At 64.4% G+C, this 56862-nt stretch carries 52 protein-coding genes; 24 read left to right on the top strand and 28 right to left on the bottom strand.

What is annotated here, in order from left to right; translation table 11 throughout:
• Window positions 1–37 precede the first annotated feature (37 nt).
• The 4 genes from GV035_RS09975 to tssH form a co-directional block, all read right to left on the bottom strand.
• Window positions 38–520: an Hcp family type VI secretion system effector gene (locus tag GV035_RS09975; RefSeq protein WP_159834763.1), complete on the bottom strand. Its 483-nt coding sequence runs from the start codon at window positions 518–520 to the stop codon at window positions 38–40.
• Window positions 521–655: 135 nt separating this feature from the next.
• Window positions 656–2149 (bottom strand): type VI secretion system contractile sheath large subunit, encoded by a 1494-nt coding sequence (gene tssC / locus GV035_RS09980; protein WP_159834764.1) that lies wholly within the window; start codon window positions 2147–2149, stop codon window positions 656–658.
• Between the two features lie 69 nt (window positions 2150–2218).
• The gene (gene tssB / locus GV035_RS09985) at window positions 2219–2770 is read right to left on the bottom strand and encodes a type VI secretion system contractile sheath small subunit (RefSeq protein WP_159834765.1); all 552 of its coding nucleotides are present in this window, start codon (window positions 2768–2770) and stop codon (window positions 2219–2221) included.
• A 36-nt stretch (window positions 2771–2806) separates the two neighbouring features.
• Window positions 2807–5527 carry a type VI secretion system ATPase TssH gene (gene tssH, locus GV035_RS09990; RefSeq protein WP_159834766.1) on the bottom strand — a complete coding sequence of 907 codons (2721 nt, stop codon included), beginning with the start codon at window positions 5525–5527 and terminating at the stop codon, window positions 2807–2809.
• A 451-nt stretch (window positions 5528–5978) separates the two neighbouring features.
• Here tssH and GV035_RS09995 point away from each other — a divergent pair, with 451 nt between their 5' ends.
• The 8 genes from GV035_RS09995 to GV035_RS10025 all read left to right on the top strand — a co-directional run bounded on the left by GV035_RS09995 (window position 5979) and on the right by GV035_RS10025 (window position 14194).
• On the top strand, window positions 5979–6656 hold the full coding sequence (locus tag GV035_RS09995) for a TagK domain-containing protein (RefSeq protein WP_159834767.1): 678 nt from the start codon (window positions 5979–5981) through the stop codon (window positions 6654–6656).
• On the top strand, window positions 6653–7519 hold the full coding sequence (locus tag GV035_RS10000; RefSeq protein ID WP_159834768.1) for a type VI secretion system accessory protein TagJ: 867 nt from the start codon (window positions 6653–6655) through the stop codon (window positions 7517–7519). The genes GV035_RS09995 and GV035_RS10000 overlap by 4 nt, the downstream gene beginning before the upstream one ends.
• 65 nt (window positions 7520–7584) lie before the next feature.
• Complete coding sequence (tssE, locus tag GV035_RS10005; protein WP_159835063.1) at window positions 7585–8064, top strand: type VI secretion system baseplate subunit TssE; 480 nt, start codon at window positions 7585–7587, stop codon at window positions 8062–8064.
• A 33-nt stretch (window positions 8065–8097) separates the two neighbouring features.
• The gene (gene tssF / locus GV035_RS10010; RefSeq protein WP_159834769.1) at window positions 8098–9987 is read left to right on the top strand and encodes a type VI secretion system baseplate subunit TssF; all 1890 of its coding nucleotides are present in this window, start codon (window positions 8098–8100) and stop codon (window positions 9985–9987) included.
• Window positions 9987–11039 (top strand): type VI secretion system baseplate subunit TssG, encoded by a 1053-nt coding sequence (gene tssG / locus GV035_RS10015; protein WP_159834770.1) that lies wholly within the window; start codon window positions 9987–9989, stop codon window positions 11037–11039. Before tssF (GV035_RS10010) ends, tssG (GV035_RS10015) begins: the two co-directional genes overlap by 1 nt.
• A gap of 37 nt (window positions 11040–11076) precedes the next feature.
• On the top strand, window positions 11077–12177 hold the full coding sequence (locus GV035_RS10020; RefSeq protein ID WP_159834771.1) for a type VI secretion system protein TssA: 1101 nt from the start codon (window positions 11077–11079) through the stop codon (window positions 12175–12177).
• A 484-nt stretch (window positions 12178–12661) separates the two neighbouring features.
• Window positions 12662–12832, top strand: coding sequence for a hypothetical protein (locus GV035_RS29085; RefSeq protein ID WP_201303941.1), 171 nt, complete (start codon window positions 12662–12664; stop codon window positions 12830–12832).
• Window positions 12833–12967: 135 nt separating this feature from the next.
• Entirely contained in the window at window positions 12968–14194 is a 1227-nt protein-coding gene (locus GV035_RS10025; RefSeq protein WP_159834772.1) for a YihY/virulence factor BrkB family protein, read from the top strand.
• 987 nt (window positions 14195–15181) lie between these two features.
• Here GV035_RS10025 and GV035_RS10030 read toward each other — a convergent pair.
• From GV035_RS10030 to GV035_RS10045, 4 genes are all read right to left on the bottom strand, one after another.
• Complete coding sequence (locus GV035_RS10030; protein WP_159834773.1) at window positions 15182–17629, bottom strand: glucose/quinate/shikimate family membrane-bound PQQ-dependent dehydrogenase; 2448 nt, start codon at window positions 17627–17629, stop codon at window positions 15182–15184.
• 112 nt (window positions 17630–17741) lie between these two features.
• Window positions 17742–19547: an HAD family hydrolase gene (locus GV035_RS10035; protein WP_159834774.1), complete on the bottom strand. Its 1806-nt coding sequence runs from the start codon at window positions 19545–19547 to the stop codon at window positions 17742–17744.
• 15 nt (window positions 19548–19562) lie between these two features.
• Window positions 19563–20633 carry a glycosyltransferase family 4 protein gene (locus tag GV035_RS10040; RefSeq protein WP_159834775.1) on the bottom strand — a complete coding sequence of 357 codons (1071 nt, stop codon included), beginning with the start codon at window positions 20631–20633 and terminating at the stop codon, window positions 19563–19565.
• A 17-nt stretch (window positions 20634–20650) separates the two neighbouring features.
• Window positions 20651–21736: a glycosyltransferase family 4 protein gene (locus tag GV035_RS10045; RefSeq protein WP_159834776.1), complete on the bottom strand. Its 1086-nt coding sequence runs from the start codon at window positions 21734–21736 to the stop codon at window positions 20651–20653.
• Window positions 21737–21861: 125 nt separating this feature from the next.
• On the opposite strand from GV035_RS10045, the gene GV035_RS10050 reads away from it, so the two are divergent.
• Window positions 21862–22287, top strand: coding sequence for a CBS domain-containing protein (locus tag GV035_RS10050; RefSeq protein ID WP_201303942.1), 426 nt, complete (start codon window positions 21862–21864; stop codon window positions 22285–22287).
• 20 nt (window positions 22288–22307) lie between these two features.
• Here the strand turns inward: GV035_RS10050 and GV035_RS10055 are convergent, their stop codons facing one another.
• Window positions 22308–22544, bottom strand: a complete 237-nt coding sequence (locus tag GV035_RS10055; protein ID WP_159834777.1) for an MARCKS-like protein — start codon at window positions 22542–22544, stop codon at window positions 22308–22310.
• 493 nt (window positions 22545–23037) lie between these two features.
• Here GV035_RS10055 and tssF (GV035_RS10060) point away from each other — a divergent pair, with 493 nt between their 5' ends.
• The 5 genes from tssF (GV035_RS10060) to GV035_RS10080 all read left to right on the top strand — a co-directional run bounded on the left by tssF (GV035_RS10060) (window position 23038) and on the right by GV035_RS10080 (window position 30094).
• Window positions 23038–24951, top strand: coding sequence for a type VI secretion system baseplate subunit TssF (tssF, locus tag GV035_RS10060; protein ID WP_159835065.1), 1914 nt, complete (start codon window positions 23038–23040; stop codon window positions 24949–24951).
• A 78-nt stretch (window positions 24952–25029) separates the two neighbouring features.
• Window positions 25030–27306, top strand: a complete 2277-nt coding sequence (gene tssI, locus GV035_RS10065; RefSeq protein WP_159834778.1) for a type VI secretion system tip protein TssI/VgrG — start codon at window positions 25030–25032, stop codon at window positions 27304–27306.
• A gap of 8 nt (window positions 27307–27314) precedes the next feature.
• On the top strand, window positions 27315–27596 hold the full coding sequence (locus tag GV035_RS10070; protein WP_159834779.1) for a PAAR domain-containing protein: 282 nt from the start codon (window positions 27315–27317) through the stop codon (window positions 27594–27596).
• Window positions 27597–27702: 106 nt separating this feature from the next.
• Entirely contained in the window at window positions 27703–28821 is a 1119-nt protein-coding gene (tssG, locus tag GV035_RS10075) for a type VI secretion system baseplate subunit TssG (protein ID WP_159834780.1), read from the top strand.
• A gap of 310 nt (window positions 28822–29131) precedes the next feature.
• Window positions 29132–30094, top strand: a complete 963-nt coding sequence (locus GV035_RS10080) for an alpha/beta fold hydrolase (protein ID WP_159834781.1) — start codon at window positions 29132–29134, stop codon at window positions 30092–30094.
• A 15-nt stretch (window positions 30095–30109) separates the two neighbouring features.
• Here GV035_RS10080 and GV035_RS10085 read toward each other — a convergent pair whose 3' ends face one another.
• From GV035_RS10085 to GV035_RS10110, 6 genes are read right to left on the bottom strand one after another with little or no spacing between them, the layout of a single operon-like run.
• On the bottom strand, window positions 30110–30403 hold the full coding sequence (locus GV035_RS10085; RefSeq protein ID WP_159834782.1) for a PRC-barrel domain-containing protein: 294 nt from the start codon (window positions 30401–30403) through the stop codon (window positions 30110–30112).
• Window positions 30403–30768: a hypothetical protein gene (locus GV035_RS10090; protein ID WP_236572513.1), complete on the bottom strand. Its 366-nt coding sequence runs from the start codon at window positions 30766–30768 to the stop codon at window positions 30403–30405. The genes GV035_RS10085 and GV035_RS10090 overlap by 1 nt, the downstream gene beginning before the upstream one ends.
• Window positions 30765–31985 carry an Nramp family divalent metal transporter gene (locus tag GV035_RS10095; RefSeq protein ID WP_159834784.1) on the bottom strand — a complete coding sequence of 407 codons (1221 nt, stop codon included), beginning with the start codon at window positions 31983–31985 and terminating at the stop codon, window positions 30765–30767. Before GV035_RS10095 ends, GV035_RS10090 begins: the two co-directional genes overlap by 4 nt.
• Entirely contained in the window at window positions 31982–32401 is a 420-nt protein-coding gene (locus GV035_RS10100) for a hypothetical protein (protein WP_159834785.1), read from the bottom strand. Before GV035_RS10100 ends, GV035_RS10095 begins: the two co-directional genes overlap by 4 nt.
• A 58-nt stretch (window positions 32402–32459) precedes the next feature.
• The gene (locus GV035_RS10105) at window positions 32460–33194 is read right to left on the bottom strand and encodes an LrgB family protein (protein ID WP_159834786.1); all 735 of its coding nucleotides are present in this window, start codon (window positions 33192–33194) and stop codon (window positions 32460–32462) included.
• The gene (locus GV035_RS10110; RefSeq protein ID WP_159834787.1) at window positions 33191–33556 is read right to left on the bottom strand and encodes a CidA/LrgA family protein; all 366 of its coding nucleotides are present in this window, start codon (window positions 33554–33556) and stop codon (window positions 33191–33193) included. Before GV035_RS10110 ends, GV035_RS10105 begins: the two co-directional genes overlap by 4 nt.
• Before the next feature lie 173 nt (window positions 33557–33729).
• On the opposite strand from GV035_RS10110, the gene GV035_RS10115 reads away from it, so the two are divergent.
• Window positions 33730–34839: a nucleoside hydrolase gene (locus GV035_RS10115; RefSeq protein ID WP_159834788.1), complete on the top strand. Its 1110-nt coding sequence runs from the start codon at window positions 33730–33732 to the stop codon at window positions 34837–34839.
• Between the two features lie 20 nt (window positions 34840–34859).
• Here the strand turns inward: GV035_RS10115 and GV035_RS10120 are convergent, their stop codons facing one another.
• The 7 genes from GV035_RS10120 to coxB all read right to left on the bottom strand — a co-directional run bounded on the left by GV035_RS10120 (window position 34860) and on the right by coxB (window position 42619).
• Window positions 34860–36116, bottom strand: coding sequence for a glycosyltransferase family 4 protein (locus GV035_RS10120; RefSeq protein ID WP_159834789.1), 1257 nt, complete (start codon window positions 36114–36116; stop codon window positions 34860–34862).
• Between the two features lie 322 nt (window positions 36117–36438).
• Window positions 36439–37755, bottom strand: coding sequence for a cytochrome c (locus GV035_RS10125; protein WP_442859539.1), 1317 nt, complete (start codon window positions 37753–37755; stop codon window positions 36439–36441).
• A gap of 1 nt (window position 37756) precedes the next feature.
• On the bottom strand, window positions 37757–38746 hold the full coding sequence (locus GV035_RS10130; RefSeq protein ID WP_159834790.1) for a cytochrome c oxidase assembly protein: 990 nt from the start codon (window positions 38744–38746) through the stop codon (window positions 37757–37759).
• Window positions 38725–39051 carry a hypothetical protein gene (locus GV035_RS10135; protein ID WP_159834791.1) on the bottom strand — a complete coding sequence of 109 codons (327 nt, stop codon included), beginning with the start codon at window positions 39049–39051 and terminating at the stop codon, window positions 38725–38727. Before GV035_RS10135 ends, GV035_RS10130 begins: the two co-directional genes overlap by 22 nt.
• A 9-nt stretch (window positions 39052–39060) precedes the next feature.
• The gene (locus GV035_RS10140) at window positions 39061–39711 is read right to left on the bottom strand and encodes a cytochrome c oxidase subunit 3 (protein WP_159834792.1); all 651 of its coding nucleotides are present in this window, start codon (window positions 39709–39711) and stop codon (window positions 39061–39063) included.
• Window positions 39708–41666, bottom strand: a complete 1959-nt coding sequence (ctaD, locus tag GV035_RS10145) for a cytochrome c oxidase subunit I (protein ID WP_159834793.1) — start codon at window positions 41664–41666, stop codon at window positions 39708–39710. The genes GV035_RS10140 and ctaD overlap by 4 nt, the downstream gene beginning before the upstream one ends.
• The gene (gene coxB, locus GV035_RS10150; protein ID WP_159834794.1) at window positions 41663–42619 is read right to left on the bottom strand and encodes a cytochrome c oxidase subunit II; all 957 of its coding nucleotides are present in this window, start codon (window positions 42617–42619) and stop codon (window positions 41663–41665) included. Before coxB ends, ctaD begins: the two co-directional genes overlap by 4 nt.
• 162 nt (window positions 42620–42781) lie before the next feature.
• Here coxB and GV035_RS10155 point away from each other — a divergent pair, with 162 nt between their 5' ends.
• The 3 genes from GV035_RS10155 to GV035_RS10165 all read left to right on the top strand — a co-directional run bounded on the left by GV035_RS10155 (window position 42782) and on the right by GV035_RS10165 (window position 44735).
• The gene (locus tag GV035_RS10155; protein ID WP_159834795.1) at window positions 42782–43282 is read left to right on the top strand and encodes a CinA family protein; all 501 of its coding nucleotides are present in this window, start codon (window positions 42782–42784) and stop codon (window positions 43280–43282) included.
• A 22-nt stretch (window positions 43283–43304) separates the two neighbouring features.
• A complete protein-coding gene (nadE, locus tag GV035_RS10160) occupies window positions 43305–44150 on the top strand; it encodes an ammonia-dependent NAD(+) synthetase (protein ID WP_159834796.1) in 846 nt (281 codons plus the stop codon).
• An 87-nt stretch (window positions 44151–44237) separates the two neighbouring features.
• Window positions 44238–44735, top strand: coding sequence for a YciE/YciF ferroxidase family protein (locus tag GV035_RS10165; protein WP_159834797.1), 498 nt, complete (start codon window positions 44238–44240; stop codon window positions 44733–44735).
• 81 nt (window positions 44736–44816) lie between these two features.
• Here the strand turns inward: GV035_RS10165 and GV035_RS10170 are convergent, their stop codons facing one another.
• A complete protein-coding gene (locus tag GV035_RS10170; protein ID WP_159835067.1) occupies window positions 44817–45401 on the bottom strand; it encodes a hemerythrin domain-containing protein in 585 nt (194 codons plus the stop codon).
• Window positions 45402–45470: 69 nt separating this feature from the next.
• The gene (locus GV035_RS10175) at window positions 45471–46067 is read right to left on the bottom strand and encodes a hypothetical protein (RefSeq protein WP_159834798.1); all 597 of its coding nucleotides are present in this window, start codon (window positions 46065–46067) and stop codon (window positions 45471–45473) included.
• Between the two features lie 153 nt (window positions 46068–46220).
• Here GV035_RS10175 and GV035_RS10180 point away from each other — a divergent pair, with 153 nt between their 5' ends.
• Window positions 46221–47606 carry an MmgE/PrpD family protein gene (locus tag GV035_RS10180; protein ID WP_159834799.1) on the top strand — a complete coding sequence of 462 codons (1386 nt, stop codon included), beginning with the start codon at window positions 46221–46223 and terminating at the stop codon, window positions 47604–47606.
• 47 nt (window positions 47607–47653) lie between these two features.
• Window positions 47654–48907 (top strand): phosphatidylserine decarboxylase family protein, encoded by a 1254-nt coding sequence (locus GV035_RS10185; RefSeq protein ID WP_159835068.1) that lies wholly within the window; start codon window positions 47654–47656, stop codon window positions 48905–48907.
• A 53-nt stretch (window positions 48908–48960) separates the two neighbouring features.
• Here the strand turns inward: GV035_RS10185 and GV035_RS10190 are convergent, their stop codons facing one another.
• From GV035_RS10190 to GV035_RS10200, 3 genes are all read right to left on the bottom strand, one after another.
• Window positions 48961–49167 (bottom strand): DUF378 domain-containing protein, encoded by a 207-nt coding sequence (locus tag GV035_RS10190; protein WP_268892233.1) that lies wholly within the window; start codon window positions 49165–49167, stop codon window positions 48961–48963.
• A 161-nt stretch (window positions 49168–49328) separates the two neighbouring features.
• Entirely contained in the window at window positions 49329–50201 is an 873-nt protein-coding gene (locus GV035_RS10195) for a manganese catalase family protein (protein WP_159834801.1), read from the bottom strand.
• 282 nt (window positions 50202–50483) lie between these two features.
• Complete coding sequence (locus tag GV035_RS10200) at window positions 50484–50990, bottom strand: ferritin-like domain-containing protein (protein WP_159834802.1); 507 nt, start codon at window positions 50988–50990, stop codon at window positions 50484–50486.
• A gap of 273 nt (window positions 50991–51263) precedes the next feature.
• On the opposite strand from GV035_RS10200, the gene GV035_RS10205 reads away from it, so the two are divergent.
• Window positions 51264–51728, top strand: coding sequence for a hypothetical protein (locus GV035_RS10205; RefSeq protein ID WP_159834803.1), 465 nt, complete (start codon window positions 51264–51266; stop codon window positions 51726–51728).
• Here the strand turns inward: GV035_RS10205 and glpD are convergent.
• Window positions 51668–53215, bottom strand: a complete 1548-nt coding sequence (gene glpD / locus GV035_RS10210; RefSeq protein WP_159834804.1) for a glycerol-3-phosphate dehydrogenase — start codon at window positions 53213–53215, stop codon at window positions 51668–51670. The genes GV035_RS10205 and glpD overlap by 61 nt on opposite strands.
• A 454-nt stretch (window positions 53216–53669) precedes the next feature.
• Here glpD and GV035_RS10215 point away from each other — a divergent pair, with 454 nt between their 5' ends.
• From GV035_RS10215 to GV035_RS10225, 3 genes are all read left to right on the top strand, one after another.
• Window positions 53670–54083 carry an NUDIX domain-containing protein gene (locus GV035_RS10215; protein WP_159834805.1) on the top strand — a complete coding sequence of 138 codons (414 nt, stop codon included), beginning with the start codon at window positions 53670–53672 and terminating at the stop codon, window positions 54081–54083.
• 264 nt (window positions 54084–54347) lie between these two features.
• Window positions 54348–55373, top strand: coding sequence for an SDR family oxidoreductase (locus GV035_RS10220; RefSeq protein WP_159834806.1), 1026 nt, complete (start codon window positions 54348–54350; stop codon window positions 55371–55373).
• 17 nt (window positions 55374–55390) lie between these two features.
• Complete coding sequence (locus tag GV035_RS10225; protein ID WP_159834807.1) at window positions 55391–56527, top strand: L-dopachrome tautomerase-related protein; 1137 nt, start codon at window positions 55391–55393, stop codon at window positions 56525–56527.
• The last annotated feature ends 335 nt before the right edge of the window (window positions 56528–56862 follow it).

Below are 56862 nucleotides of genomic sequence, written 5' to 3' on the forward strand. Positions count from 1 at the left end.
GTGCGCCGGGCCTTGGGCCAGGCTACGTCAGGACGCTTTACGCTTCCTTGTTGAGCTTGATGTCGTAGCCCGCGGTCACGGCGCCGCCGCTACCGCCCTGGGCGTTCTGCACCACGTATTCCTGCTTCACCTTGGCGAACGACAGGCGGACGCTTTCCGTGATGCCGTTGTCCGTGTTGCTGCCCGAAGGCGCCACGCGCGTGACGATCACATCGCTCATCGTGATCTTCAGGTATTCCAGCGGATTGCCGCCGGCCTTGCGGACCGTCAGAACGGCCTGATCGATGTGCTTGCCGGTCAGGCAGTACTTCATCAGGTTCGGGCTTGCGCGGTCGACGAGGTGCACGAAGGCCAGATCTTCGACGGTCGCCTTGCCGGCGCCGCCGCCCGAACCCATGTGCATGTTCGACTGCTGGGAAATTTCCCAGCCCCAGCTCTTCACTTCGATCTCGTTCTTGTGAGCCGAATCCTGCGATTCGCCATCAATGCCGTTGATCTTGATAAAGATGTCCTGTGCCATCTTGCTACTCCTTGTTATTGAAACGTACTACTGCTTTCTACGGGCTTTGGAGTCCGTATTTCTTGAATGCTTCGAGTACCGATCGCCGGCGCCTGCCGGCGGATGTCGGAGCGGACTACACGCGCTTCATGCCGCTCAGGCCGCGTCCTTCACGGACGGAAGACGCGCGACGAGACGCAGCGAAACGGTCAGACCTTCGAGCTGGAAATGCGGACGCAGGAAGAACTTGGCCTGGTAGTAGCCGGGATTGCCTTCCACTTCCTCGACGACCACTTCCGCCGCGGCGAGCGGACGGCGTGCCTTCGTTTCCTGCGACGAGTTGGCCGGGTCTGCATCGACGTAGTTCATGATCCATTCGTTCAGCCAGCGCTGCATGTCTTCGCGCTCGCGGAACGTGCCGATCTTGTCGCGCACGATGCACTTGAGGTAGTGCGCGAAACGCGAGCATGCGAACAGATACGGCAGACGTGCCGACAGGTTCGCGTTGGCGGTGGCGTCCGGATCGTAGTATTCCGCCGGCTTTTGCAGCGACTGCGCGCCGATGAACGTCGCGTGGTCCGTGTTCTTCCGATGCACGAGCGGAATGAAACCGTTCTTCGACAGTTCCGCTTCGCGGCGGTCGGAGATGGCGATTTCGGTCGGACACTTCATATCCACGCCGCCGTCGTCCGTCGGGAACGTGTGGCACGGCAAGTTATCGACCGTACCGCCCGATTCCACGCCGCGAATCAGCGAGCACCAGCCGTACAGCTTGAACGAGCGGTTGATGTTCACGCCCATTGCGTAGGCTGCGTTGGCCCACGCGTAGTTGCGATGATCGGGGCCGTTCGTGTCTTCCTCGAAGTCGAACTCATCGACCGGATTGGTCTGCGCGCCGTACGGCAGGCGGGACAGGAAGCGCGGCATGGCGAGGCCGATATAGCGCGCGTCTTCCGTGTTGCGCAACGCATTCCACGGTGCGTATTCCAGGTTTTGCGTGAATATCTTCGTGAGATCGCGCGGGTTGGCGAGTTCCTGCCACGATTCCATCTGCAGCACCGAAGGCGATGCACCGGAAATGAACGGCGTATGCGCGGCGGCGGCGATCTTGGCGATGGAGCCGAGCAGGTCGACGTCGGGCGGCGTGTGGTCGAAGTAATAGTCAGCGACCAGGCAGCCGTACGGCTCGCCGCCGAGCTGACCGTATTCCTCTTCGTAGATCTGCTTGAAGAGCGGGCTTTGATCCCACGCGAGACCCTTGTAACGCTTCATCGTGCGACGCAGTTCTTCCTTGGATGCGTCCATGAAGCGGATCTTCATGCGCTCATCGGTCTCGGTGTTCGAGACGAGGTGATGCACGCCGCGCCACGCCGATTCCAGTTTCTGAAAGTCGGTGTGATGCAGGATCAGGTTGATCTGTTCCGACAGCTTGTGGTCGATCTGCGCGATAATCGCTTCGATGCTCTTGTACGCGTCGTCGCTAATGGTGAGCGACTGCTGCAACGCCTGCTCCGCGAGCGTGCGGACCGCATGCTCCACCGCATCGCGTGCCTCGTCGGTTTTCGAGCGGAATTCCTGTGCGAGCAGCAGGGAAAAGTCGCTCGTTGTTTCGGTGGCCGCCGCTGCGGCCTGTGCCATCTGTTTTGCCATCGTGAACCTTCTACGTGCTGTTTATTCGCTGTGCGTGTTCGGGCTTGGGCGCGTGTGGCCGCTCGTCCGTTATTGCGCGGTCTGATCCGCTTCGGACTTACGTGCGCCGGCGTCCGCCTGCGGCTTCGGTTCGGCAGCGAGCGACTTCAGAAGCGCCGGGTCGGCCAGCAGCTTGTTGATGAGCGACTCGGCGCCCGACTTTCCGTCCATGTACGTTTGCAGATTGGCGAGCTGCGTGCGCGCATCCAGCAGCCGGCGCAGCGGCTCGACCTTGCTCGCGACCTTCGCCGGCGAGAAGTCTTCGATGCTTTCGAACGTCATGTCGACGAGCAATTGCCCTTCGCCCGTGAGCGTATTGGCCACCGAGAACGCGACGCGCGGCTTGATCGCCTTCATGCGCTCGTCGAAGTTGTCGATGTCGATATCGAGGAAGCGGCGGTCCGCGACGGGCGGCAGCGGTTCGACGGGCTTACCCGACAGATCGGCGAGCACGCCCATCACGAAGGGCAATTCGACCTTCTTCTCCGAGCCGTAGATCTCGACGTCGTATTCGATCTGCACACGGGGCGCACGATTTCTCGCGATGAACTTCTGTGAGCTGTTTGAGTTTGATGCGGACATGCATGACTCCGTAAACGTGGGGAGGATCGGCAGAACTCAGTTGAGCTGGCCGACGGGGAACGTGACCGCGGACGACGCGCTTTCGAACACGATCGCGGAGGCGGGCGCAGCGCTCTTGTCCGCGACGTCGATGCGAATGCTCGTGAGCGGGCGCTGCGACGAGAAGGCGTCGAGCCAGAGCGCGGAAAGCGCAGGCAGCACGTGCTGCTCGATGAACCCGATGAGCACGCGCGCACCGGTTTCCTGCACGAGGCAGTGGCCAACGATGTACTCGACGAGGTGCTCGCTGTATTCGAGCGCGATTTCGTGGCGCTCCGCCATGCGCCGCACGACATGGTTCAGATGCAGCCGCACGATGCTCGCAAGCGACTCTTGTGCGAGCGGCCGGTACGGCACGAGCGAGACCCGGCCGAGAAACGCCGCTGGAAAGACCTTGAGCAACTCGGGCGTGAGCGCGGTGCAGAGCGCGCCGTGGTCGGGCGCGAGCGCGGCATCGGCGCACAGACTCGTCACGAGTTCGGAGCCGGCATTGCTCGTCAGGAGGATCGTGGTGTTGCGGAAGTCGATATAGCGGCCATCGCCGTCCTCCATGTAGCCCTTGTCGAAGACCTGGAAGAACACTTCGTGCACGTCGCGATGCGCTTTCTCGATTTCATCGAGCAGCACGACCGAATAGGGCCGGCGACGCACGGCTTCGGTCAGCACGCCGCCTTCGCCGTAGCCGACGTATCCCGGCGGCGCACCCTTCAGTCCCGAGACCGTGTGCGCTTCCTGATACTCGCTCATGTTGATGGTGATGAGATTCTGTTCGCCGCCGTAGAGCGCCTCGGCGAGCGCGAGCGCGGTTTCTGTCTTGCCGACGCCCGACGGCCCCGCAAGCAGAAAAACGCCGAGCGGCTTCTTCGGATCGGTGAGCCCGGCGCGCGCCGTCTGCACGCGCTGACAAATCGACTTCAAGGCATCGCCCTGTCCGATGACGCGGGCCGCAATCGTTTGCGGCAGCGTGCGCACGGCGGCGACTTCGTCCTTGACCATGCGGCCCACGGGAATGCCGGTCCAGTCCGAGACGATTTCGGCGACGATGGCTTCGTCCACTTCCGGGAACACGAGCGGCGACTCCCCTTGCAGTTCGCGCAGTTCGTCCTCGAGGCGGCGAAGTTCCGCGATCGAAGGCGCGGCGGGTTGCTCGGCGTCGGCCGTTGGCGCGCCGGCGCTCGCTGCATGGCGCACCGCATCGCGTGCGGCGGCGAGTGCTTGCGCGGCGCGAAGCTGGTTCTGCCAGCGGGCGTCGATGATCGACTCCTCGGCGCTGAGCTCGCTGATGCGCGCCTGTGCCACGCTCACCGCGCGGTCGGCGTCGATGCCGATGCGCGCCTCCTGCTCCAGCAGATCAAGCTCGACCCGGGCCGCCTGCACGCGCTGGCGAATCTGCTGCAACTCACGCGGCGCCGCATGCTGCGAAAGCGCGACGCGGGCGCATGCGGTGTCAAGCAGGCTGATCGCCTTGTCGGGCAACTGCCGCGACGGAATATAGCGATGCGACAGCAGTACCGCTGCGCGGATCGCCTCGTCGCGCACGATCACGGCGTGGTGCCGCGAGAAAGCGGCCGCGAGCCCGCGCACCATTTCGATGGCCGCGCCTTCCGCAGGCTCCGGCACTTGCAGCACCTGGAAGCGGCGGGTGAGCGCCGGGTCCTTTTCGATGTGCCGCTTGTATTCCGACCACGTCGTCGCGCCGATCATGCGTACCGCTCCGCGCGCGAGCGCGGGCTTGAGCAGGTTGGCCGCATCGCCGGTGCCGGCCTGACCGCGCGCGCCCACGAGCGTATGGATTTCGTCGACGAACAGGATGATGGGCGTGGGCGATTTCACCGCCGCTTCCAGCACGCCTTTCAGACGCGCCTCGAACTCGCCCTTCATGCTCGCGCCGGCGAGCAGCGCGCCGACATCGAGTGTCATCAGGCGGACTTCCGCGAGCGACGGCGGAACGTCTCGGCTCGCAATGGCGAGCGCGAGCCCCTCGACTACCGCGGTCTTGCCGACGCCCGCTTCGCCGGTGAGCAGCGGGTTGTTCTGGCGGCGGCGCAGCAGGACGTCGATCATCGTGCGGATTTCCTGCTCGCGTCCGACGACCGGGTCGATTTCGCCTGCGCGGGCGCGCGCTGTCAGATCGAGGCAGTACTGGTCGAGTGGAGAGCCGCCAGTGGCTCCGCGCATCGCGCCCGAGCTTTCACCCGGCACGGCCGACGAGAAGTCGGTGTTGTCGTAGGGGGCGTCGTCGCCTTCAGGAGAACCGCTGATCCACGCGGTCAGCGTGTCGCCGGACACGTCGACCGGAATGCGGGCAAGCGACGGCGATACCGAAAGCAGCACACGCCGAAGTTCCGGCGTGCCCGCGAGCGCGGCGATCAGCCACGCGCCGCGAACGCGGCGGTCGCCGTGTTCGAGCGTGGCGAGCACCCATGCCCGTTCGATAGCGAGTTCGATGTAATGCGAGAAATCGCTGATCGAACTCGCGCCCGACGGCAGCGCATTCAGGGCGCGGGCGAGATCGCGTTCGAGCCCGTCCAGCTCGATGCCGGCGTGACGAACGATGCGATGCAGGTCGCTGTCGGGAAGTTGCAGTAGCTGGTGGAGCCAATGGACGAGCTCGACATACGGATTACCGCGGAGCTTGCAGAAGGTCGTGGCTGATTCAATGCTTCGGAACAGCGTGGCTCCGAGCTTTCCAAATAATGCTTGGCGGGAAACGGTCATTGTTTATTTTGATGTTCGGACGCCGTAATGAATGATGCGGCATCCATGCTTTCTTCTTCGTCTTTTTTGAGCGACCGTGCGTGGTGGATGTTGGCCCCGGTCTTTGCCGATCGCGTTGAACGGCAGCGATTATCCACGCCGTAGTCCGCGCGTCAACGAGCAAGCGTAAGAAAAATCATCTCGATATTGAACTTCATCAATTGCCATCCATGTAGAAGAACTCGGCCATTCGGAAATCTTCATGCGTTTCAGGCGTTTAACATTAAGACGTTAAGCCGGAGAATATCGAGATATAAACTATGTGCGCTCATCCAAGTTTGGATGCGGCGTCATCTCAAATTAATTGCTATGGACACCTTGGTTTCACCGTGTTCTAATCCGGCCCCGTCTTATTCTTGGAAAAGTGATTCGCACTCGTATCGAGGTTTTCCGATTGCGAATTGAAGATGCGATGAGACTTTCGAGACTGTTTCGCACCGGGCCGTCGAACGAGCGGCGTATCGAGCCGCAAGGTCAGCAGGTCTCCGGTAAAAGATTGAGCGGCGGGCAAGACGCGGGGCCGCGCGCACGCGGAGATGAGTTTCATGGCTCATCGTCATACGAAGAGAACCCGGTTCTCGATTTGCTCGGCGGGGCGGCCGATTCGAGTTCGGCACGCTTCATCGTCAAGGCCGCGGACGAGACGGGGAGCAGCGCCGGCGACCGTCTGATGGGCTCGCTGTACGACCAGTATTGCCAGGCCCTCGACTCGCCGCTCGCAACGCTCTCCGACGCCTGGGTCAATGCGGACAGCGGCGAAGACTTGTCGTTGGGCGATCAAGAGCTTGCGTCGCGCCGCTGGCGCGACGACGCCGTCAGCCCGGTCGCCGCTATCCTGGGCGACATCTCCAGCCTCGAGCAGGCCTTCGGGCCGATGCAGCCCATGGGGCCGAACGCTGCGGCGAGCATGGAGGACGTTCCCGAAGTGCTGCGGCTCTTCGCGCCTCCCGAATATCACGCCGCGTCGACGCGCAGGCCGAGCCCCATTTTGCCGTCGCTCGTGCGGCGCGAACATCACACGCTCGCCATCGACAGTCCTGTACGGCCCCTGAACACACCGCACGAACGCGAACGAAAAGAACCAGCATGAGCACAGATACGCCGAACTCGACGCACGCCAAGCCAGCGTCGCAGACAACCGATGAAGCGATCGCCAGCCTCGTCAATTCCATTCGCCGTGAACCCGCAGTCGCCGTGCATCGGTGGTCGCTGTTCCAGTGCTTCTGCGTGACGGGCGAGTGGGAACGGGCGATGCAGCAGTTGCAGGTCTACGGGCAGCTCGACGCCTCGGCCGAACGCGTGGTGCAGACGTTCCGCGATCTGATCCGCGCCGAACGCTGGCGCGAGCGAGTCATGGCGGGCACGCAGCAGCCGGCCTTCATCTACGACGACGCGCCCGGCTGGATGCGCTCGCTCATCGCCGCGCTGGGCTGCGCCGCGCAGGGCGACACCTGCGCCGCCGATCGGACACGCGAGGCCGCGCTAAATGGCGCGCCGCTCGTCGCGGGCCGTACGGCGGGACAGGCGTTCGAATGGATCGCCGACAGTGATTCGCGGTTGGGGCCGGTGTGCGAGTTCATCGCGGCGGGCAGCTATCGCTGGGTCGCATTGTCTGACATTGCGCGGTGGCGCGTGCGCCAGCCGTCGTCGCTGATCGATCTGGTCTGGACCCCTTGCACGCTCACGCTGCTCGACGGCGCGACGCTCCACGGCTTCGTTCCCGCACGCTATCCGCTCTCGCGCGATGGCGTCCACGCGTCGCGTGAGGCGCTTCACACCGGCCGGGAAACCGTCTGGGAAGAGCTCGGGCGTACCGGCGTGATCGGGCATGGCCGTAAGACTTGGTCCACGGATGCCGGCGACTTCAGCGTGTTCGAACTGTCGGACTGTGCGTTCGGGCAGGACGCGACGCAGGACGCAGCACCGCTCGTAGACGAGGAGTCGCACCAGTGAAGAACACGCACCGTCGGGGCTTTGCCGACGCGTCGTCGGCGCCGCGCCGGGCCGACTCACACCTGATGCCGACGCTGCTCGACCGGCTCCGTGACGACGCGCCGCAGCGCAAGAACGAAGCGCCCGGCGAGTACACCGTGACGCGGTCGCAGATGCGCGACATCATTCAGCGCGATCTGGCGTACCTGCTCAACGCCATCAATATCGAAGACCAGATCGACCGGGCCCGATATCCCGAAGCGGCCGCCTCGACGGTGAACTTCGGCGTGCCGCCGCTCGCGGGCGCTTTCGTCGCATCGCACCGTTGGCCCGACGTCGAAGCGAAGATCAAGCGTGCGATCGAGGACTTCGAGCCTCGCCTGATGCGCGACTCGCTGTCGATCGTGCCGCTGAACGGCGTCGACATCAACGGACGCTACAACAATCTAGCCTTCGAGATACGCGGCATGATCCGCATGGACCCCTATCCGCTGGAATTCATGGTTCAAAGCTCGCTGGATCTCGAGACCAGCCGTCTGCACGCCACCGCGCGCCGCGGCGCCTGACAGGGCGGCAGGGCGACATAACCCAGGCATCGTATGGACCCGAGGCTGCTCGACTACTACAACCAGGAACTGGTCGCCTTGCGCGACCTGGGCGCGGAGTTCGCGAAGGCGCATCCGAAGAATGCTCACCGGCTCGTCACGCAGCGCGACGAAGCCGTCGATCCCTACGTGGAGCGGCTCGTGGAATCGTTCTGCTTCATGGCCGCGCGCATGCAGGTCAAGCTCGACGCGGAGTTTCCACGATTCGCGGGCCGTCTGCTCGAGGTGATCTACCCGAACTACACCGCGCCGACGCCCTCGATGGCGGTCGCGCAGTTTCACCCAGACGCGCGATCCGACGAACTGATTCGCGGCGTCACGATCGCGCGGGGAACGGCGCTCGAGGGCCGCGTCGCGCCCGGCGAGAAAACGGCATGCCAGTTCCGCACGGGCCACGACGTGACGCTCTATCCGCTTGCGGTCACGCGCGCGACACTCGCCGGCGTGCCGCGCGACATTCGTGCGCTGGACCGCTACGTGCCGGAGCACGCGCGCGTGCGCGAGGCCTTGCGCTTGCGACTTCGGACGACGAACGGTGCGCGCATCGCCGACCTTCGCGGGCTCGGTCGCCTGCCGGTGTATCTGAGCGGCGATGAACAGGTGGCGTCGCATCTCTTCGAGCTTCTGCATTCGGCGAGCGTCGCCACGCTCATCGGCGCGCCCCACGATTTCGCCGATGGTACGCGGCCCTTGTCGGTCGTCACGTCCGGAGCGATCGCTCACGAAGGACTGCGCACGGATCAGGGCTTGCTGCCGCTCACCTGGTCGAAGTTCCACGGCCACAATCTCTTGCAGGAGTATTTCGCCTGCCCGAGCCGTTTTCTCTTCTTCACGCTGGCCGGACTCGAAGACGCGCTTCGCCGCATCGAGGGCGACGAAGTGGAGATCGTCGTGCTGCTGAACCAGTCGAGCGATCGCCTGAGCGGGCTCATCGACGCGTCGCGCTTCGCGCTCTTCTGTTCGCCCGTCATCAATTTGTTTCCGTGCCGCACTGACCGCATCGAACTCACGCACGCGGCGGCCGAATTCCATCTCGTGCCGAGGCGGCTCGCGCCGCTCGACTACGAGGTGTTCGCCGTCGAGTCGCTCGCCGGTCACAAGGGCAACGGCGCCGCCGGGCAGGAATTCCGGCCGCTCTACCAGACGCGCAACAGCGACGAGGGCAACTACGGCCGCTATTTCTCGCTGCGCCGAGAAAGCCGCGTGACGTCCGATGCGGCCCGCCGCAACGGACTTCGCACGCCGTACATCGGCAGCGAGGTGTACGTGTCGCTCGTGGATCAGCACAACGCGCCGTATGACGAAGAGATCCGCTACCTGTCCGTCGACGCGTGGCTGACCAATCGCGATCTGCCGAGCTTCGTTCCGCGCGATGGCGTGAACGATCTCTTCGGCAATCCGGATGCGCCTGTCGCCAGCATCGGGCTCATTCGCGCACCGAGCGCGCCGCGCGCACCTTTCGCGGAGCGCGAGACCGCATGGCGGCTCGTCCGGCATCTGAACTTCAACTACCTGCCGCTGGAAGAGATCGATCACCGGCCGGGCGGGCAGGGCCTGCGCGACATGCTGAGGCTCTTCGTCGCCGCCGACGACAGAATCCATCAGCGTCAGATCGAAAGTCTGGTCGGCGTGAAGACGCGCCCGGTCTCGTGCAAGCTGCCGGGTAAAGGACCGCTCGTGTTTGGGCGCGGCATCGAATGTCTGCTGACGGTCGACGAATCGGGCTTCTCAGGCGTCAGTCCTTATCTCTTCGGCGTGATTCTCGAGCATTACTTGATGCGGCACGTGTCCATCAATACGTTCACGCAGACGGAACTCCATTCCATGCAGCGCGGCCGTCTCATTCGCTGGCCGGTTCGCATGGGCGCGCGCGGAGGCACCTGATGAAGGGAGCCACGTTCACTTCGACGCTGCGCGACACCGCGTTCTTGCACCAAAGGCTGGAACGGCTGCAAGCGGAGCCGTGGCGATACGGCTTTCTTTCCGTGATGCGCCGCATCGGCGCGAATCCGGACATCGAGCCCGTCGGTGCGGCGCGCCGGCCGCACACCGAACCGTTCCGTCTTGGCCAGAAGCCCAGCCTGACGTTCGCGCCGCGCGAACTAGCGAGCGTCGGCGAACGCGACGGACGCCTCTTCGTGCGCCTGTTCGGCCTCGGCATGCTCGGTCCGAACGGACCGCTGCCCATTCACGTGACCGAGATTGCGCGCGAGCGCGAGGAAAGCCGGCGCGACCGCACGCTCGTCGATTTCCTGGATGTATTTCATCACCGCTACTTCACGTTGCTTTACCGGACGTGGGCTTGCGCGCAGTCGGCGGCGGATCTCGACCGGCCCGGTGCCGGCCGCGAGCGGTTCTCGTTTTACATCGGAAGCCTGAGCGGACAGGCGCCGGGCGAAATCGCAGCGCGCGCGCTTCCTGCGCATGCGCAACTGTCGGCGTCGGCGCACAGGGTCCGCGAATCGCGCGATCCGGACGGCTTGCGCACGACACTCGAACGCTATTTCGGTGTGCCCGTTGCCATCGACGAATACGTGTTCCACTGGATCGACATGGCGGCGGGCGAGCGCAGCCGTCTGGGCGCGCCGGGCGCACCGTCGACGATGGCCGGAGGCGCGATTCTCGGCGAGCGCGTGCCCGACCGTCAGTACCGCTTCAGGATCGTCATCGGGCCGCTCGACATCGATGCGTATCTGCGCTTCACGCCTCGCGGGGCGGACCTGCCGAGACTTGTCGACTGGGTACGCACGTTCCTCGGCCATGAATTTGACTGGGAACTGGAACTGCGCATCCGGGCGAAGAGCGCGCCGCCCGCCGTGATGGGCGGCCCGCAGCAGTTGGGATGGTCGGGATGGCTCGGCCAGTCGGGCAACGAAGAGCCGATCACGGGCATGCGATTCGAGCCCGAACGCTACATGACGGAACTCGCATCATGACGTGCGAGCCAGCAAGAACAACGCAGGATGCCACCAGATGAGCAACACGAACAAGCAAGCCGCCAAGAAGGCCGGCGGCGGTAAGGCCGCGCCGTCGACGTCGCACGACTGGATGACGCCGATCGACGCCGCCGCGCCATGCGGCGCCGACCTCGAATACGACCCGGAATTCGTCGTGCTGTCGTCGCAGGTCGCCGTCCGGCCGGAAGCGCAATATGGCGATTTCGTCGGCGTCCCTGAGCCCATAAACTGGAGCGACGTCGACCGCGATTGCCGGCGTCTCATGATGCGCAGCAAGGACATGCGGCTCGCCGTGCTGTTCACGCGATGCCGCACGCGCCTCGCCGGGGCGCCAGGACTCGCGGAAGGACTGGGCCTGTTGGCGGCGTGGCTCGATGCGTTTGCCGAAGCCATCCATCCACGCCAGGGCGCGGACGACGATGAAGACGCTGCGCTCGAAATCCGCATGAACGCGCTGCAAGCCCTGACTGATACGGACGGCCTGCTCTCCGACGTGCGCGAGATCGCGCTGACGCGCTCCAGCGCCGTGCGGCTGCAGATGCGCGATGTGGAACGCGCGTTCGCGCATCCCCGCCCGAGCGATGCGCTTGCCCCGGAATCCGTCACGCGGCAGATCGAGGACCTCCGGCTGCAGCAGCCCGATGTGCTCGCCGGCTTCGACGCGGCGGCCGAAAGCCTGAAGCAAATCGGGGCGTGGGGCCGCGGGCATCTGGATGCGTACGTCCCGGATCTTTCGCCGCTCGCACGTTTGCTTGATCGCGTCGTGGCAACGGGCGCACGCGTCGCCCCGGTTCCGGTGGAAGAACCGGCGCCCGAACCGGCTGAAGCGGCCGACAGCATCCTCTCTGTCGATGCGACGAGCGACGAGCGCGTCGCCGCTGCACCCGCCGTCGCCGAGCCGGTTCGCGTGCCGCGCGCCGCCGCGCTGGATCGCCAAGCCGCGCTCGAACTCATCCGCGAAGCGAGGCACTGGTTCGAGCAGCACGAGCCCAGCAGCCCCATTCCGGTCTTGCTGCGTCGCGCCGAGTTGTTCGTCGGCAAGCGATATGCCGAAGTGGTGAAGGCGATCAGTCCGGAAATGCTGGAACAGTGGGAAGGCGAGAACGGGCTGCAGTGATGTGAATCCCTGGTCCGCGCGCGTGCGGGATGCCGGGCGGCGCAGCGCGTGCTGCCCCGTCGCGCTGAACGGACTGTCCCGAAGTCGTCCAGGCGATCGATGCGGATAGCGTTCGCGCGACGCGGTGCCTCGGGCATGATGTTCGCGCCAGGCTGTTCGCATGCAAGACGCGGAAATTCCGAAGCGATCGATATGGAAAAGCGACCAAACGCGTGGGTCCGTCCCAGCCGTTGCAGCTGTTCGCGCGCCCAACCGTCACGCATCGCCCCCGCAGCGTTGATTGCGCAGCCGTTCGCAATACAACCCTCCACGCATGGACCGCCCGGCACTGCATGCCGCGCATGCAGCGGCGCGCCCAGCCGGACGCGGCAACGCAGCCGCTGCCAGCGTTACTCACGCAATTGCGTCCGCCCCAGCACTCGCGGAAAAGTCATGAGCATGCCACTTGCTAGTCAGTGAGAACCGACGCCCCAAGGAGCCCGCCATGTCCGACCCCAACCAGCCGCAGAAACCCGATCCTGCGCAGACCGAAATCGCGAGCGGAACACCGCCTGCGCGCACGCCGGAGACGCTGCCCGACAACACCGACTTGCAGCCGGACCAGAACCCGGTGCGCGGCACGCCCGACATCTCGAAGCCCGGCGCGGACGGCTAACCCGACGCCCGGCACGCCGCGCGCTGGCGATCAACGCCCGCGCGCACCATCAGCACTCCCGCGTTTTCGCACCGTCGTTCTCACTGCTGGCACTCGCGATGCTAGAGGCAAGCAGCACTTCTCAGGAGAATAGCGATGAACAAGACATCCGCGCGGGATTCGAAATCCCTCATGAGCCGGGCGGTCGCGTGGCCCACCCGTACTTTCAAACGCTTCAGCGCCGACCGCTCCGCGCCGATGGCCGCGAGCATCGCGTTCTATTCGGCGTTCTCGCTCGCGCCGACGCTCGTCATGGTGATCGCGGTGGCCGGGCTCGTCTTCGGCGAGGAGGCCGCGCGCGGGCAGATCTTCCATCAGGTGAGCGGCATGCTTGGCAAGGACGCCGCCGCGAGCGTGCAGACCATCGTCGAACACGCGCATCGCAGCGGCGGAGGCGGCATCGCGGCGATCATCTCGTTCGTGCTGCTGGCCGTGGGCGCGTCGGCGACGTTTTCGTCGCTGAATACGGCGCTTTCCGTCGTGTGGCCCGCCGAGGACAAAGCGAAGTCGGGGGTCGCCACGCTCGTCAAGGTGCGGCTGATTTCCTTCGGCCTCGTGATGGGCGTCGCGTTCCTGTTGATCGTATCGCTCGTGCTGGATACGGCCGTGCAGGCAGCCGGCAAATTCGTGTTCGGCGAGTCGCCGCTCGTCGTGATCGGCGATATCGCGCAGTTCCTGGTCGGGCTCGTGATCCTGGCGTGCGCGTTCGCCGCGCTGATGAAATATCTGCCCGATGGCCACGTCGCCTGGCGCGATGCCTTCGTCGGCGGCGCGATTGCCGCCGTGCTGTTCTCGGTCGGCAAGAAGCTGTTCGCGCTGTATCTGACGCACGCCGGCACGGCCAACGCGTTCGGCGCGGCCGGCTCGCTCGCCGTGTTGATGATGTGGCTGTACTTCGCCGCCGCCGTGCTGCTGCTCGGCGCGGAAGCCGCGGCCGCGCGAGTGGAAGCGCGCGAGGGCCAGCCGGTGAAGTCGTCGAGCGCATCCGATGCGCCGGGCGCACCCGCGATGCCGGCGCCCGGCACCGGCGCCTCCAGCCATGCGGATGCGCCCCGAGGCGGCGTCCACGATGCGCCGCATGCGCCGGTGCTGGCGAGCGCCGCGCATGCGCAGCCGGTCGCGCCCGCGCCGCTGCCGCCTGTTCCGCCGTCGACGTCGGGCACGCGCTCGTCGCCGTGGGCGAATGCCGTGTCTAAAGGCGTCGATACGGTGAAGGCCAATCCGATTCGCCTCGCGATCGCGGCCGCCGGCGCGAGTCTCTTCGTGTTCACGAAGGGATCGAGCCGGACGCAGGGGAGGCATCATCGGTCGGTGAAGGCTTAGGCGTGTGGAGTGGTCGGGGAGAAGACGGGGCGGCGAGGGCCGCCCTGAATGCTGAAGCCGCGCGCTCGGGCGTGCATCAGGCGAAGCGCGTACCTGCGAGGATCGATTCCGGTCCGGCGATCGGTTTGGACAGCGATTGCCGTGTCGGGCCTGGACGAATCGGCCGGGCAATTGTGCGGAAGGTGCCGGGTCGTGCATCGCTGCTAACGATGGCAGTCCGATATTCACGCCAAGATCAACGGGTTGTCGAGCAACCTGCACGCGAGTATGCTGCGTCCCGGCGCGTCGCACGTGCTCGTCACAGCGCGTCGGTCAGTAGCATTCGGCACCGCGGCACAGGGTCGGCGATGAAGTTTTCACCCTTTTTTCGTTTGGTTCTTCTTGTCCTTCTGAATCAAGGCATTGCAACGTTGCCGTAATTTTGGGGTAGCTAGTCGTCGTCGAGCGCAATCTCTCTGCGAATCAAGGGCTTGTTGTCATTTTTGGCTAGTTCGCTGCCGCGTAGGCAGCTTAGAAAGAACAGATGCGCGCGATCGCGGGCAACGGACGGTTCGCTGCCGCGTAGGCAGCTTAGAAAGAAGGGCGCATTGCAACAGTGGGCGGCTAACCGTTCACTGCCGTGTAGGCAGCTTAGAAACAGAAGTCGAGAACGTCGATCGTCTCGCTGTCGTTCACTGCCACGTAGGCAGCTTATAAATTGCTGTTCTGTCGTGCAGCACATGCCGTCATGTTCACTGCCGCGTAGGCAGCTTAGAAATGGGTAAAGCGGTGGATTGATGAGAATCACAACGTTCACTGCCGCGTAGGTATCTTTGGGATCGTCCGAGACGGCATGCGCAACTGCGACGCGTTCGCAACCGCCACGACAACTCGCGAACCAATCCCCGCACTGCACAAGCCCGCGACACCACCTGCGCGTGCGACGCCCATCCACCGCACGCGCCCATCGCTGCATAGCACGAAAGATAGCGACGTTCGACCGCCCCATCAACGCCCCCCCGGCAACGCATAAGCAATCACATAATCCCCCAGCTTCGTCAAAAACGACCCATGCCCGCCCGCCGCGATCAGCACGTACTGCTTGCCGTTCGCCTCGTAGGTCATCGGCGTCGCCTGTCCGCCTGCCGGCAGACGCGCGTGCCACAGCTCCTCGCCGGTATCGGTGCTGAACGCGCGCAGATAATCGTCCGACGTCGCGCCGATGAAGAACACGTGACCCGCCGTCGTCATCGGGCCGCCGAGCATCGGCATCCCCATCTTGAACGGAAGCGGAATCGGCGATGCATCGCGCGTCGTGCCGATGCGCTTCTTCCAGATCACCTTGTTCGTCTCCAGATCCAGCGCCGACACATAACCCCACGCGGGCTGCTTGCACGGCAGGCGCAGCGGCGAAAGGAACGGATTGAGCGTCACGCCGAACGGCACGCCGTACTGCGGCTGAATGCCGGTCTCCGCGCCGGTGCCCGACTGTCCGGCCTGCGGCGGCTCGATCGGATTGTTCGGCCCGCGCGGAATCAGCTTCGAGACGAACGGCAGCGCAATCGGATTGGCAATCGCGATGCGGCGGTCCGTATCGACGGCGAGCCCGCCCCATTCGAACATGCCGAGGTTGCCGGGGAACACCAGCGTGCCTTGCTCCGAAGGCGGCGTGAACGGCCCTTCATAGCGCAGCCGATGGAAGATCACGCGGCACACGAGCTGGTCATACATCGTCGCGCCCCACATGTCGGCGCCCGTCAGGTTCTTCGCGGGCCGGTAGGTGAGTTGCGAGAAAGGCTGCGTCGGGGAGACGTGATCGCCCTGCGCCGCGCCTTGCGGCACCGGCTGCTCGGGCGCCGGAACGATCGGCTTTCCAGTGCGGCGGTCGAGCACGAAGATGTTGCCCGTCTTCGCCGGCGCGTAGATCGCCGGAACGATGTTGCCGTTCGAGTCCTTGATGTCCGCGATCGTCGGCTGCGCGGGCAAGTCCATGTCCCACAGATCATGGTGCACGGTCTGATAGAACCACGCGAGCTTGCCCGTCGATGCATGCAGCGCGAGCAGGCCGCTCGCATAACGTTCCATGTCCGGCGTGCGGTAGCCGCCCCAGATGTCCGGCGTCGATACGCCCATCGGCAGATAAACGATGTCGAGCTGCGCATCGTAAGCGGCGGGCGCCCACGAGTTCGGCGAATTCATCGTGTAGCTATGCTGGTCGGTGGGAATCGCGTTCGGGTCGTGTGCGCCCGGATCGAACGCCCAGAGCAGCTTGCCCGTGTCCACGTCGAAGCCGCGAATCACGCCGGACGGCTCGCGCGTGCCGTAGTTGTCCGTCACGGAACCGGCCATGACGATGACCTTCGACGTGATGACCGGCGGCGAAGTCGGCTCGTACTGGCCCGGCGTCTTCACCGGCTGAAGATGCTGGAGATCGAGCATCCCGTTCGCCGCGAAGCCTGCGCAACGCTGGCCGGTCGCGGCATCGAGTTCGAAGAGGCGGCCATCGTTCACCGGAAGAATCACGCGGCGCGCGCACGCCGGCAGCGACGACAGGCTGTTCGTCTGACGCGCCTGCGCGGCGGCGGGCGTCTCATAGTAGGAGACGCCCCGGCAGGTCACGTGCTGGAAGCTCGGGTCGGGCTTCAGGTCCGGATTGAAGCGCCACTTCTCCTTGCCGGTCGCGCCGTCGAGCGCAATGGCGTTCTGGTGCGGCGTGCAGAAAAAGAGCGTGCCGTCGACGGCGAGCGGCGTGACTTCATCCGTGATTTCGAGCGGATCCTGCGGGCCTTTCATGTCGCCCGTACGGAATGACCACGCTTCTTGCAGGGTGTTGACGTTCTTGTCGTTGATCTGCGAAAGCGGCGAATAACGTGTGCCGTGCTGCGAATTGCCGTACGCGAGCCAGTCGCCCGGCCGGCCCGCGCTCGGCGCGGGCGCACCCGATGCCTGCGCGGACACCGTGCCGCTGACTTCTTGCGGATCGTTGAACACGGCATAGGCGAGCGCGATGATCGTCAACACAAGCGCGGCGCCAAGCGCGAGGCCGCCGCGGCGCACCGGGCTCATATACAGGCGATACGTGAAGGGCAGCAGCAGCCAGATGCCGACGATAACGAGCACGTCCAGACGCGGCGCGAGCGCCCAGAAGTCGAAGCCCGCTTCGGCGATCGCCCAGATCAGCGTGCCGAAAAGCAGTACCGCATAGACGATCAGCGCGAGCGTGTTGCGACGCCAGATGAGCCACGCGACCGCGAGCATGAGAATGCCCGCGATGACGTAATACGGCGAGCCTCCGATGGCGACGAGCCATATGCCGACGCCGCCGAGATAAAGACCCGACAACGCGAGAAACAGCACAGTGAGCCATTTCACGACCGGCGAAGGCGACGGTGATCGTGATGGCGACCGCGATGGCGAGTTAGCGGGCGACCGCGCGGGCGGCGAGTTCGTATTCATTCAACACCTCTGCTTAGAGCGACCTTCGGGGATAGACGGCGCGAACCGCGCGCGCCGTCTATCGGAAGCGGAACGCCCGCGCCTTGCGCGCGGCGCGACGCAGTGCAGCAATTCATGCGCCATCGCCGTCCTTCGACCCCGGCGCGAGAATGTTCGGCAGGACTGGATTCTCCGGCTGCGTGTAACGCTCTTCCACGGCCTTTCGGATGGCTTCGATGCTTTCCTTCGCCGAAAGGCCGTCGTTGGTTTCGACCGCCCGCGCGTCGTCGGCAAGCGACGTGTCGCCGATCACGTCGCGGAACCACGTCGAATAATCGCCTCGGCGCAGATGGAACATCCAGGTGTCCTCATCGACGCCTTCGGCGAGTTCCAGAAACAGCACGAGGTTGTGCGCGCGCAGATTCAGCTTGTCGTCGGGGCCGCGAAAATAGAAGCTACGCTCCGGGATCAACATGCCTTCCGCATACTTGCGCACGTGACGGCGGCGCTGCGTTTTCGCCGGCTCCACGTGCACGACGACCGGCTCGTTCCAGCCGCCGTCGTCGGGTTCGCGCCGCCATACGAGCGCCTGACCGGGCTTGATCTCGCCGGGCAGATCGCCGGGCGCATCGTGGCCCGCCGCGCGCGCGAATTCTTCGAGCGAAGCGTCCGCGCCCGGACCCGCGCCGATGAACACGGTCACGCGATCGAGCAGACGCGGCGATAGCTGCTCCGGATGCACGGTCACGAAAAGCGCGGGCGCGAGCTGATCCGGCAGCACTTCGTCGGCCGGATTGATGCTCGCGGGAAAGAAGTGATGCGCTTCGTCGAAGAGCATCCAGTGCGGTCGGCCGGTGAGCGCGCGCGACTGCTGCATGTGCGCGAGCACGCTCGCGCAGTACGCGGGCCGGTCCGCGAACGTGACGCGCATGAGATTCACGAGCACCGACTGGCTCGGCTGATGCAAAAGCCGCGTGATGTCGTCGGCTTTCGGCGCGGTCTCGGCATCGCCGATAGGCAGCGCGTTTTCGAACGTGTCGAAGTCGCCTTCGGGATCGAGCGCGCAGAACTGATAGCCCGCCGCGACGAGCCGCTCCATCAGGCCGGTGATCAGCGTGGATTTGCCGCCGCCGGATTGTCCCGCGATCAGCGCGACGGTGCGCTGCGGCGCGAGCGTTTCCGGCTCGCCTTCGCCTTCTTCTGGCTGCGAATCGCCGCCGACGCGCTGCCCGAGCAGCAGGTTGCGCCGCGCGACGCGCTCGCTCTGGGCGGCGAGATCATCGGCGAGAATCGCGTCGATCAGTTCGGTCACGCCCGCGCCGCATTCGCGCGTCAGCACGATATCCGCGTGCGATTTGAGCGCGGGAATCGCATTGCTCACGGCCGCCGACATCTCGCACGCATCGAGCAGCGGGTGATCGTTCTGCGCGTCGCCGACGCCCACCGCATTGCGCGGCGACAGCGACAGTTGCGCGAGCGCCGACAGCAGACCGCTCGCCTTGTTGATGCCGGGCGCGAGCACCATCACCGCGTCGCCGTTATAAACGACGTGCAGGTCGAGCCCGAGATCGCGGATCGCGGCGTGCGCCTGCTCGTCGTAAGGCCGCACGGTCGCGACGAGGGTCTGGCTCACGCCGAGATGGCGCACGCCGGCCGCTTTCATCGCCTTGACGAACGCGGGCGGCGGCGGCGGCGCGAGCAGCGCGCGTTCGCGCGTGACGGGCGAATAGATCACGCCGCCGTTTTCCGCGACGATCAGCGTGAAGCGATCGACGCGATCGCACAGCGTGAGCAGATCGTCGAGCTCGCGGCCCGTCACGAGAATCATGTGACGCCCCGACGCGCGCAGGCGATCGATGGCGTCCCATGTGGCGTCGGACACGCGGCCGTCTTCGGCGAGCGTGTTGTCGTAATCGCTGGCAAGCACCATGAATCGCATTGGCGTGTCCCTCGGTTAAGCGTGCTGTTTGACGAGCGATGGCGGCGCGCGACGGGCCGCGCGCGCATCGAGCAGACGCTGATAAACATCCACGTACTCGCGCGCCATGCGCTCTGCCGTGAAACGCCGCTCGAATGTTTCGCGGCAGCGGCGGCGATCGATTTGCGGCAGACGCGCGAGGGCGTCCACCGCTTCGTCTTCATTGCGCACGATGAAGCCGTTCACGCCGTCCTCGATGATCTCCGGCACCGAGCCGCGCCCGAACGCAATCACGGGCGTGCCGCACGCGAGCGCCTCGATCATCACGAGGCCGAACGGCTCGGGCCAGTCGATCGGAAAGAGCAGCGCGCGGGCTTCCCCGATAATGCGGCTCTTGCCCGCATCGTCCTGTTCGCCGACGAATTCGATCAGCGGCGCTTCGACGAGCGGCGCGACCGCGCTTTCGAAATACGGGCGGTCGGCTTCGTCCACTTTCGCGGCGATCCTGAGCGGCATCCCCGCGCGGCGTGCAATGCGGATGGCCGCGTCCGGGCCTTTCGACGGCGCGATCCTCCCGACGAACGCGAGATGCTCGCCCTCGCGTGCGTGAAACGGATAGAGCGTGTCCGGCAAGCCGTGATGCACGGTGCCCGCCCACGCGAGCCACGGCAGCGGCGCGCGCTGCGCATTGGAGATGGAGACGACAGGGACATCGGCGAAGCGGCGGTACATGGGTTCGAGACCGGGTACGTCGAGCCGCCAGTGCAGCGTCGTCACGTGCGCGCACTGCATGCGGCGCGCGAACGGAAAGCTTTGATAATCCGTGTGGAAATGCACGATGTCGAAGTGCTTCGACGCGACGACCACGTCTTCGAGCATCGCGAAGTGGAACGCTTGCGGATCGGCGGTGTCCTCGACGAGCCGCACCGCGCAATCGCTTCCCGCGATGAGCTTCGCGCTCGTGCGCGAGTCGGCGCTTGCGAAAAGCGTCACATCGTGCCCAAGTTCCACGAGCTCTTCGCTGAGATAGGACACGATCCGTTCGATGCCGCCGTAACGCCGCGGCGGCACACTTTCATAAAGAGTCGAGACTTGAGCGATCCGCATGGCTGTTTCGTGTCGTGTCATGCCTCGAGCGCGTCGGTGTCGGCGGCTGCCGTGAAGGCAGTCGCGCTCGCGCGGTTTTCGAGCAGGTCGTGATATACCGCGAGATAGTCGCGCGCCATGCGTTCGGCGGAGAACCGCTGCTCGAACGTCTTGCGGCAGCGCGCGCGGTCGATCTCACCGATCTCGCGCACCGCGCGCACGGCGTGCTCGACATCATCGACGATGAAGCCGTTCACGCCATCTTCGATGACTTCAGGCACCGCGCCGCGCCTGAACGCGACGACCGGCGTGCCTGATGCCATCGCTTCGATCATCACGAGGCCGAACGGCTCTTCCCAGTCGATCGGGAACAACAGCGCACGTGCGTTCGCGAAGAGCGCGCGGCGCGTCTCGCCGCCCACTTCGCCGAGATACTCGACAAAGGATTCCGACTCGGCGATGAGCGGCCAGATCGTCTCCTTGAAGTACGCGCGCTCGCCCGGATGCACGGCAGCGGCGATCTTGAGCGGCAGGCCCGCGCGCCGCGCAATGTCGATGGCGCGATCGATGCGCTTTTCCGGCATCACGCGTCCGACGAAAAGCAGATAGTCGCCGCCCTCGCGTGAAAAACGCATCTCGCCCGGCGCAAGACCGTGATGCACGGTCGCGCGCCAGTTCGCGTGCGGCGCGCCGTGGCGCTGGCTGTCGGAGATGGAGACGAGCGGCGCATCGGGAAAGGTCTCGAAGAGCGGACCGTGATCGGCGGGAAGCAGCCGGCCGTGCATGGTCGTGAGCGACGCACATGCCAGGAAACGCTGCATCGGCAGATGGATGGGCTCGGTGTGAAAGTGGATCACATCGAACTGCGATGACCGTTCGATGACGGCATCGAGCTGACGCAGATGATGGCTCGTCGTATCCCACACGCGTTCGTCGCGCCAGAGGGCCGTGGGCGAGCTTGAATGCAGGCGGGCGCGCGTGTTCGAGTCCGCTGTAGCGAACAGCGTGACGTCGTGTCCCAGGGCGACGAGTGCTTCCGTCAGATAAGAAATGATGCGTTCGGTGGCGCCGTATGCAATAGGAGGGACGCTCTCATAGAGCGGTGCGACCTGTGCGATTTTCATTATGCGTTCCGCATTGACCGTATGCGATGCAGTTAGCAATCAACAGGCCGACGCTTCCTCGCGCGACGACACAACGGCACGGCGCATGCTGGATCCGCAGTCGGACAAAGAGCGAGGAGGAAGTCATGACCAAGGTAGCCGAAGTAATGACACGCGGCGTGCAGACCATCGCGCCCAACGAGAGCATTCGCCGCGCGGCCGAACTGATGGACGAACTCAACGTGGGCGCGCTGCCCGTATGCGACGGCACTCGCCTGAAGGGCGTGGTGACGGACCGCGATATCGTGGTGCGCGCGGTGTCGGCGGGCAAGGAGTCGTCGTGCGCGGTTCAGGACGTGGCGAGCGAGCCTGTCGAATGGTGCTTCGAAGACGACGAAGTCCACGACGCCATGCGCAGAATGGAGCAACTGCAGATTCGCCGCATGCCTGTCGTGGACAGCGAGAAGAACCTCGTCGGGATGCTCGCGCTCGGTGATATCGCGATCTATTCGGATGGGGAAGTGTCGGCGACCATTCAGGCGATTTCGACGCCTTCCGTCCCGGACAGGTAACGCGTTTTCTCCGATGCGCGTTATAGCGGGTTGCCTGCTTCCGGCGTCTTCAGACGGTCGCGCTCGCTTTGGGTGCCGGGCGGCGTGCCGGGCTTGGTGTCGGGCGTCGCGTCCGGCGCGCGGTCTTCGGTGGGACCACGCTTGGGGTCGTCGGCGGGGTTCGTCGGAATGTTTTCGGTGTGGCCCGGAATGGGCTGGCTTTCGATATGGCCATCTTCCGGAGCGGCGCTTTCGGGGGCCTGCGTTTTCTGGTTCATCGTCGTGCCTCGTTGGGTCGATTGTCTGATGGAGCGGAGCAAGCTGCGTTCCGAGGCCGACGCTTCGTTTTCATTCAACGTCACAGGAAGCCGTGGACGCTCGCTCCATTGTCACCATTCGCGGGCGCTCACGACGCGGTAGGCATCAGGGTGGGCGCGGCGGCGGGGCTCGCCTACCACGCGCTGAATCAAGACTGGTTGACAACTGCTCACCGCAAGGCGCTAGCCAGCGACATCCGACGAACGAGAACACAAGCTTGCCTGATAGAGGTCAACAGAAGACCTGCATCGAAGACCGATAGAGTCGGCGTCGAGTAATTTCGGAAAAGTCGCATATCTGTATTGGGGTCGGACTGGTATTTTCGGTAGCCACTTTCTATGGCGACTCCAATGCCGGGCACCTCTCCAGAACCTACGCTCTTCAGACTCTCGGGTAGGACCCTCGCGTCGGGCGACGCATGTGACTTCTATGGCAACGCCTGACATGAGTCGCATGGACCCGCGCCTGCTCGATACCTACGTCCGCGAACTTCGCTTCATGGAAGCACTGGGGGGCGAGTTCGCCAGCGAGCATCCCAAGATTGCGGCGCGGCTTGGGATGCTCGCGGGTAGCATCGCGGATCCTTACGTCAATCGCCTGCTCCAGGCGTCGGCGTTCGTGAACGCGCGCATGCAGATGCGCTTCGACAACGAGTTTCCGCTGCTTACGCAGGCGCTGCTGTCGTCTGTCTATCCGAACTATCTGTCGCCCACGCCTTCCATCGCCGTCGCGCGCTTGTATCCGGGTGGCAAAGCCGCAGGCTTCATGTCGGGGCACACCATCCCGCGCGGTGTGGAACTCGCGTCGCTGCGCTTGCCCGATGGCGAAAAAACCCCCTGCACCTTCCGCACGACGCACGATGTGTCGCTTCATCCCATCGATTTGGTCGACGGCAGGCTCACGCATGTTCCGCCGGACATCCAGGGGCAGGACCGTTACGTGCCGCCGCATCGGCGGGTGCGTGGCGCGCTGCGTCTGCGCTTGCGCACGCTCGAGGGCATGCCGTTTTCTGCGTTGCAGGGACTGGACCGATTGCAGATCCATCTAGCTGGCGATGAGCGCGTCGCATCTCACCTGCACGAGCTCATTCACACGGGGGCGGTCGTGTCGGTCGTCGGCGAGCCCGGGCGTTTCAGCGAAGCGGGCTACCGGCCGCATGTCGTTGCGTCCAACCCCGTCACGCAGGACGGGCTCGGAGCCGAGGAGACGGTGTTGCCGCTCGCCGGGCCGAGCCTGCTCGGTCACAACCTCGTTCACGAGTACTTTTCCTGTCCGAGCCGGTTCTATTTCTTCACGCTCACGGGGTTGCAGGCGGGGCTTGCGCGCATCGAGGGCAGTGAGGCCGAGATCGTCGTGCTGCTGGATCGGGCCACGAACGCGCTGGCCGAACAGGTGAAGGCGCCCATGTTTGCCCTCTTTTGCACGCCCGTCGTCAATCTCTTCAAGACGCGCACGGCGGCGGTGCGGACCGAAGACATTGGCCGCGTGCTCCATCTCACGCCGTTCGGCAGCGCGGCGCTCGATCACGAGGTCCATTCCGTCGACAAGGCCATCGGTCAGGTCAGCGAGGAAGAGGGTTCCGAGGAACTGCCGTTCTATCCGCTGCATGCCGCGTTGCTGCACGATGAAGAAGGTCTCGGACGCTACTTCACCGTGCGCCGCGAGCAGCGGTTGTCCAAAGCCAAGGGGCGCTCGTACGGTACGCGCGCACCGTACATCAGCACCGAATCGTTTCTGTCGCTCGTGGGGAGAGATGGACTGCCCTACACGCCGGCCGAACACGAGGAGCGGATCAACTATCTGTCCTTCGACGTGTGGCTGACCAACCGTGACCTGCCGAGTCTTCTGGCGTGCAACGGCGTGAGCGATCTCAAGCTGCCTGGTTCTGCGCCGCTCGCCAGCATCGGGCTCGTGCGCGCGCCGAGCCGTTCGCGGCCGCCGCTGGGCATCGGTATCAAAGCGTGGCAATTGATCGCGCAACTCGCGATCGAACATGCCGTCTTCGATGACCGTTACGACGAGCCGAATCCCGGCGAGGGCTTGCGCAGCTTGTTGCGGCTCTATCAATCGGCCGATATGCCGGCGTTGCGGCGGCAAGTGGAAAGCCTGTCGTCCGCGACGCTCGCGCCGGTCAATTGCGTCGTCCCCCACGCAGTTCCCCCGATGGTACGCGCGCTCGAATGTGCCGTGACCTTCGACGAAGACGGCTTCGATGGAACGAGCCCTTACGCCTTTGGACTTGTCTTGGAACATTACCTCGCGCGACACGCTTCCAGACACTCTTACACCAAGGCGTTGCTCTTATCGAAGCAGCGCGGGCGTATCGCTGAGTGGATGCCTCGGCCGGGCACTCGAAGCATCGCGTGATCCACAGGTGACGGCGCAAATCGAACCCCGCACGGCACAAGCCGTGACTCAATCAAAAGAACCAGGGAGAAGTATCCGATGTTCAATCCACTGCAAAGCCGCACGCTGAAGGTCGAGTGTGACGCGCTGCCCACCTGGGGCGGCGCCGAGATTCTCATCCCTCAGCGGGTACGGGGCGTCGAAGCCCTCGGCGAGCTCTTCCAATATGAAGTGGACTTTGCGTCCGTCGATAGCCCCACGTTCCGCATCTGGGACGCGCGCAAGCTGCTCAAGCCGGATGATTTGATTGGTAAAACGATCGGTATCCAGATTGAATTCGAGGGAAAGGGAACCTTTATTCCGGGCCTGCCCGGCGATCTTGGCGCGGGCAACGTCGGTGCGGGCGTGCGCACGATCAACGGTCTCATCACGGAAGTTCAGCAGACGGGCAGCGACGACCGGCGGGTGTACTACCGATTCACGGTAAGGCCGTGGCTCTGGCTTGCGACGCAAAATCGAGATAACCGGGTATTCCAAGACATGAGCGTTTTGGAAGTAACCCAGAGTGTTCTCAAGAACGGAAACTACAAGTTCCCGTGGAAGACCCGCCTGGCGGCCGTCGCGTTGAACAACAACGTCTTCCCGAAGCGGGACTTTATCAGACAGTTCTGGCAGAGCGACTACGAATTCCTGCAGCAGCTCTGGACCGAGTGGGGCCTTTACTACCACTTCGACGGCATGACGCTCATGCTGTGCGATTCACCGGGCTCGCACAAGAAGCACGGCAACGCGTACGACACGGTACTGTATCACGCGCCCGAAGACAAACGCATTGACGAAGAACACATTCATAGCCTCAAGGTGCTGCGTCAGATCACACCGGGCGATGTGACGGTCAACGACTACGACTACACGCAGTCGAACGGCTCGTTCGACCGGAATCAGCAACGCCACAGCGAATCGTCGTTCGACAATATCGAGCAGTACCACTGGGGCGATTACACGCAGCCGCTCGCCGGGGCGATGGGGCTCGATGGTCAGCCGAACGATCTTCGCAATGAAGCCGATTATCTGGCGCGCGTGCGGGTGGAGGCGTTGCGCAGCGAGGGCTTCCGGCTTCACGCGACGGCGAACGCGCGCGGCATCATGACGGGCAGAAGGCTCAAGCTCGAGGGGCATCCCGAGCATAAGCTGAACGCTAACTATCTCGTGGTGTCGACTTCGATCGATATCCGCAATTCCGATGAACTCACCGTCACGCCGGGCAGCGACGCGCAGTACCACTGCGTGACGGAGATGGTGCTGCAGCCGGCCACGATCTTCTTCAAGCTGATACCGACCGCAAAGCCGCGCGCGCATCCCGAGACGGCTGTGGTCGTGGGTCCGGAGAAGCAACCGCTGTGGCTGGACGGTTACGCGCGCGTGCGCGTGCAGTTCAAGTGGGACCGGCTCGGGCAGATGGCCCAGAACTCGAGCTGCTGGGTGCGGGTGTCCTTGCCGTGGCATGGCGGGCCGCATAGCTTTGTCTCGGTGCCGCGTATCGGGGATGAAGTGACCATCGGCTATCACGAAGGCGATCCGGACAAGCCGTTCGTGATGTCGAGCAAGGTCAATCAGTTCAATCCGCCGCCGTTCAACTTGCCGAAGAACATGGCGCTCACCCGCGCCGACTGGGTCACGGAACTCGAGTGGATCGATTTGCACTCGCCGTGCCTGTCGCTTCTTAGAACCCCCGTTGATGCAGACTCGCTCGTCGCGCATCTTCAAGCGTTCCTTTTCGCCGAAATCGGCGACAACATGACGGCGATGATTCGCTATTTCGACCCGCGCAATACCAGCGCGGTACTCGACATCTGGGGCAAGGAGATTCGCGAGCTATTCACGGCGCCGATTGAACAATGGATGGTTCGCGGGCGATATGAGGGCTGGCAGCGCATCCAGGACACTCCGCAGCGAAGCGGGCCCATCTGCGCGTCGGTGTCGATTCGCCTGGAGCAGGCGCAAACGGACGCACTGATGGCGCATACGGAGCCTGACGAATTACTGGCCGTGCTGATCGAAAACGAGGTGGTCGATGGCACGCGCCCGTACTTTGCACGATTGACCGATTTTCTCCCACGCTATCGACAAGCCTTGCAGTGGGGAATCACGGAGCCAGGCGATCGTCTGCTGTTTTGTCAATACAGCTATCTTTATGGTGCGGCATTCGATCGTCACAGCAACGTTCACGAAGCATTAACTAGGCGAAAGCGCACGGGCGAGTCGTTCAGGCTAACCATTAGCCAGATACCGAAGGCTGTGTGGGATTACATCTCGCGTCAGAACGAAAAGCTACTTGCGCTAACGACAGGCGGAAGCCTTCACCAATCCATTTGAGGTTAGTCATGCCTTTGAAAATGATCGTGGTGGGCGACACCACATCGCACGGCGGCAGAGTAATTACTGGCTCGGAGACTCACACAATCGGGGAAAAGCGCATTGCCCGTTTGCACGATCTCGTCGATTGTCCGCAAAACTATCCGGACGGCCGCCCGCACGGAATCAACAAGATCGTCGAAGCGCATCCGACCTTCATGATCGGCGGTCAGCGTGTCGCCTTGCATGGACACCATACCGAATGCGGCTGCACGCTGATCGGGAGTGTATCGGCGGACGTGGGCGACTGACGCGACTGAATAAAGATGTTCAACCCGTTCGTCGTCTGTCGGTGCGTAGCTGGTCTATTTCTGCCTGCGCACCGTCAGGATAAACTTCGCAAAGTAGTGAGAATTAATGGAACGAGCGTTCTTCAAGGCGCACCTCGCCGAAACGAATCTGTCGCTCGCGCAGATCGAACGTCTGCAAACTGCGCCGTGGCGCTACGGTTTCGTCCCGCTGATGCGCAGCGTCGCCGCGACTTCTTCTGTCGAAGCTATCGGCTCGGCGCAATTGCCTGCGACCGAGGCTTTCCGCGTCGGCCAACGTCCAAGCTTGGTCTTCGCTCCACGCGAAGTCGCAAGCGCCGAACTGAGAAGCGGCAAACTGTACATCCGTCTCTTCGGCCTCGGTATGCTCGGCCCGAATGGCTCGCTGCCGCTACACGTCACCGAGATTGCGCGCGAGCGTGAGGAAAGCCGCCGAGATCCGACGCTCAGCAACTTTCTGGACATCTTTCATCACCGTTCGCTCTCGCTGCTGTATCGCGCGTGGGCGTCGGCCCAGTCGACGGCGAGCCTCGACCGCTCGGGCCACGAGCGGTTCTCGATGTACATGGCGAGCGTTTCAGGTCACGCAATCAGGCGGGACCGGATACCGTTTCTGCCCGAGCACGCGCGCCTGTCAGCCGCTTCGCATCTGGTATCCGAAGCCCGCAACCTCGACGGTCTGCGCGCTTCACTAGCGGCCTATTTTCGCGTGCCGCTCAGGATCGAGGAGTATCAGCTTCAATGGATGACCATTCCTGAGCAGAATCGAAGCATCATGGGCGAGCAGCGTATGTCCTCGTACCTGAGCGCGGGCGCCATGCTTGGCGAACGGACACCGGATTGCCAGTACCGGTTTCGCATTGTGCTCGGCCCATTGCAGATCGAGGACTATCAACGTTTTACGCCACGCGGCTCGGACCTGCTGCGCCTGGTTGAATGGGTGCGGGCCTTCGTCAGCGAAGAGTACGACTGGGAACTGGAGCTGCAAATCAAACCGGAAAGCGCGCCGCCCTCGGTGCTGGGCGGCCCGCAGCAGCTTGGCTGGTCGAGCTGGCTGGGCCAATCACCGGCGGACGTGCCGATTACCGGCATGCGCTTCGAACCCGAACAATACATGCGCCAGTTGCGGGAGAACGCGGTGCGGCGCATAGCCGCGCGCGACGGCGAAGGGATGCAATGCCTGCCGCTCGACGCGTGCAACAACTGAAACCATCCAGTTCCTGGACACCGAAGCGACTCAACCGAGTAGCGCATCGAGCAAGCGATCGCCGCTCTCGAAGCTAAGAGAGCGCGGCATCCCGTAAGTAGACGCAAGAGTCGTGGCGGCCCATGCAGCGGTGCGGGTTCAGCGCGCATCCATGAAGCCTTTCTCTGGTCGGTGCCTCGATCGGCTGAATCCTTGCGAGGTCTCTTCCAGTCGCATCCGCGCCAGCTTCTCGAGCCCCCTTCGTGGCATAGCCCTTGCTGTCATCGCTCACTCGCGCCCTCCGCGCTCTAATCCAAACCATCGGGGAATCATGCGTCAACCATCAAAAAGCGCCGTGTCGCCGGGCAAGCTGCTGGCCGGCTCCGTCGCGGCGGCATCGCTCGGCGTGGCCGCCTGGGCCGCGCTGCGTGCGCGCCGTGCCGAGCGCGATCATCCTCCCGTCGGGCGCTTCATCGACGTGGACGGCGTGCGTCTGCATTACATCGACGAAGGCGAAGGCCCGGTCATCGTGCTTCTGCACGGCAACCTCGTCATGCTCGAAGACTATGTGGCGAGCGGACTGTTCGATCGGCTCACGAAGCGTCATCGCGTGATTGCGTTCGATCGTCCCGGCTTCGGCTACAGCGCACGCCCGCGCGATCGCGCCTGGACGCCGCAAGCGCAGGCGGCGCTCTTTCAGCAGGCGCTCAAGCGCATGGGCCTGACGCGGGCGGTGATCGTCGGGCAGTCGCTCGGTTGCCTGACCGCGCTATTCATGGCGCTCGATCCGCGCATGGACATCGGCGGCCTCACGCTCGTGAGCGGCTACTACTATCCGAGCGCCCGCTTCGATGTGCTGCTGACCGCGCCCGCCGCGATACCCGTCGTCGGCGATGTGATGCGCTACACGATCTCGCCCATCGCCGCGCGCCTGATGATCAATCAGAACCTTCGCCTGATGTTCGCGCCGCAGAACGTGCCCGAAGTGTTCCGCGAGATGTTGCCGCGCGAGATGCTGCTGCGTCCGTCGCAGATGCGCGCGATCAGTGAAGACGCGGCGTTCATGGTGCCGGCGGCGCATGAGCTATCCAATCGCTACGGCGAGGTGAGCGTGCCGGTGCGCATTTTCGCGGGCAAGGACGATGCCATCGTCGATGCGGATTCGCATTCGGGACGGCTGCATCGCGACATCGCGCAGAGCACGATCACCGTGGTGCCGGATCGCGGCCACATGCTGCATTACGATGAAGCAAGCCGCATCGCCGATGCCATCGAGGCCATGGCGCTCGAATGACAATCCGAGGCGCGCTCAATGCGCCTGTTCGCGCAGGCGCGGCTGCCGCATGTCCGCCCAGTCGAGCGTGTCCCACGCGACATCGAGCGGCTTCTGCGCGAGGCGGCGTCGGAAAGTCGCGGGCGAAAGCGCCATCGCCATCCAGCGCAGCAGGCGGCTCGCGAAGCCATGCGTCTCGATCCGCACCGCGCACACCACGCAGTCGCCGCCACGGTCCTCGGCGATCAGCGCGGAGATGCGGCCGACGCGCCGGCCATCCGTGCCAGTGACGCGCACGCCCACGAGTTCGTCGAGGTTCACGGTCTCCATCAGCGCGCTCCTGGAATGCGGTCGATGGCGCGCGCGCGCAGCCAGCGTTGCCAGTCGTGCACGGGCGTATCGTCGCAATCGACGTCCAGTTCAATATCCACGCCGACCTTGCGCACGTCCTTCCACGCAATGCGATACGGCGTGGTTTTGTGGCCCGCGCCGACACGCGCGAGCAACGCGCACATCAGCCGATGCGCACGCGCACCGAAGCGCCGCGCGATCACGACCGTTCCTGTTTCGATGAACACGAGCCTCGGCAACTCGCCATCGCGCAGTTCGGCGACGAGGCCATCCACGCGTCCCATGCGCACGCCGTTCTTGTCGACGAGCTGCTTGTCGAGGATATCGTGCACGACGTCCATCATGTGCCTCCGAAGTATTCGAGCGGTATCGTCACGATGCCGAGCACGAACGCCAGCGCGGTAATGGCGATCACCGCCACGTTCGATATCGGTCCGTTGCAGTGCTCGCCCATGTAGTGCTCGTCGTTCATCAGCACGATGAACGGCACGACCATCAACGGCAGATTGACGGCGGTGAGCGCCATCGAAAAGACGGTGAGCTTGAGCGGATCGGCGCCGGCGGCGATCGGCAACGCGCCGAGCAGGAGCGCGCACGTATAGACGAGGCTGAAGCCGGGATTCGCGCGCGGCGGGCAGTCTTGCCCCCAGTTCCAGCCGAACGCCTGCGCGAAGAGATACGCTTCGAGCAGCGCGACTTCGAGCGCCGCGCCGAGCGATGCAATGCCGAGCGACGCCACGAAGAGCACGAAGCCCCACATGCCGAATGCATCGACGAGAAGCAGCGGCAACTGGTGAAAGTCTTGCACGTCGAGAATGCCGCGCCCGTTGAGCACCTGCGCCGCGACGAGCAGCACCGCAGCGGAAATCACGCCGCCGAACACCATGCCCAATGCGGCAATGGCGCGGTTGGGCCACAGATAGCCGCGGTCCCAGCGGTCCTCGATCGCGCCCGACGAATAGAAGAGAAAGAGCGTCGGCGAAAGCGACGCGCCCAGAATGCTCGCCGCCATGAACCAGTACGTCGCGGCTTGTCCGTGCGGGCGGCTCGGCACCGCGGCGGCCGCTATCTGCGTCCATTCGGGCCGAAGCCGAACGATGGCGACGACGAAGCACAGCGTGACGAGGCCGAGCAGCGACACGCCTTTCTCCAGCATGCCGAACGTGCCGCGCCACAGAAAGAGCCACGACAGCAGCGCGACCGGCAGCGCCCACCATTGATACGCAATGCCCGTCGCGAATTCGAGCGCCACCGAGACGCCGCCTATCTCGGCGCTGAGTACCAGAAAGCTCACGATCACCGTCGATAACAACGGCAGCGCGAGCAGCTTGATGCCGAAGCGGTCGCGAATGCCATCGACGATCGTATGCCCGCTCACCGCCGCGAAGCGCCCGGACATCTCGGTGAGAAACGCGATGCACACGGTGCCGAGCACGACGGTCCACAGCAGTTGATAGTGAAACGCCGCACCCGCCTGCGCGGTGGTCGAGACCTCGCCCATTTCGAGGAAGCCGCCGATGCTCGTCACGATGCCGAGCGAAATCTCCAGCAGCTTCTTCATGACGCGGCACCGGGTTGCGCGCGCAGCCACGCATCGAGGCGAAGGGCGGCGTCATGCATGGCCGATTGCGCCTGGCTGACGCGGGCGCGGTCGCCGGAATCGAGCGCAGTGCGCGCGGTATCGAATGCGGCCTGTACTGCGTGAACGTGCGACGCGGCATCGGCCGGCGCGTGCGCGCGCTGTAATTCGCCGGCGATCTTGCCGATCTGCTCGCTCGCCGAATCCACCGAGCGCCTTGCATACGATGACGGCGACGTGCCGTCGAGCCACGAGTCCATCCACTGCGAGGCGGAGCGCGCATACGACAGCACAATGCGGGCATCCGATGCCGTATCGCTCGACGACGAACACGCGGCGCATGTCAGCGCGACGGCGGCCAGGAGCGGCACGAGCGACAGGAATCGGATCGGTTTCATGACGCGGCAGCGAGCAATCTGTGTTCCTTTTGCGCTGTGCCTGAAGTCTTGCGTCCGCTCAAAGCCAGCGCACGAGCACGGGCACCATCACCGGCACGAGAAACGATGTCAGGATGCCGTTGAGTCCCATGCCGAGTCCGGCGAACGCGCCCATCTGCTGGCTGATCTGAAAAGCGCGCGCCGTGCCGATGCCGTGCGAAGCCACGCCCAGCGCAAAGCCGCGCGCTTCCGGTTCGGCGATGCGCAGCGCGTTGAGAATCACGCGCGCGAAGACGGCGCCGAAGACGCCCGTCGAGATCACGAGCACCGCTGTCAACGACGGAATGCCGCCGATGGAGGTCGCCACCGCCATCGCGATGGGCGTGGTCGCGGACTTCGGCGCGAGCGAGGCGATCGTCTGCCGCGATGCGCCGAGCCACGACGCGACCGCGACGGCCGAGACGATCGCGGTCATCGACCCGGCGAAGAGCGCGACGATGAGCGGCGCGGCGAGCCGCCGCAGATTGCCCAATTGCCGGTAGAGCGGCAACGCCAGCGCAACCGTCGCGGGCCCGAGCAGGAAATGCACGAACTGCGCGCCTTCGAAGTACGTCGGGTACGGCGTGCGGCTGATCTGAAGCACCGCGACGATCAGCGCGACCGCGATCAGCACGGGATTGGCCAGCGGATTGAAGCGGCATCGCGCATAGACGGATTGCGCGATGAGATAGGCGAAGAGTGTGATCGTGAGGCCGAGCAGCGGCGACGCCGCGAGATAGACCCATATCGCGTTGAGCCGGGGAATCGCGTTCATGACGGCTCGTCTCCCTCGTCTGCCGCTTGCCGGCGCATCAGCGCGCGCATCACGAGCGCCGTCACGCCGATGCCGAGCGTCGTGCTCACGATGATCGCCAGCACGACGGCCACGAGATCGCCGCGCACGGCGCTCGCGGACGCCATGATGCCGACGCCCGCCGGAACGAAGAGCAGCGAAAGTTGGCGCAGCAGTTCGTTCGCGGTCGGCTCGATGTTATCGGCGGCGCGCGGGCGCGCGATCAGGAACCCGAGCAGCAGCAACATGCCGACGACCGGACCCGGCACCGGAAGCCGGAACACATACGAGACGCCTTCTCCGAAACACTGGAAGAGCAGCAGCACGGCAAGGGAAAGAAGCATGGCGGAACCTGTCGACGTTCATTGCGCGGTGTCGCGAAGACAGCAAGGTGCGCTCCCGCGGGCGTCGATCATCGGGCCTCCATGCGCGGTGAATGCTCCTAGAATGAATAAGACCGTTCGCCAGCGCGGCCATCGGACCCAACCGGTTCGATCAAAAGACAAGGAGACACATCATGGCGCCCCGCACACTGCTTCTGCTGATTCCGCCGCTCGTGTCCGGCCTCGTCGCCGGTTGCGGCGGCTCCGACCATCACGATGCCTACAACGACGCGCCGAAGGTCATCATCGACTCCGACTTCAACACGATGGGCGACGACGGCCAGCTCTTCGCGATGACGAGCCAGCTGATGGGGCAAGGCAAGGTGAACTTGCTCGGCCTGTGCGTCGTGACGGGCAACGACTGGCTCTTGCAGGAAGAAGCCGATGCGCTGAAGGCGGTGGAGCGCATGGGCGTGCAGAACAGGGTCGGCGTGTACGGCGGCGCGAACTATCCGCTTCAGTACGATGTCGCCAGCATTCGGGCGCAGCAGGCCGCGAATCCGAACGGCTACTTCGGCGCGTGGATGCGCACCGAGCCGACCGATACATCGCAACTCACCGCGCCGCCCGACGGCTTCGCGCAGTCCACCAAGCTGCAAACGGAAGCCGCCGCGGACTTCATGATCGACAGCATCAAGCGTTATCCGAATCAGGTGACGATCATCGAAGTCGGGCCGCCGACGAACCTCGCCACCGCAGTGAAAAAAGCGCCGGAGATCGTGCCGCTCATCAAGCAGATCGTCTACATGGGCGGCGCGATGAACGTGCCCGGCAACGCGAACGCCGTCGGCGAACTGAACTGGTGGTTCGATCCCGTGGCCGTGCGGACGTTATTGCAGACGACCATTCCGCAGCGTGTGATTCCGCTCGATGTGACCAACACCGTGCCGCTGACCGAGTCCGTCTATAACCAGATCGTCAATCCGCCGACCGGACAGACGCCCGTCACGCAGGTCTATGCCGTCGAGAACGCGAGCGCGTTCGCGAGCCACACCGACATCTACGACACGCTGACGATGCCGTACTTTCTCGATTCGACCTATGCGACCGAGACGCCGAGCGCGTACCTCGATATCGACACGACGCCCGGCGAGGATCAGGGGCACGTGCGCGTGTACCCGAACGCGCCCGCCCCGGGCGCGTCGCCGCAGAAGATCACGTACGTCACGAAGTACGACAACAACAGGTTCTTCAACCTGTACGTCAACCTGCTGACGAGTCCGGTGCCCGTGAAGTTCCAGTGACCGCACCGCTTGCGCGGTGATCAGTCCATGTGCGCTTTGGGCGTGATGGCGGCAGCGACCGGTTCGGCGCTTCTCGCCAGCGCGCCGCCGAGCGCGCTGCGATAGATGTCGAGATACGCGTTGACCATCGTGTCGGGATTGAAGGTATCGGCGTGTCTGCGCAGCCGGTCATGCACGGACGGGTCCTTGAGCAGTTCGATGGCTTCGCGGATCTTCTCGATGAGCGTCTCTGGCCGGTCCATGTCGAAGACGAGCCCGGAGCGCGGCTCGATCACTTCGGGAATGCCGCCCCGGTTTGCGCCGACGACGGGCAGACCATGCGAATACGCCTCCACGATCACGCGCCCGAACGGTTCGTGCCAGATGGAAGGGACGATGAGTATGTCGATGCTGCTCAGGAAGTCGTTCGCCTTCACGTGCCCGAGAAACTGCACGCGCGGGTCGCGATACTTCGTCTTCAGCGATGCGATGTAGCCCGCCTCGCCATTGCCGCCGAACGCGAGCGTCCAGTCGAGCGTGTGGTCGGCTGACAGTTGTTCGAGCACGACCTCCGAGCCTTTGTCGCGCGCCACGCGGCCGAGCACGCCGAGCCGGACCGGTCCGCCCTGATAGCGCCGCTTGCTGGCGAGGGTCGCGGTGTCCGAGCTCGGGATATAGCAATTGCTCACGACCGCCGTGCGCGACGCGTGAGGAAAATAGCCGCTTTCCAGGTGTTTTTGCAGCACGAAGCGGCTGACGCCGATCGCCACTTCGACGCGTGCCGAGGCCGCGCGCTTCGGCGCGGAATAGAGCGCACACGAGCCGCACTGGCGCTTGCACGGTTGGGCGTCCGCGAACATGGTCGTTGACGGGCACATCAGATAATAGTCGCGAGCGGTATGCACGATCGGCACGCCCGCGTTGCGGGCCACGCGCCACACGTCCACGGAAAGACACGCAAGATTGCTCGTATGGATGACGTCCGGCTTTTCGTGCTTGATGATGTTAGCAAGCTTGCGCGACATCACGACGTTATAGACATCGAGCGCATGCCAGGCGAATCTCGCCACGCGCGAGCGTTTTTTTGGCCGATGCGGCCAGTACAGATTGGCGTTACGCAGACGATAGACCTTCACCCCGTTCAATTCGGAAATGCTGTCCATGCCCGTACCCGTCGCGCAGGCCACGCTGACTTCCATGCCGGCTCTCACGAGGCCCTCGGCAAGAAGTTGCGTCGATACCTCGGCCCCACCGACCTTGTCCGGGTAATACAACGTGTTGACGATCAGAATTTTCACGGCGTTAGAAGTGATGTTGTCGTTCTTCTATAGGCACCCTGGCTGTCACCCGTGAGGCGATCCGGCAAGGGCGAGGAGTGCGCTACTGTGGTCGTCGTCCCCCTGAGACGAGCTCGGAATCCACAGCTCCACGATTTCGCTCTTACTCGTAGGCAAGAGTTTAGGATAAGCCAGAAAGCTTGAGAAGGCTCAAAGCGAAACGTAAGGAAATGCAAGCCATAGTTAGTGGAACGAACTCTTTTTGTCTGACGAGTTTTCCGGGTGGAGCTGCCCTTCGCCTTATTCGACGGTAAGCACGATTTACATGCAAATGTAACGGCCGTTACTTGTGTATGTTGCTGCGCAGGGACGCGACATCGTTGGTCGTGATGGGCCGCGCGTCGTTTCCCCACGACGAGCGAATGTAAGTGAGCACCTGCCCGATCTGCAAATCTGACAGGCGACCCGCGAAGCCCGGCATGTTTTGCCGAGGCGGACCGTGAATGGTGTCTGGACTGTTGCCGCCCTCGACCAGCAGCCGGATCAGCGATGTCGTGTCCTCGCTGATGACCGCCGGATTGCCCGCGAGTTTTGGAAACGCCTTCGGCACGCCCTGGCCCGTATCGAGATGACACTGCGCGCAGAAGGTCGCATAGACCGCCGCGCCCTGACCGGGCGGCACGTCGGGCGCGCGTGTCTTCAGGCGGCCCGGCTGCGCGAGCGAGGGATCGAACGTGCCGTCGGCGGCGCCCGTGGCAGGCAGCGTCTTGAGATACGTCGCGATGGCGGTCAGATCGTCGTCGCTCAGGTATTGCAGGCTGTCCTCGATGGTCTGAACCATCGTGCCCAATGCGATCGTCTTGTCGCCACCGTGCCCTGTCTTGAGGAACGATGCAACCTCCTGCGTCGAGAGTCGCCCGAGTCCCGAGCCCGGATCGGCGCGCAGGCTGAGCGCATACCAGTTGTCGTTCACGCTGCCTGAGAGATATGTCTTGGACGATTCGTCGTAGCCGCGCTCCTGATAGGCAGCGCCGCGCGGCGTGTGACACGCACCGCAGTGACCGAGACCCTGCACGAGATACGCGCCGCGATTCCATGTGGCATCGCGCTCGGGTCGCGGCGTGAAGACGTCCTTCGGCGCCATGGCCGCGCCCCACAACCGCAGCGCCCAACGCTGATTGAACGGGAAGGGCACGTCGGTCGGCGGCGGCTTGTAATGCACCGGAGGCACGCCGTGCATCATGAACGCGTAGAGCGCGCGCATGTCGTCCTCGCTCATCTTGACGAAGGACGTATAAGGCATCGCGGGATACAGCCCCTTGTTGCCCGGCGCGACGCCTTTGCGCATCACGCGGGAGAAATCCTCATAACTGTATTTGCCGATGCCCAGCTCCGGATCGGGCGTGATGTTGCTGCTGTAGATCGTGCCGAACGGCGAGTTCACGCCGAGGCCGCCCGCGTACGGCGCACCGCCTTTCGGCGCGGTGTGGCAGCCCGCGCAGTCCCCGACCTTCGCGACATACGCGCCGCGCGCTATCAGTTCGGGCGAGGGGGCTTGCTCGGATGCATCGGCGAGACCCGTCGCCATGACGAGCGATACGGCCACCGCGCGCGCTAGCGACAGCGATCCGCACATGTGGCCTCTCATGAATGAGCGCATGTCAGGACTCCTCGTGCGCCCGCAGGCGAGCGGATGACGCCGTGGGACGGACGGCAGGCATCACGGGCCTGAGGCCCTGCGCGGGCCGCCTAGCCAGCCAGCGCGCGCCGACGAGCAGCCCGCCGACGAGGTACGCGAGCCCGCCCGGCACCCACATGACGAGCCCGCCCAGCTGCTGATCCTGTAACGGATCGAAGCCAAGCGCCAGCGTGCTCTCGATGCACGACGGATACCAGACCTCGGGCGCGAGCGTCAGCAAGGCGCCGAGCGCGCCCGTGTGAACCATCGTGGTGAAGAGCGACAGCATCGCGTGTGCGCTGTGGGCGCGCGAGCCGTCCTGCGCGGCGGGTCGGAACACGGTCCACCAAAAAAGCAGCGCTGTGCCGAGAAAGCTCGCGTGTTGCAGCGTATGAATCCCATCGTTCGCGAGCGCGGCCTCGAAAAAGCGCGGCGCATGCCAGCACCAGAGCGCCGCCGCGTGCAACGCCCAAGCGACAGCCGGCGCGGTCAGCCATCGCCACGGCGTGTTGATCCACGCGCTGCGCGTCGCGGCGCTGATGCGTTGCCGCGCACGAGGAGGGAACGCCCAGAGCCATACCGCGAGCGGCCTGCCGATCACGAGCAGCGGCGCGGCGACGAGCATGAAGATTTCGTGCTGAAGCATGTGTGCCGAAAAGAGCGCCTCGCTTAACGTGTGCAACGGCGACACCAGCGCGATGACGAGCGCGATCCAGCCGATCACGAACGAGACGAGGCGCATCGCGCGGTCGTGCCGTCCGCGTGCGCCGCGAACGCGAAGCTGCGCATAGCCGGCGAGATAGAGCCCAATGCTCAACGCGAGGCACACGACGACCCACGGCTCGAAGGTCCAGCCGAAGCTCTCGTGGACGCTGCTTGCGCCGGGCTCGACCGCGTGCGCGCAGGCGGCGCTTGCGCACGAGAGGGCGGCGAGTCCCGCCACGATGCGGATCAACAAGCGGAAAGCAGCCATTGCGGTAGCGAGATGAAGATGATGCCGAGCGACGACAGCGTGCCCACGCCCGTCGCCACGACGGCGAGAAAGCCTTCGCGCGACCGCAGCGCAGGCGCAGAAGGATCGGCTTCGCGCCGCGCGCTGCGCCAGCGGCCGAATGCGAGCAGTGTCGCGATGACGCTCACCGCGAGACTCGCCGCGCTGCAGCCATGCAAGAGGAGCATCGTCTGTAAGTGGCACGACGGCTCGACGAGCGCGTAGTTCACGCTCAGCAATCCGAGCAGGAGGGACGGCGCGAAGAGGAGAGCGGGCCAGGTGAGCATGATCGCGAGTCAGAAGCGGGGCGCCCAGTAAAGGACGCCGTAAATCGGCAGCCAGCTCAGTACGACGAAATACCAGTACACCGCGTTCTCGCTGACATCCACGAACCGCTTGCTTTCGAACGGGCCGGTGAAGAGCAGCACGGTGAGCACGGCGGTATCGACGAAATCGGTGACTAGGTGCGTCGTGTGCAGGCCGAGCAGCAGCCACACGACCGAGCCGTACGCATTCGTGTACCAGCTCACGTTGAGCGCCGCGAATTCGAAACCGCGCAGCACCATGAACGCGATGGTCGCGAGCAGACACACTGTCATCCACAGCTTCGCGGGTCCGCGCTCGAAACGCTCGGCGGCGCGCTTGGCGAGCTGATTCGGCAGCATGCTCGCGAGCTGCACCACGGTGTTGAGCGTGCCCCAGCGCAGCTCCGGCGCGGCAGCCGCCATCGGCCAGGCGGGCGCATGCGTGCGCAGATAGAAGTACATCATCACCGCGATGCCGAAGACCGTGCCTTCGATCAGCATCAGCCCGGCCGTGCTCCACCACATGACACTGCGATAGCCGAAGGCGAAGGTCGGAAGCGCGCGCACATCGAGCAGAAGCTCGGACGTGTCCGCTTCGTCGGGGCGCGTGTGCACGTTGGGGAGATCGCCGGCGGTACTCATGGACGCTGCTCCCGTGCGGCCGCGAACGCATTGCTCCCGCGTTTGGGCCAGAACCACGCGATCATCGCCACGGCGACCGGCGGCGAGCCCCACACGATGGCCCACGGCGTGTAGATCGAACCGATGAACAGGATCGTCGTCGCGATGGCGCTGATGAACGGCCAGATGGAAGGCGACGGAAAGAGCGGCCGATGATCCGGCTTCGCATCGAGCACGCTCGTCATGAGCACTTCGCGCGCATCGGCGGCGAGTCCTCCGACGAAACGCGGCTGCGCGGGCGGTTCCCACATCGGGTCGCGCCCATGCACGACGGGTATCGCGTCGAAGTTATGCGGCGGCGGTGGCGACGGCACGCTCCATTCGAGCGTGCCCGCGCCCCACGGATCGGCGGGCGCCTGCTGGCCGCTTCTCAGCGTCACGACGACATTGACGATGAATAGCAGCACGCTCACCCCGATGGTCCATGCGCCAATGGTCGAGGCGAAGTTCATACCGTCCCAGCCGAGCCCGTGCGGATACGTCCAGACACGCCGCGGCATGCCATGCAGACCGAGAAGGTGCATCGGAAAGAAAGTGACGTTGAAGCCGATGAAGAACAGCCAGAACTGCCAGCGCCCGAGCCGCTCGGACAACATGCGGCCCGCGAATTTCGGGAACCAGTAGAAGAATGCGCCGAAGAGCGGAAAGACTGCGCCGCCGAGCAGCACGTAGTGCAGATGCGCGACGACGAAATACGTGTCGTGAACTTGCAGGTCCAGCGGCACAGACGCGACCATGATGCCGGTCATCCCGCCGATCACGAGGATGAAGAAAAACGCGAGCACGTAGAGCAGCGGCGTGCGCAAGTTGAGCCGGCCGGTCCAGAGCGTGCCGATCCAGCAGAAGATCTGGATGGCCGATGGAATCGCGATAGTGAGGCTCGCCGCCGTGAAGAAGCTCTTGCCCAGTTCCGGAAGATTGGTCGCGAACATGTGATGCACCCACAGCCCGAACGCGAGAAACGCGGTGGCGATGAGCGCGAGCACCATCGCGGGATAGCCGAACACGGGGCGGCGCGCGAACGTCGGAATGATCGACGAAATGAAGCCGAGCGGCGGGATGAAGACGAGGTAGACCTCCGGGTGCCCGAAGAACCAGAACAGATGCTGCCAGAGCAGCACGTCGCCGCCCTTCGCGGGGTTATAAAAATGCGTGCCGACCAGCCGGTCGAGAATGAGCGCGGTGCTGCAAAGCATCACCGAAGGCATCGCGAAGATCACCATGAACTGCGTGACGAGCGTCGCCCACACGAAGAGCGGCATGCGGTTGAGCGACATGCCCGGCGCGCGCATCTTAAAGATGGTGCTGATGAGAATGACCGCTTCCAGAAGCCCGGACAACTCCGTGAACGTGATCATCTGCGCCCAGATGTCGGAGCCTTTGCCGGGCGAATAGTCAGGGCCCGCGAGCGGCACGTAGCTGAACCAGCCGGCGGCCGGCGCGTCGTTCACCGCGAGCGAGCCGAACAACAGGATGCCGCCGAACAGAAACACCCAGTACGCGTAAGCGTTCATGCGCGGAAACGCGACGCTTCGCGCGCCGATCATGAGCGGCACGAGATAGCCGGCGACAGCCTGCATCACCGGCACGGCGAAGAGGAACATCATCGTCGTGCCGTGCATCGTGAAGAGTTCGTTGTACAGATTTGGACCCATGAGGCGCATGTCGGGCCGCGCGAGCTGCGTGCGCATGGCGAGCGCGAGCATGCCGCCCAGCACGAAGAACGCGAACGTCGTCACGATGAAGCGGCGCGAGACCGTCTTGTGATTGATGGCCGAGAGCGCGCCGATGATGCCCGGCGGATCGCTCCACGTCGCGGCGAGCGTGGCGCGCACGGCGGGCGACGCGTGCGGGCCGTCGACGGGACGTGAGTCATCATCCGACGGGCTGAAGCGGGAAGAAGCGTGCTCGCTCATTTCAGGGTTCCGAGCCAGACGACGAGGGCCTGGAGATCTCCAGGGGCGAGTTGCGTCGCCGGCATCATGACGCCGGGCTTGAGCGCGGGCGGATTCGTGATCCACGCCGCGAGGTTGTGCGCGTTGTTGACGAACGTGCCCGCCGCGATCGTCTGTCTGCTTGCCAGATGCGTGAGGTCCGGTCCTACCGAGCCGTTGGCGGGCGTGCCGCGCACGGTATGGCAGCGGGCGCAGTCGCCGTTCAGGAAGACATCGCGTCCGTGCATCGCGATGGCATCGCCCGATGCGCTCGCCGTCTGCCGCTGATGCGCGGCCCAGGCCGCGTATTGCGCGGGCGTGTCGGCGACGACCGAGAACGCCATCAGCGCGTGCTCGTAGCCGCAGAATTCCGCGCACTGCCCGCGATACGTCCCGGCGCGGTCGGCGCGAAACGCGATGGTCGAATGCTGGCCGGGAATCATGTCCTTCTTCCCGTGTAAATTAGGCACCCAGAATGTATGAATAACGTCCGCCGCCACGAGCGACACGATCACTGGCCGGCCGACCGGCACATGCAGTTCGTTGGCGACCGCGAAACCGTCGGCGCCGCCTTCGGGCGCATAGCGCGCCTGCCACCACCACTGATAGCCCGTCACTTCGACATGCAGCGCGTTGTCGACAGGCAGCCGCGACAGCGCGCGATCGGTGACGACATCGGCCACGAGAAGCCCGACCAGCAGAAGTGCCGATATGACCGTCCCCGCGATCACGAAGCGGTTGATGCCGCGCTCGGGCCGTTCGTTGCTGCCCATGTCGGCGGGTGTCGACTGATTGCCGCGCGGCGCGCGCAGCAGCGCGAACATGCACGCGAGCAGCACGCACGCGAACACGATGCAGCAGACAGTCAGCGTGAGGTGCCACAGATCCAGGACGCGGCTTGCCTGGATGCCTGCGGGACTAAGGGCGCTCTGCATGGCCGTTTCTTTCAAGCGTTAGCGTTATCGTTATGACACGGCTTAGGGACCAGTGCACCAACTTAGCAATAGACATTCCATGGACGCCCGCCCCTTTGGTTCAACGATTGCTCTGCTCTCGTTTGCAAGCTGATTGCCAGCGAGTTCAAGGAGGCAGAAAGCATGGACGTACCACGACAAGTCGTTTCGTTTCTCAGTTCGCGCGGCTTGATGCTTGCGACAGCCGAATCGTGTACCGCGGGTTATATGGCTTCGCTCGTCTCATCCGTGCCGGGCAGCGGCAGTTGCCTCGACGTGGGCTTCGTCACGTATTCGCCCTCGGGCAAGGCCGGTTTTCTCGGCGTGCGCGAGGAGACGATGAAGCAATACGGCCTGACGAGCGAGGAGGTGGCGCGCGAGATGTCGGAAGGCGCGCTCAAACAGGAGGCGTGCTGCGCGACCGTGTCGGTGTCGAACACCGGCGTGGCCGATGCGCCGCCCGGCGACGGTCCCGAAGCCGGCACGCAATGCTTCGCGTGGTCCTACAAGCTGCGCGACGGCCAGATCGTGACCTTCAGCGAGACCAAGGTCTTCGATGGCGAACGCAACGACGTTCGGCGCGCGGCGGCGCTCTACGCGCTGTCGCGCCTCGAACATTACTTCAACCGTCTGCCGAGACATTGACGAATACCGTTGGGGGACGAACATGGAACAGAGCCAAAGCGAATGGCGGCAGTGGCAACAGGACATCGCTCGCGAACTGGGCGTGACCCAGGACTTCGATGCCGATGCCGAGCGCGAGCGGCGCGTCGCCTTCTTGTCCGACTATCTGACGTCGCAGGGACTGCGGACTTACGTGCTTGGCATCAGCGGAGGCGTGGATTCGTCGACGGCCGGGCGTCTTGCGCAACTCGCCGTCGAACGGCTGCGCGCGCGCCGCTATGAGGCGCATTTCGTCGCGGTGCGGCTGCCGTACGGCACGCAGCGCGACGAGGACGACGCGCAGGCCGCGCTCGAATTCGTGCGTCCCGACGAGACCTTCGCGGTCAACATCAAGGGACCGTCGGATGAAATGCTCGCGGCGCTCAAGCAAGGCGGCGCGCAATACACCGACGATTTCCAGGAAGACTTCGTGCTCGGCAACATCAAGGCGCGCGAGCGGATGATCGCGCAGTACGCGATTGCCGGGGCGCGGCGCGGTGTCGTGATCGGCACGGATCACGCGGCGGAATCGCTGATGGGCTTCTTCACGAAGTACGGCGATGGCGGCGCGGACATCCTGCCGCTCTCGGGGCTGACGAAGCGCCGCGTGCGCGCGCTCGCGCGATCGATGGGCGCCGACGACAGACTCGTCATGAAAGTGCCGACGGCGGACCTCGAAACGCTCACGCCGCAGAAACCCGATGAGGACAGCTACGGCATCAGCTACGAGAACATCGACGACTTCCTCGAAGGCAAGGAAGTCAGCGAAGACGTGCTCACGACGATACGCCGCTTTTACATGGCGACGCGGCACAAACGCGCGCTTCCGCTCGACGTGCCGCGCGCCTGAGACTGGAATGACGATTGCGCGATAAACGGTGCGCGGCTGGCCCTTGGCGGCCGGTGCGAATCCACTCACCCTGAAACGGAGGCATCGATGGCATCGAAGACTATGCAGGACCTGTTCATTCACGCACTGTCCGACGTTTATAGCGCAGAGAAACAACTGACGAAGGCGCTGCCCAAGCTCGCACGCGCAAGTTCGAACCAGCAGCTAAAGCAGGCGTTCCAGCAGCATCTGGAAGAAACCAACGGTCAGATCGAACGGATCGATCAGGTCGTCGAACTATGCGGCATCAAGCTGAAGCGCATCAAGTGCGTGGCGATGGAAGGGCTCGTCGAGGAAGGACAGGAACAGATCGAAGACTTCGAGCAAGGCCCGATTCGCGATGCGGCGTTGATCGCTGCGGCGCAGAAGGTCGAGCACTACGAAATCGCGACGTACGGCACGCTCGCGACGCTTGCGAAGCAGCTCGGCAAGGAAGACGCGATGAACCTGCTGCTCGAAACGCTGCAAGAAGAGAAATCGACCGACGAAAAGCTCACGCAGCTTGCGAAGACGCAAATGGCCGAGGAAGTGAAGGCCGCGGGCTGACGAGATCCCCTCACTCGTCGCCGCAGCCTGAGCAGGAATGAACGCGCCGCTTCCCCCGGCGCGTTTTTTTTGGCCGCTTCGTTATGCGTAGTCCCTCGTCCGGCGCGATGGCGACGGCCGCAAAATTTGCGCAAGAGCAAGCGCGCCGAGCGATATCACCGCGAGCGACGCAAACGGGAACGTGCCGACCGTGTTCGCCGCGATCGCGGCGGGACGCTTTTGCCCGACGAGTTGCATCCTGCGCTTCGTCATCCGCTGTCCCAGTTCCGACAGTCGCGAAGCAAGGGCGCGCTCGGCAGTCGGCAAGAGCACGGTCTCTTCATCCGCGACGTGGTGAATCACTTCGCGCATCAACTGCATGAAGCGGGCATCGTAGGAGGCGTCGTCCGGGCCCATGGCGCGCAGCTTCGCAATGTCTTCGCGCATCTTGTCGTGCTCGGGCTTGCTCTTCGCGAGCGTGTCGTCGCCAGGCAGCGCCTCGCCGAGCGCCGGATAAAAGATCTCTTCTTCGAGTTGCGCATGAATTTCGAGCGCCGTGCAGGCCAGCTCGACGATGGCGCGCTTGCGCCACCACGGGCTATCGGCATGGTAACGATGGAACGCCGCCATGACATGCGTGTGATCCATGCGGATCATCGTCGTGATGGAGGGCGAGTAGGATGACATGTCCACGATGACTCCTTCGCGTATTCGCGCGTGCTTCGATGGTGGGGAGAGCTGTCTACTGGGCGCGCATCACGCGCCTTTCGCCTTCTTGTACTGCGCATGCGTGTACGGCAGCAGCGCGTCGGGCGCGCGCATGTCGCGCGGCGTTTCGAAGTCGCGCAGCGCCGCGCCGCGCATGGCTTCGGGCGAACGCGAAAAGCCGCTTCGATTCCGGTACATCGACGCAAACCGCTGGCTCCGGATCTGCGCTTCGCGCCGCTGATCTTCGGCGTGCGAGGACAGGGACGTGGCCGCGTGAATGTCGAGCGCGGTGACGCCGGCCACGTTCAGCAGCGCGCCGAGTGCGCGCGGGCGGCTCTTGTCGGATGAAGCGGCGAGCGTGGCGAGATCGAGCGCATCGCCGCCGACGCGTGCCCACAGGTACGGCGAAGGATCGCGCGACATCAGAATGCCGATGCCGCATGCGATCTCGCGCAGACCGTAGAGGCGCATCAGCGTCGAGCTCGTGCGCAGGCCGGCTGCGCGCGCCACCGAATCCGGCGCGAGCAGTTCGGCCGCGCCGAGCGCGAGGCTGAACCAGCCGAGGCCGCGTGCAATGGAGGCGGGTTTGCTTCGTTGCGTAACGTCGTTGGCAGGCGACTTGGGGAAAGGGAAGGGATCACTCATGGATTCACCTCTTCTGAGAAAGCTGAGGAAGGCGGAACGGGCAAGCGCGGGTCGCGCTTGAGCGTGGACCTTCAAGCAAGCGGCATTCCGGCAGCACGAGTGGTACAGGCAATGCTCGAACGCACCCATTGCCAGAGGAATAGGGGAACCGTCATGGTGACGACGGCGGGCGAGACGCAAGAAGAACCGTCGATGACCGAGCAGCTTGCCGCGTTCGTGGGGCGCATGCATATCGGCGATCTCGGCGACGCTGCCCTCGACAGACTCAAGCGCAGCATCGTCGATGCACTCGGCTGTGCGATCGGCGCGATCGGGCAGCCGACGATACTCAAGGTGCGCCGCCTCGTCACGGAGTTCGGCGGACCGCCGCTCGTCACGCTCATCGGCGGCGGATGCAGCGCGCCCGATCGCGCCGCGCTGTACAACGGCTGCCTCGTGCGCTATCTCGACTTCATGGACAACACCGCGATACGCGGCGAGGTGTGCCACCCGTCGGATAACCTCGCCGCGCTGCTCGCGGCAGGGGAATACGCGGACGCGACCGGCGCATCGTTTCTCGCGGCGCTTGGCATCGCGTATCAGGTGCAGACGCGCCTGCTCGACATCCCAACGATGCGCGCCGGCATCAATTACACGACACCGCTGTCTTTCTCCGTCGCGGCGGGCGCGTCGAGCCTGCTCGCGCTCGACGAATGGCGCTGCGCTCAGGCGCTTGCGCTCGCGGGCGTCGGCGCGGTGTCGCTCGCGGCGATTCAGGCCGAGCCGGTATCGGAGTGGAAGGGGCTCGCGTCCGGCGAAGCGGCGAGCCGCGCGCTCGCCAACACCTTTCTCGCGCGCAATGGCATTACCGGGCCGATGGGCGTCTTCGAAGGACCGATGGGGCTGTTTCATCTGGCAGGCGCGCAGCCGCCGCTCGACTGGAGCCGCGAGCGGCTGGACGTGCCGCTACGCGTGTCCATCAAGAAGCACAACGCGGAGTTTCAGTCGCAAAGCGCCGTCGATCTGGCGATCCGCTTGCGCGACGCGCATGGCATCGATGCGGCGAAGATCGCGCAGGTGAACGTGGAGGTCTCGGACGGCGCGTATCAGGTGCTCGGCGGTGGCGCGTATGGGCCGAAGGATCAGTGCTGGATCAAGGAGCAGGCCGATCACAACCTGAAGTATTTGATTGCCGTGGCCCTGATCGACGGTGAAGTGTGGCCCGCGCAGTTCGCCGAGGAACGGATAAGGCGCGACGACGTGCAAAGCCTCTTGCGGCGCGTGAATGTCTCGCCGAACGACCACTATACGAAGCGTATTCCCGATGAAATGCCGGCGTCGATGCAGATCGTGATGACCGATGGCGCGATCATCGGCGGAGAGCAAGCGGAGTACGAAGGCTTCCACACGCATTCGATGGACTGGAGCGCGGTCGATGTCAAGTTCGAACGTCTGACGGCCGATGCGCTGGACGCGGGCCGTTCGATCGCCATCCGGCAAGCCGTCAGGCAACTCGAAACCATCCGTCTGCGCGAACTCACCGAACTGCTCGCGTGGTGATGCGCGCCCACCCCGAGGCATGCAAGGTGCTGTGCTCGCCGTTACCGATGCACGCCAAGGAGGCACGACAGATGAGCAAGGAAAAGCGACGACTGGGCGGCTGGCTGCCCGACGGCGAGGAAGCGATCGCGAGCTTTCGCAAAAACTTCGCGGCCCATGCGCGGGAGCGTGCGGGCAAGGCGGACATGCACAGCGTGGTAAAAGATTTCGCCCGTTTCATCCGCGAAGATCCTGTCGTGCGGATGGAATTCACGCGCGCCATCGAACAGGCCAGGAAAGAAGGCTTCGAACTCGGCTACGCGAATATCGAGGAATTCGTCGTTCTGCTCGACGCCATGCTCACCTACGCGCCGCCTTTCAGCGAAAAGAGCCTGATTCACTGTCCGGTGAACGCACTGCTCGACTGGCCGATGGTCATGCCTTCCGGCTACTCGCTCTTTCGCGATCCCGCGTTCAACATGCACATGAAGCGCATTCTGAACGTGTGGTCCGGCTTTCTCAGCGGACCGTATTCGCGCACGCATCTGAACACGTCGTCGCCGAATGGCTGGTTCAGTCCCGAGGCGGACAAGGAAATCGGCCTCTCGCAGTTTCTATGCGATCCGGACAAGCCCTATTGGGGCTTCTCGTCGTGGAATCACTTCTTCACGCGCGAGTTCAAGCCCGGCGCGCGGCCCGTGGCGGAACCGGACAACGACAAAGTCATCGTCAGCGCCTGCGAAGCATCGCCTTATGCGATCAAGCACGAGGTCAAGCTTCGGGATTCGTTCTGGATCAAGTCGCAGCCGTACTCGTTACAGGAAATTTTCACGGCGGACGAGACCGAACTTGCTAAACGATTCATTGGCGGCAGCATCTATCAGGCGTATCTGAGCGCGTTTTACTATCACCGCTGGCACGCGCCGGTGAGCGGCACGATCACGAAAGCCTATCTCGTCGATGGCACTTACTATTCCGACGCTGAATCGGAAGGCGAGGAGCCGAGCAGCCTGAATGACTCACAAGGCTACATCAGCGCAGTGGCGGCGCGGGCGGTGATCGTGATCGAGAGCGACGATCCCGCTATCGGCGAAGTGGCATGTGTATTCATCGGCATGGCAGAAGTGTCCTCGTGCATGATCGAGGCGCTGCCCGGCCAGCGCGTGAAAAAGGGCGAGGAACTGGGCTACTTTCAATACGGCGGCTCCACGTACTGCCTGGTTTTCAGGCCGGGCGTGATTCAGAGCTTCGTGCCGCAGCCGCCTTTCGAGAAGAACGCATCGCCCGTGAAGGTCAACGCGCACTTGTGTACCGCGCGATGACATCGTGATCGAGAAGGTGCGCCGCGCGTGCAGAATGCCGCGCGGCGCGCCGTTCAGTGATGCGCAAGACCATTCTCGCGCGCCGGCATGAAAGCCCGGATCAGCGAGTACAGACCTGCGAGTCCCACGAGTATATAAACGATGCGCGCGCCCGGCGACCCCGCGCCGAAAATGGCCGCGACGAGATCCAGTTGCATGAGGCCGACGAGGCCCCAGTTCAGCGCGCCGATAATGACGAGCGCGCCGGCCAGCCAGTCCACTGGGCTTCGATGAACGCTGACCGTTCCTTTTGAGGTGATAGTTGGCATAACTAAACTCCATGTTGACAAAAATGCTACGTTGGATGCGCCGTCCTCGGACGGCGTTGAAATCTCGCCGGCGCCGCCGCTTCGCTGGCGGCGCCGGCGTCCTGCCAAAAGCTCTATTTCACGGCCTGCCCTGCGCCGAGGTCCGCGCCGGTGGTCGGGTCGGCTGCCGGATCGGACGCGGTGCGCGCGGCCATCGCCTGCAATGCTTCAACGTCTTGCTGCGAAACCTGCACGGTCGCCGTGCCGTCGCCGCCATCGACTGCCGGCTCTGGGTCCGCGACGAACTTCCAGTCGCCGCCTTCGTTCCACGGGCCGCGAGCGTCGTCGCCCTTCGACATGTTGTAATACACGCTCGTGAACTCGGGCACGCCCGGCAGCTTGCCTTGCGGGAAGTTCGGCTGAATCGAATGCAGCGCCTTTTCAAAGGACTTCTGATGCGCGATTTCACGCGTCATCAAAAAGCCGAGCGCGTCCTTGATGCCGGGATCGTCGGTGACGTTGATGAGGCGCTCATAGACGATCTTCGCCCGCGCTTCGGCTGCGATATTCGAGCGCAGATCGGCCGTCGGCTCGCCGATGGTGTCGATATACGCCGCCGTCCACGGCACACCGGCCGAGTTGGTCAGCGGCGTGCCCGCGCCATACAGGATCGCGGTGGTGTGCGAATCGTTGCCGTTGCCCGTCATCGACCGATACAGCTCCGCTTCCTGCTCCACGGCTTCGGCCAGCGCGCCCTTCGCGCCCTTGTTCAGCATCGCGACGATGCTGCCGATGATCTCCAGATGGCTCATCTCTTCGGTCGCGATATCGAACAGCAGGTCTTTGCGGCCCGCATCATCTTCGGTGACGGCTTGCGTGAAGTAGCGCATGGCGGCGGCAAGCTCGCCTTGCGGCCCGCCAAACTGCTCCAGCAGAAGATTGGCGAGGCCGGGGTTCGGGGCAGCCACGCGGACGGTATATTGCAGGCGTTTGTTATGTACGAACATATCAACGGCTCCTGGTGATGGACGAGCGGCGCTTGCGGCGCAAGCGGCACCCGAACGAGGTTTCAAGAGGCTTCTAACTCGCAGCGACAGTGAGGGCGTCATGACGTCACTTGCAGTCGTGCTGCTGCGAGTCTCAGCGCAGAACATTCGCGCTGGCGTGATGCGGCGCAGGTGGCCGCGGTATCGAGTGAAGCCTGCCCGTCGTGTGCTCGGACATACGAACGGGCGGGCGTTTTACCTTCAGCAACGGCCGTGCCACTGATCGACGGCGGCACGCATCGCTTACTTCTTGGCTTGCTGGCCGGTGGCGGAACGCTCCAGATACTGCGTCGAAATAGACGGAATATGTTCCAGCAGCCACTGCGCCATCGCCTGCTCCTGCGGAAGAATGCGCTCGCAGGCGGCCTTCGTTTGCGCGTCGCCGCAACGCTCGGCTGCCGCGATCAACGAGGTGTAAGACGCGATTTCGAGGTTCTCGAACACATAACTCATGATCGCGCCCTTCACGACTTCGTCGGTTTGCGTCATGCCGCCGGCCGCCTGTCCGAACGCCATCATCTTCGCGGTCAGGTCCTTCATGATCGATGTCGAGCCGCCGAGGCGCTCGATGCATTCCTGCACGATCTTCTGCTGGCCGAGCGTTTCTTCCAGATGTTGATCGATGCGAGCCTTCAATTCCGGATAGTTCTCGAGCCGGCCGGATTGCGCGCGCAGCATCTGTTCGGCTTGCTGCTCCATGGCGTGCGCGTCGCGCAGCCAGTCCAACAAGTGTTCAGCGGGTTCGGTCATCACGTGCTCCTTGTCGAGAGAAACGCGCTTCACCGCGCGTAACCGTTTGCGCGCAATCGCTGTGCCGCACAAGACGCGGGATCGACACGTTGCCGGCGGAATAATGCTTGCTCCGTACGTTGAAAAGCACGGAGTCCGAAGCGGAGGCGATCGTGTAAGCGCGTTCAGACGAGAAGGCTGGCTATTTCCGCTGCGTCAGGTGTCATCACTCGACGCCCGTTCGCGAACTGGGGAACACGTCGAGCTAAGCAAGCTCAAGCGGAGGCAACAAGCATGAGTTCCACATCGGATAGCACGTTGATGCGCGCCGTCTGCTCGGGCAGCGCGGCGGGCCTGGCGTCGGCGGCGGTCGCGGCGGCGGGGGCGGCGAAGGCGGGGCATCGTCCGTACGCGGTGATGAATGCGGTCACGCATTGTCTGTGGCCGGATGCCGCGCCGCGCGAAGAAGCGTTGAGCGCGAAATACACGGGCACAGGCGCGGGCATTCATCTCGGCAGCGCGGTGTTCTGGGGCGTGCTGTTCGAGACGCTATGCGGGCGGCGTCCGTCGCCCGCGAAGGTCGCGATCTGTGCGGCTACCACGAGCGCCGTCGCGTATGTCGTGGATTACCACGTCGTGCCGAAGCGGCTGACGCCGGGGTACGAAGCGCATCTGTCGAATCAGGGACTCGGGCTGACTTACGTCGCGCTCGGCGCGGGGTTCGCGCTGGCGGGACTCCTACGCGGCGCATCGCACTGACCCTGAGCCCGATCCGCGAGCCACGCGGTCAGGCGATCGACATCCGCCGCGCTCGCGTGCATGCCGAGCTTGGAGCGGCGCCAGAGAATATCGTCGGCTGTTTGCGCCCACTCGTGATCGACGAGATACGCCGCTTCCGCCTCGTAAAGCCCCGGCGTGAGCATCTTGCCCAGCGCGGTAATCGTGTCGATGCCACCGAGCATCACGTCGGCGCGCGTGCCGTAGGCGCGCGCATAGCGTTCGGCCAGCTCCGCCGCGAGAAAGCGATGCCGTTCGCGGAACTCGCCTGCAAAGCGCGCGAAAGCAGCATCGGGCATGTCGCCGCCGGGAAGCGGCGCGGCGTGCGTCCAGGCGGCTGCCGTGAGCGACAGCGGGCGCGCGAGGCGTTCGGCGGCCTCTTGCGCGAGGCGGCGATACGTCGTGATCTTGCCGCCCAGCACGGTGACAAGCGGCGCGCCGCTGGAGTCGAATTCGAGCCGATAGTCCCGCGTGGCCGATGCCGCATCGTCCGCGCCGTCCGCCAGCAACGGCCGCACGCCCGCATAGGACCAGACGACGTCGCGCGGGCTCACGCGTTCGCGGAAATAGCGGTTCACGGCGGCGCACAGATACTCGATCTCGTCGTCCGCGATACGCACGTCGGCGAGCGGGCCGTCGTAATCGACGTCCGTCGTGCCGATCAGCGTGTAATCGCGTTGCCACGGAATCGCGAACACGATGCGCCGGTCGTCGTTCTGCAAAATGTACGCGTGATCGTGATCGAAGAGCTTGCGCGTCACGATATGGCTGCCCTTCACGAGCCGCATCGGGCGCGCGTTCGATTCTCCGGCGGCGAGCGCGCCGACCCACGGACCCGCCGCATTGACGATGGCGCGCGCCGCGACTTCACGCCGATGACCGGACGCATCGGCCAGCACGACGCGCCATTCGCGCTCGCCCCGCGATGCGGACACGAAGCGCGTTCGCGTTGCGACATGCGCGCCGCGTTCGTGGGCGTCCAGCGCGTTCAGGATGACGAGCCGTGCGTCGTCCACGGCGGCATCGGAATAGACGAAGCCGCGCGTGATCGAATCGATGAGCGGCGCGCCCGCGAAGTGCGTGCGCAAATCGACGGCGCGCGAGCCTTCGAGCACCGCGCGGCGGCTCAGATGGTCATAGAGGAAGAGCCCCGCGCGGATCATCCATGCGGGACGCAGCGCGGGAACGTGCGGCATCACAAAGCGCAGCGGCGCGATCAGATGAGGCGCGATGGCGAGCAAGACCTCGCGTTCCTTCAGCGCCTTCCGGACCAGCCCGAACTCGCGGTATTCCAGATAGCGCAGGCCGCCGTGAATGAGTTTCGTGCTCGCGGATGACGTGTGCTGCGCGAGATCGTCCTGTTCGACGAGCATCACGCGCGCGCCGCGTCCGGCCAGATCCCGCGCGATGCCCGCGCCATTGATGCCGCCGCCCACTACGAGAACGTCCCATTGCGAAGGCTCGATCATGCTGTCTCCGTGTGAAGCGACTAGTGTAGTCTGGGTCGCCGGATGCTTCTGTGCGAAGGCGCGGGGAAATTTGGCGAGCGGATGATTGGACGTCAGCACCGCCGTCCCGGGTTCGTGCCGCAAAGCATCAGAAGTTCACTTTGATGCCCGCCGATACGGCCCGTTGCCGGTTCGAATTGCTGTTCACGAGGCGCAGCGTGCGTGTCGCGCAGCCGGGATGGGCCGGATGCCTTGTCAACGCTGATCTCGTTCACCGCCGCAGGTTCAGTGACAAGCGATTTGATCGGTTCGGCTCCCGCGCCCCGGCGCCTTCCAGCGCGCCGCCGCCGCGAGCGTCGGCATGGTTATGGCTATCTGATTCGAAAAGGATGCCGCGTGGCGCCAGTGGGGCGCCGTGCGATGTCAATCCCATGATGGTTCCGCGCGCTGCGGCGCAGGCCGAACACCGACGACGATGAGAGAACGAGCGACCATCATTTGCACGCGCGACACGAAAATCCTGCTCGTCGCGCGCAAGCGTGGGCGCTGGGCGCTGCCCGGCGGCACGATATGGCGCAAGGAGTCGCCGGAAGAGGCGGCGCGGCGGGAACTGGAAGAAGAGACGGGGCTCGTCGCCGGCGAACTCACGTACCTCTTTCTGTTTGGCGGCGTGAGCAAGCATCATCATGTGTTCGGCGCGGTCATCGGCGAACGCGCGGTGGCCGAGCCGCGCAACGAGATCGCGCGCTGCGACTGGTTCAGCGCGAAACAGGTCGCGACGCTCGCGACCAGCGTTCCGACGCGCGAAATCATCGCGTTGACGATGGAGAGCGTCGCCGGAAGGCGTCGGGCGCGTGTCGCGTGGAATGTGAGCGATGCGCTCGCCTGAGGTCGCGACCAGAATTCGACGCGCGAAATCACCGCGTTGACGATAGGGAGTAACTCAAGCGCGCGTTCGTCGGACTCGACCGCACCACGAGCCGGACCTTTTTCCACATCGTCACACCGCCCTCGCAGCCGCTTCCGCCGCATTGCGCCGCAACCTGCGTGAAGCCTTCTCGACGCAGCCCGCAAGCCGACCCGCGATCCATCAGACGCGTGCAAGGAACGCCGGATGCTGCAAGGAGCCGGACCTTCCCCTTCCGGACCTGCCATGCGAATCCAACTGAAGCCTCTCGATCAACAAACGATCGTCCTCACCGGCGCGACGAGCGGTATCGGCCTCGCCACGGCGCGACGCGCGGCGAAGGCCGGCGCGCGCCTCATGCTGATCGCCCGCGACGAAACCGCACTCGCCGTGCTCGCCGACGAACTCGCGGCCGAGGGTGCGCCCGCCGTCGCGTACACGGCAGCGGACGTCGCCGACGAAAGCCAGCTTCAGGCCGCCGCCGATGCCGCCATCGACCGCTTCGGCGGCTTTGATACGTGGATCAACAATGCGGGCGTGTCGGTGTATGGCCGCATCGCCGATGTATCGCTCGAAGACCAGCGCAAGCTCTTCGACACGAACTACTGGGGCGTCGTGAACGGCTCGCGCGTCGCCGTCAAGCACCTGCGCGAACGCGGCGGCGCGCTCATCAATCTGGGCAGCGAACTGTCGGATGTCGCCGTGCCGCTGCAAGGGCCGTACGTCGCATCGAAGCACGCAGTAAAGGGCTTCACGAACTCGCTGCGCCTCGAACTCAAGAACGAGAAAGCGCCCGTTTCGGTGACGCTCATCAAGCCGGCGGGCATCGACACGCTTTTCGTCGAACACGCGAAGAACTATCTCGATGAAGAGCCGAAGCTGCCGCCGCCGGTCTATGCGCCCGAGGTCGTCGCGAAGGCGATCCTCCACGCGGCTGTGCACCCCGAGCGCGATATCTATGTGGGGGGCGCGTCGCGGGCGATGGCCGGCTTCGGTCAGCGCGCGCCGCGTTTGTACGACGCGATCGCCAGCCTGCTTGGCGTGAAGGCGCAATTGAAGGGCGAACCGAAGCAGAGCGGCGACGCGCTGTACGAAGGCGGCGGCGATTTGCGCGAACGCTCTGGCAAGAACGGCCGCGTGCGCGAGTTCAGCCTGTACACCGACGCGCGCCTGCAACCGGCGGGCGCGCGGGCCGCATTGACCGGCGCGGCTGCCGTGCTGCTCGTGATGATGGCGCGGCGCTACGTGCGCCAGACGCGCGACGCTTTCTGACCAACCAGGAGTTGACCATGCACCGACTGAGCCGCAGTGTCGCCGCCGCAAGCCTCGCCTTTGCATTGGTCGCGCAAACCGCGCTCGCGCAGGATTCATCGAGCGATGTCGCTGCGAGCGCGCACGGCGGCGCGCGGCTGCAACTCGTCGCGCGATTCGAACATCAGGTCACGGGCGTGACGGTTTCGCCGACCGGCCGCATTTTCGTCAACTTCCCGCGCTGGACCGAGGACGCGCCGATCTCGGTCGCGGAACTCGGCCCGAGCGGCGATCTGCGGCCGTTCCCGGATGCCGAGTGGAACGCGTGGCGCAACGCGCGCCGCGACGAGATTTCGCCGTCGGATCATTGGGTGTGCGTGCAGTCGGTCGTGGCGGACAAGCAGGGCAATCTCTGGGTGCTGGACCCGGGCGCGCCGGCGCAATCGCTCGTCGTGCCGGGGGCGCCCAAGCTCGCGCAGATCGACCTCGCGACGAACCAGATCGCGCATGTATTCCATTTCGATGAAACCATCGCGCCGCAAGGCAGCTATCTGAACGATGTGCGCCTGAGCCCGGATGGCCGCTTCGTCTATATCACCGATTCCGGCGTGCGCGGCGCGATTGTCGTGATCGACCGGACGACGGGCGTCGCGCGGCGCGTGCTCGACGGCGATCCGAGCACGCAGGCGGACAAGACCGTGACCGTGAGCGTCGACGGCAAGCCGCTGCGTCAGACCGATGGCCGAGGCGTGAATTTTTCCGCCGACGGCATCGCGCTCACGCCCGACGGACGCTATCTCTACTGGCAGGCGGTGAAGGGCAAGACGCTGTATCGCATCGCCACCGACGCGCTGCAGAATCCGCAGTTGAGCGCGCAGCAGGTGTCGTCGCGCGTGGAGACGGTCGGCATCGACGGGCCTGCGGACGGGCTGCTCTTCGACCAGCGCGGCCGGCTGTACGTGTCGGGCGTAGAGGATCACGCGGTGCGCATGCGCGAAGGCGAGAAGCTTCGGACGCTGCTGCGCGATCCGCAACTGCGTTGGCCGGACACGTTCACCGAAGGGCCGGACGGCACCGTGTACGTGACGGACTCGCGCATTCCGGACATGAGCTGGTTCAAGCCCGACGATCCGATCGCGTTGCCGACTTCGCTTTATGCGATTCGGCGGAGATGAATGGGGCGCGTGAATGGGGCGATGGTTTGGGGGTGGTTCGCGCTCGGCGCGCCTTGCCGGCTTTGCTCCATGCAATCTGGCGGACCGATGCTGGCGCGTGTTTAACGCAATGGTCCGCGACGCGAGCCTCTTGAACGGCTGAATGCGTTGGACTGTGGATTTGCTTTTTTCCGTGGTCGATGGCCGTTGGCCACGCGGTGAGTCGCTGGGAGCGGCATTCGGCGGCGGCGATCTTGGCACATGCTCAACACGGCGGGCTGCGCCGTACATCGGGCCGCGACGCTAGTCGCCTGAACCGCTAAATTCGCCGGACTGTGCGTGCAGTTGCGTTGTCT

Source organism: Burkholderia sp. 8Y (genome assembly GCF_902506145.1).
In the GTDB taxonomy this organism is placed as follows: Bacteria; Pseudomonadota; Gammaproteobacteria; order Burkholderiales; family Burkholderiaceae; genus Caballeronia.

Bases quoted from the DNA above. Each gene is read 5' to 3' on its own strand.
- tssI (WP_159834778.1), top strand. From the start codon at position 25,030: ATGTTCAATCCACTGCAAAGCCGCACGCTGAAGGTCGAGTGTGACGCG.
- GV035_RS10225 (WP_159834807.1), top strand. From the start codon at position 55,391: ATGCACCGACTGAGCCGCAGTGTCGCCGCCGCAAGCCTCGCCTTTGCA.
- GV035_RS10055 (WP_159834777.1), bottom strand. From the start codon at position 22,544: ATGAACCAGAAAACGCAGGCCCCCGAAAGCGCCGCTCCGGAAGATGGC.
- GV035_RS10030 (WP_159834773.1), bottom strand. From the start codon at position 17,629: ATGAATACGAACTCGCCGCCCGCGCGGTCGCCCGCTAACTCGCCATCG.
- ctaD (WP_159834793.1), bottom strand. From the start codon at position 41,666: ATGAGCGAGCACGCTTCTTCCCGCTTCAGCCCGTCGGATGATGACTCA.
- GV035_RS10050 (WP_201303942.1), top strand. From the start codon at position 21,862: ATGACCAAGGTAGCCGAAGTAATGACACGCGGCGTGCAGACCATCGCG.
- GV035_RS10195 (WP_159834801.1), bottom strand. From the start codon at position 50,201: ATGTTCGTACATAACAAACGCCTGCAATATACCGTCCGCGTGGCTGCC.
- GV035_RS10095 (WP_159834784.1), bottom strand. From the start codon at position 31,985: ATGAAGAAGCTGCTGGAGATTTCGCTCGGCATCGTGACGAGCATCGGC.
- GV035_RS10100 (WP_159834785.1), bottom strand. From the start codon at position 32,401: ATGAAACCGATCCGATTCCTGTCGCTCGTGCCGCTCCTGGCCGCCGTC.
- GV035_RS10200 (WP_159834802.1), bottom strand. From the start codon at position 50,990: ATGACCGAACCCGCTGAACACTTGTTGGACTGGCTGCGCGACGCGCAC.
- tssF (WP_159834769.1), top strand. From the start codon at position 8,098: ATGGACCCGAGGCTGCTCGACTACTACAACCAGGAACTGGTCGCCTTG.
- GV035_RS10020 (WP_159834771.1), top strand. From the start codon at position 11,077: ATGAGCAACACGAACAAGCAAGCCGCCAAGAAGGCCGGCGGCGGTAAG.
- GV035_RS29085 (WP_201303941.1), top strand. From the start codon at position 12,662: ATGTCCGACCCCAACCAGCCGCAGAAACCCGATCCTGCGCAGACCGAA.
- GV035_RS10205 (WP_159834803.1), top strand. From the start codon at position 51,264: ATGAGTTCCACATCGGATAGCACGTTGATGCGCGCCGTCTGCTCGGGC.
- GV035_RS10000 (WP_159834768.1), top strand. From the start codon at position 6,653: ATGAGCACAGATACGCCGAACTCGACGCACGCCAAGCCAGCGTCGCAG.
- GV035_RS10035 (WP_159834774.1), bottom strand. From the start codon at position 19,547: ATGCGATTCATGGTGCTTGCCAGCGATTACGACAACACGCTCGCCGAA.
- GV035_RS10175 (WP_159834798.1), bottom strand. From the start codon at position 46,067: ATGAGTGATCCCTTCCCTTTCCCCAAGTCGCCTGCCAACGACGTTACG.
- tssG (WP_159834770.1), top strand. From the start codon at position 9,987: ATGAAGGGAGCCACGTTCACTTCGACGCTGCGCGACACCGCGTTCTTG.
- coxB (WP_159834794.1), bottom strand. From the start codon at position 42,619: ATGCAGAGCGCCCTTAGTCCCGCAGGCATCCAGGCAAGCCGCGTCCTG.
- GV035_RS10165 (WP_159834797.1), top strand. From the start codon at position 44,238: ATGGCATCGAAGACTATGCAGGACCTGTTCATTCACGCACTGTCCGAC.
- GV035_RS10110 (WP_159834787.1), bottom strand. From the start codon at position 33,556: ATGCTTCTTTCCCTTGCCGTGCTGCTGCTCTTCCAGTGTTTCGGAGAA.
- GV035_RS10185 (WP_159835068.1), top strand. From the start codon at position 47,654: ATGCACGCCAAGGAGGCACGACAGATGAGCAAGGAAAAGCGACGACTG.
- tssH (WP_159834766.1), bottom strand. From the start codon at position 5,527: ATGACCGTTTCCCGCCAAGCATTATTTGGAAAGCTCGGAGCCACGCTG.
- nadE (WP_159834796.1), top strand. From the start codon at position 43,305: ATGGAACAGAGCCAAAGCGAATGGCGGCAGTGGCAACAGGACATCGCT.
- GV035_RS10045 (WP_159834776.1), bottom strand. From the start codon at position 21,736: ATGAAAATCGCACAGGTCGCACCGCTCTATGAGAGCGTCCCTCCTATT.
- GV035_RS10025 (WP_159834772.1), top strand. From the start codon at position 12,968: ATGAACAAGACATCCGCGCGGGATTCGAAATCCCTCATGAGCCGGGCG.
- tssE (WP_159835063.1), top strand. From the start codon at position 7,585: ATGCCGACGCTGCTCGACCGGCTCCGTGACGACGCGCCGCAGCGCAAG.
- GV035_RS10125 (WP_442859539.1), bottom strand. From the start codon at position 37,755: ATGCGCTCATTCATGAGAGGCCACATGTGCGGATCGCTGTCGCTAGCG.
- tssF (WP_159835065.1), top strand. From the start codon at position 23,038: ATGGACCCGCGCCTGCTCGATACCTACGTCCGCGAACTTCGCTTCATG.
- GV035_RS10215 (WP_159834805.1), top strand. From the start codon at position 53,670: ATGAGAGAACGAGCGACCATCATTTGCACGCGCGACACGAAAATCCTG.
- GV035_RS10085 (WP_159834782.1), bottom strand. From the start codon at position 30,403: ATGGAGACCGTGAACCTCGACGAACTCGTGGGCGTGCGCGTCACTGGC.
- GV035_RS10130 (WP_159834790.1), bottom strand. From the start codon at position 38,746: ATGGCTGCTTTCCGCTTGTTGATCCGCATCGTGGCGGGACTCGCCGCC.
- GV035_RS10220 (WP_159834806.1), top strand. From the start codon at position 54,348: ATGCGAATCCAACTGAAGCCTCTCGATCAACAAACGATCGTCCTCACC.
- GV035_RS10180 (WP_159834799.1), top strand. From the start codon at position 46,221: ATGGTGACGACGGCGGGCGAGACGCAAGAAGAACCGTCGATGACCGAG.
- GV035_RS09995 (WP_159834767.1), top strand. From the start codon at position 5,979: ATGAGACTTTCGAGACTGTTTCGCACCGGGCCGTCGAACGAGCGGCGT.
- GV035_RS10115 (WP_159834788.1), top strand. From the start codon at position 33,730: ATGGCGCCCCGCACACTGCTTCTGCTGATTCCGCCGCTCGTGTCCGGC.
- GV035_RS10140 (WP_159834792.1), bottom strand. From the start codon at position 39,711: ATGAGTACCGCCGGCGATCTCCCCAACGTGCACACGCGCCCCGACGAA.
- GV035_RS10155 (WP_159834795.1), top strand. From the start codon at position 42,782: ATGGACGTACCACGACAAGTCGTTTCGTTTCTCAGTTCGCGCGGCTTG.
- tssC (WP_159834764.1), bottom strand. From the start codon at position 2,149: ATGGCAAAACAGATGGCACAGGCCGCAGCGGCGGCCACCGAAACAACG.
- GV035_RS10080 (WP_159834781.1), top strand. From the start codon at position 29,132: ATGCGTCAACCATCAAAAAGCGCCGTGTCGCCGGGCAAGCTGCTGGCC.
- tssG (WP_159834780.1), top strand. From the start codon at position 27,703: ATGGAACGAGCGTTCTTCAAGGCGCACCTCGCCGAAACGAATCTGTCG.
- GV035_RS10105 (WP_159834786.1), bottom strand. From the start codon at position 33,194: ATGAACGCGATTCCCCGGCTCAACGCGATATGGGTCTATCTCGCGGCG.
- glpD (WP_159834804.1), bottom strand. From the start codon at position 53,215: ATGATCGAGCCTTCGCAATGGGACGTTCTCGTAGTGGGCGGCGGCATC.
- GV035_RS10070 (WP_159834779.1), top strand. From the start codon at position 27,315: ATGCCTTTGAAAATGATCGTGGTGGGCGACACCACATCGCACGGCGGC.
- GV035_RS10135 (WP_159834791.1), bottom strand. From the start codon at position 39,051: ATGCTCACCTGGCCCGCTCTCCTCTTCGCGCCGTCCCTCCTGCTCGGA.
- tssB (WP_159834765.1), bottom strand. From the start codon at position 2,770: ATGTCCGCATCAAACTCAAACAGCTCACAGAAGTTCATCGCGAGAAAT.
- GV035_RS10040 (WP_159834775.1), bottom strand. From the start codon at position 20,633: ATGCGGATCGCTCAAGTCTCGACTCTTTATGAAAGTGTGCCGCCGCGG.
- GV035_RS09975 (WP_159834763.1), bottom strand. From the start codon at position 520: ATGGCACAGGACATCTTTATCAAGATCAACGGCATTGATGGCGAATCG.
- GV035_RS10090 (WP_236572513.1), bottom strand. From the start codon at position 30,768: ATGATGGACGTCGTGCACGATATCCTCGACAAGCAGCTCGTCGACAAG.
- GV035_RS10170 (WP_159835067.1), bottom strand. From the start codon at position 45,401: ATGTCATCCTACTCGCCCTCCATCACGACGATGATCCGCATGGATCAC.